The sequence below is a fragment of the Nostoc sp. ChiQUE01b genome, assembly GCF_034531255.1.
In the GTDB taxonomy this organism is placed as follows: domain Bacteria; phylum Cyanobacteriota; class Cyanobacteriia; order Cyanobacteriales; family Nostocaceae; genus Nostoc.
In genome coordinates, this window is the sequence record NZ_JAVRBM010000019.1 from 57,672 (window position 1) to 115,342 (window position 57,671).

The 57,671-nt window shown below is 42.0% G+C and carries 55 protein-coding genes and 2 pseudogenes (2 of these 57 cut by a window edge); 34 read left to right on the plus strand and 23 right to left on the minus strand.

Features of this window, described 5'->3' with window-relative positions; all coding sequences use genetic code 11:
• The 4 genes from RMY63_RS15000 to RMY63_RS15015 form a co-directional block, all read left to right on the plus strand.
• Nucleotides 1-238, plus strand: the 3' portion of a protein-coding gene (locus RMY63_RS15000) for an Hsp70 family protein (protein WP_322729462.1). 1,709 nt of this gene lie to the left of the window's left edge; only the last 238 of its 1,947 coding nucleotides appear in the window; its start codon lies beyond the left edge, outside the window; it ends in the stop codon at nt 236-238.
• Between the two features lie 195 nt (nt 239-433).
• On the plus strand, nt 434-1,258 hold the full coding sequence (locus tag RMY63_RS15005) for a M90 family metallopeptidase (protein ID WP_322729463.1): 825 nt from the start codon (nt 434-436) through the stop codon (nt 1,256-1,258).
• Nucleotides 1,259-1,445: 187 nt separating this feature from the next.
• Nucleotides 1,446-2,951, plus strand: coding sequence for an efflux RND transporter periplasmic adaptor subunit (locus RMY63_RS15010; RefSeq protein WP_322729464.1), 1,506 nt, complete (start codon nt 1,446-1,448; stop codon nt 2,949-2,951).
• 2 nt (nt 2,952-2,953) lie between these two features.
• Nucleotides 2,954-4,120 carry an ABC transporter permease gene (locus tag RMY63_RS15015; protein ID WP_322729465.1) on the plus strand — a complete coding sequence of 389 codons (1,167 nt, stop codon included), beginning with the start codon at nt 2,954-2,956 and terminating at the stop codon, nt 4,118-4,120.
• 274 nt (nt 4,121-4,394) lie between these two features.
• Here the strand turns inward: RMY63_RS15015 and RMY63_RS41795 are convergent, their stop codons facing one another.
• Nucleotides 4,395-4,754: a DUF6355 family natural product biosynthesis protein gene (locus RMY63_RS41795; protein WP_416212517.1), complete on the minus strand. Its 360-nt coding sequence runs from the start codon at nt 4,752-4,754 to the stop codon at nt 4,395-4,397.
• 168 nt (nt 4,755-4,922) lie between these two features.
• On the opposite strand from RMY63_RS41795, the gene RMY63_RS15020 reads away from it, so the two are divergent.
• The 3 genes from RMY63_RS15020 (at nt 4,923) to RMY63_RS15030 (ending at nt 8,370) form a co-directional block, all read left to right on the plus strand.
• The gene (locus RMY63_RS15020) at nt 4,923-5,330 is read left to right on the plus strand and encodes a hypothetical protein (RefSeq protein ID WP_322729466.1); all 408 of its coding nucleotides are present in this window, start codon (nt 4,923-4,925) and stop codon (nt 5,328-5,330) included.
• A 798-nt stretch (nt 5,331-6,128) separates the two neighbouring features.
• On the plus strand, nt 6,129-6,302 hold the full coding sequence (locus RMY63_RS15025) for a hypothetical protein (protein WP_322729467.1): 174 nt from the start codon (nt 6,129-6,131) through the stop codon (nt 6,300-6,302).
• A 118-nt stretch (nt 6,303-6,420) separates the two neighbouring features.
• Nucleotides 6,421-8,370 (plus strand): TolC family protein, encoded by a 1,950-nt coding sequence (locus tag RMY63_RS15030; protein ID WP_322729468.1) that lies wholly within the window; start codon nt 6,421-6,423, stop codon nt 8,368-8,370.
• Between the two features lie 117 nt (nt 8,371-8,487).
• Here RMY63_RS15030 and RMY63_RS15035 read toward each other — a convergent pair whose 3' ends face one another.
• Nucleotides 8,488-9,132 carry a class I SAM-dependent methyltransferase gene (locus RMY63_RS15035; RefSeq protein WP_322729469.1) on the minus strand — a complete coding sequence of 215 codons (645 nt, stop codon included), beginning with the start codon at nt 9,130-9,132 and terminating at the stop codon, nt 8,488-8,490.
• 138 nt (nt 9,133-9,270) lie between these two features.
• Here RMY63_RS15035 and RMY63_RS15040 point away from each other — a divergent pair, with 138 nt between their 5' ends.
• The 6 genes from RMY63_RS15040 (at nt 9,271) to RMY63_RS15065 (ending at nt 17,220) form a co-directional block, all read left to right on the plus strand.
• Nucleotides 9,271-10,929 (plus strand): glycosyltransferase family 39 protein, encoded by a 1,659-nt coding sequence (locus tag RMY63_RS15040; protein WP_322729470.1) that lies wholly within the window; start codon nt 9,271-9,273, stop codon nt 10,927-10,929.
• A 75-nt stretch (nt 10,930-11,004) separates the two neighbouring features.
• Nucleotides 11,005-11,472, plus strand: a complete 468-nt coding sequence (locus RMY63_RS15045; protein WP_322729471.1) for a MarR family transcriptional regulator — start codon at nt 11,005-11,007, stop codon at nt 11,470-11,472.
• 162 nt (nt 11,473-11,634) lie between these two features.
• Nucleotides 11,635-13,107, plus strand: a complete 1,473-nt coding sequence (locus RMY63_RS15050) for an HlyD family secretion protein (RefSeq protein WP_322729472.1) — start codon at nt 11,635-11,637, stop codon at nt 13,105-13,107.
• A gap of 267 nt (nt 13,108-13,374) precedes the next feature.
• Nucleotides 13,375-14,634: an MFS transporter gene (locus RMY63_RS15055; protein WP_322729473.1), complete on the plus strand. Its 1,260-nt coding sequence runs from the start codon at nt 13,375-13,377 to the stop codon at nt 14,632-14,634.
• Between the two features lie 363 nt (nt 14,635-14,997).
• A complete protein-coding gene (locus tag RMY63_RS15060) occupies nt 14,998-16,593 on the plus strand; it encodes a DHA2 family efflux MFS transporter permease subunit (RefSeq protein WP_322729474.1) in 1,596 nt (531 codons plus the stop codon).
• 48 nt (nt 16,594-16,641) lie between these two features.
• Entirely contained in the window at nt 16,642-17,220 is a 579-nt protein-coding gene (locus tag RMY63_RS15065) for a Uma2 family endonuclease (RefSeq protein WP_322729475.1), read from the plus strand.
• On the opposite strand, the gene RMY63_RS15070 is transcribed toward RMY63_RS15065, so the two are convergent.
• A complete protein-coding gene (locus RMY63_RS15070; RefSeq protein ID WP_322729476.1) occupies nt 17,217-17,975 on the minus strand; it encodes a Uma2 family endonuclease in 759 nt (252 codons plus the stop codon). The genes RMY63_RS15065 and RMY63_RS15070 overlap by 4 nt on opposite strands.
• Nucleotides 17,976-18,074: 99 nt before the next feature.
• Between RMY63_RS15070 and RMY63_RS15075 the strand changes: the two genes are divergently transcribed.
• Entirely contained in the window at nt 18,075-18,695 is a 621-nt protein-coding gene (locus RMY63_RS15075; RefSeq protein ID WP_322729477.1) for an ISAs1 family transposase, read from the plus strand.
• Nucleotides 18,696-18,913: 218 nt separating this feature from the next.
• Nucleotides 18,914-19,237, plus strand: a complete 324-nt coding sequence (locus RMY63_RS41800; protein ID WP_416212518.1) for an ISAs1 family transposase — start codon at nt 18,914-18,916, stop codon at nt 19,235-19,237.
• Here the strand turns inward: RMY63_RS41800 and RMY63_RS15080 are convergent.
• The 4 genes from RMY63_RS15080 to acs all read right to left on the minus strand — a co-directional run bounded on the left by RMY63_RS15080 (nt 19,202) and on the right by acs (nt 24,114).
• Nucleotides 19,202-20,242 carry a nucleotide kinase domain-containing protein gene (locus tag RMY63_RS15080; protein WP_322729478.1) on the minus strand — a complete coding sequence of 347 codons (1,041 nt, stop codon included), beginning with the start codon at nt 20,240-20,242 and terminating at the stop codon, nt 19,202-19,204. The two genes, RMY63_RS41800 and RMY63_RS15080, sit on opposite strands and share 36 nt — an antisense overlap.
• A gap of 161 nt (nt 20,243-20,403) precedes the next feature.
• Nucleotides 20,404-21,084 carry a tetratricopeptide repeat protein gene (locus RMY63_RS15085; protein ID WP_322729479.1) on the minus strand — a complete coding sequence of 227 codons (681 nt, stop codon included), beginning with the start codon at nt 21,082-21,084 and terminating at the stop codon, nt 20,404-20,406.
• Between the two features lie 172 nt (nt 21,085-21,256).
• Nucleotides 21,257-21,733: a DUF4365 domain-containing protein gene (locus tag RMY63_RS15090; protein WP_322729480.1), complete on the minus strand. Its 477-nt coding sequence runs from the start codon at nt 21,731-21,733 to the stop codon at nt 21,257-21,259.
• A 407-nt stretch (nt 21,734-22,140) separates the two neighbouring features.
• Nucleotides 22,141-24,114 (minus strand): acetate--CoA ligase, encoded by a 1,974-nt coding sequence (gene acs, locus RMY63_RS15095; RefSeq protein ID WP_322729481.1) that lies wholly within the window; start codon nt 24,112-24,114, stop codon nt 22,141-22,143.
• A 229-nt stretch (nt 24,115-24,343) separates the two neighbouring features.
• On the opposite strand from acs, the gene RMY63_RS15100 reads away from it, so the two are divergent.
• The 6 genes from RMY63_RS15100 to argB all read left to right on the plus strand — a co-directional run bounded on the left by RMY63_RS15100 (nt 24,344) and on the right by argB (nt 28,709).
• A complete protein-coding gene (locus tag RMY63_RS15100) occupies nt 24,344-24,988 on the plus strand; it encodes a restriction endonuclease subunit R (protein ID WP_322729482.1) in 645 nt (214 codons plus the stop codon).
• Between the two features lie 29 nt (nt 24,989-25,017).
• Nucleotides 25,018-25,767: a Uma2 family endonuclease gene (locus RMY63_RS15105; protein ID WP_322729483.1), complete on the plus strand. Its 750-nt coding sequence runs from the start codon at nt 25,018-25,020 to the stop codon at nt 25,765-25,767.
• Between the two features lie 92 nt (nt 25,768-25,859).
• The gene (locus RMY63_RS15110) at nt 25,860-26,549 is read left to right on the plus strand and encodes a hypothetical protein (protein WP_322729484.1); all 690 of its coding nucleotides are present in this window, start codon (nt 25,860-25,862) and stop codon (nt 26,547-26,549) included.
• A gap of 67 nt (nt 26,550-26,616) precedes the next feature.
• A complete protein-coding gene (locus tag RMY63_RS15115; RefSeq protein ID WP_322729485.1) occupies nt 26,617-27,057 on the plus strand; it encodes a hypothetical protein in 441 nt (146 codons plus the stop codon).
• A 272-nt stretch (nt 27,058-27,329) separates the two neighbouring features.
• Nucleotides 27,330-27,431, plus strand: coding sequence for a zinc-ribbon domain-containing protein (locus RMY63_RS41805; protein WP_416212519.1), 102 nt, complete (start codon nt 27,330-27,332; stop codon nt 27,429-27,431).
• 381 nt (nt 27,432-27,812) lie between these two features.
• Nucleotides 27,813-28,709: an acetylglutamate kinase gene (gene argB / locus RMY63_RS15120; RefSeq protein WP_322729486.1), complete on the plus strand. Its 897-nt coding sequence runs from the start codon at nt 27,813-27,815 to the stop codon at nt 28,707-28,709.
• A 93-nt stretch (nt 28,710-28,802) separates the two neighbouring features.
• On the opposite strand, the gene RMY63_RS15125 is transcribed toward argB, so the two are convergent.
• Nucleotides 28,803-29,249, minus strand: coding sequence for a hypothetical protein (locus RMY63_RS15125; protein ID WP_322729487.1), 447 nt, complete (start codon nt 29,247-29,249; stop codon nt 28,803-28,805).
• A 170-nt stretch (nt 29,250-29,419) separates the two neighbouring features.
• Between RMY63_RS15125 and RMY63_RS15130 the strand changes: the two genes are divergently transcribed.
• The 3 genes from RMY63_RS15130 (at nt 29,420) to RMY63_RS15140 (ending at nt 31,809) form a co-directional block, all read left to right on the plus strand.
• Complete coding sequence (locus RMY63_RS15130; protein WP_322729488.1) at nt 29,420-29,962, plus strand: tetratricopeptide repeat protein; 543 nt, start codon at nt 29,420-29,422, stop codon at nt 29,960-29,962.
• 218 nt (nt 29,963-30,180) lie between these two features.
• Nucleotides 30,181-31,092 (plus strand): DUF3153 domain-containing protein, encoded by a 912-nt coding sequence (locus RMY63_RS15135; protein WP_322729489.1) that lies wholly within the window; start codon nt 30,181-30,183, stop codon nt 31,090-31,092.
• A gap of 99 nt (nt 31,093-31,191) precedes the next feature.
• Nucleotides 31,192-31,809: an FMN-dependent NADH-azoreductase gene (locus RMY63_RS15140; protein ID WP_322729490.1), complete on the plus strand. Its 618-nt coding sequence runs from the start codon at nt 31,192-31,194 to the stop codon at nt 31,807-31,809.
• 147 nt (nt 31,810-31,956) lie between these two features.
• On the opposite strand, the gene pdxH is transcribed toward RMY63_RS15140, so the two are convergent.
• Nucleotides 31,957-32,601 carry a pyridoxamine 5'-phosphate oxidase gene (gene pdxH, locus RMY63_RS15145; RefSeq protein WP_322729491.1) on the minus strand — a complete coding sequence of 215 codons (645 nt, stop codon included), beginning with the start codon at nt 32,599-32,601 and terminating at the stop codon, nt 31,957-31,959.
• Between the two features lie 127 nt (nt 32,602-32,728).
• Here pdxH and RMY63_RS15150 point away from each other — a divergent pair, with 127 nt between their 5' ends.
• The 3 genes from RMY63_RS15150 to RMY63_RS15160 all read left to right on the plus strand — a co-directional run bounded on the left by RMY63_RS15150 (nt 32,729) and on the right by RMY63_RS15160 (nt 36,938).
• A complete protein-coding gene (locus RMY63_RS15150) occupies nt 32,729-33,817 on the plus strand; it encodes an AI-2E family transporter (protein ID WP_322729492.1) in 1,089 nt (362 codons plus the stop codon).
• 369 nt (nt 33,818-34,186) lie between these two features.
• Nucleotides 34,187-35,017: a ScpA family protein gene (locus tag RMY63_RS15155; protein ID WP_322729493.1), complete on the plus strand. Its 831-nt coding sequence runs from the start codon at nt 34,187-34,189 to the stop codon at nt 35,015-35,017.
• A gap of 751 nt (nt 35,018-35,768) precedes the next feature.
• A complete protein-coding gene (locus RMY63_RS15160; protein ID WP_322729494.1) occupies nt 35,769-36,938 on the plus strand; it encodes an NDP-sugar synthase in 1,170 nt (389 codons plus the stop codon).
• 212 nt (nt 36,939-37,150) lie between these two features.
• Here RMY63_RS15160 and speA read toward each other — a convergent pair whose 3' ends face one another.
• Nucleotides 37,151-39,169 (minus strand): biosynthetic arginine decarboxylase, encoded by a 2,019-nt coding sequence (gene speA / locus RMY63_RS15165; protein WP_322729495.1) that lies wholly within the window; start codon nt 39,167-39,169, stop codon nt 37,151-37,153.
• A 217-nt stretch (nt 39,170-39,386) separates the two neighbouring features.
• Here speA and ndk point away from each other — a divergent pair, with 217 nt between their 5' ends.
• Nucleotides 39,387-39,836: a nucleoside-diphosphate kinase gene (gene ndk, locus RMY63_RS15170; protein WP_191758145.1), complete on the plus strand. Its 450-nt coding sequence runs from the start codon at nt 39,387-39,389 to the stop codon at nt 39,834-39,836.
• 109 nt (nt 39,837-39,945) lie between these two features.
• On the opposite strand, the gene RMY63_RS15175 is transcribed toward ndk, so the two are convergent.
• The 6 genes and pseudogenes from RMY63_RS15175 to RMY63_RS15200 all read right to left on the minus strand — a co-directional run.
• Entirely contained in the window at nt 39,946-40,668 is a 723-nt protein-coding gene (locus RMY63_RS15175; protein ID WP_322729496.1) for a TerC family protein, read from the minus strand.
• Between the two features lie 515 nt (nt 40,669-41,183).
• Nucleotides 41,184-41,312 (minus strand): annotated as a pseudogene (locus tag RMY63_RS15180) (shikimate kinase); the annotation flags it as partial.
• Nucleotides 41,312-41,647 (minus strand): XisI protein, encoded by a 336-nt coding sequence (locus RMY63_RS15185; protein ID WP_322729497.1) that lies wholly within the window; start codon nt 41,645-41,647, stop codon nt 41,312-41,314. The pseudogene RMY63_RS15180 and the gene RMY63_RS15185, both read right to left, overlap by 1 nt.
• Nucleotides 41,635-42,051, minus strand: coding sequence for a XisH family protein (locus RMY63_RS15190; protein ID WP_322729498.1), 417 nt, complete (start codon nt 42,049-42,051; stop codon nt 41,635-41,637). Before RMY63_RS15190 ends, RMY63_RS15185 begins: the two co-directional genes overlap by 13 nt.
• Nucleotides 42,052-42,071: 20 nt before the next feature.
• A complete protein-coding gene (locus tag RMY63_RS15195) occupies nt 42,072-42,617 on the minus strand; it encodes a shikimate kinase (protein ID WP_322729519.1) in 546 nt (181 codons plus the stop codon).
• A gap of 328 nt (nt 42,618-42,945) precedes the next feature.
• Nucleotides 42,946-43,220 (minus strand): annotated as a pseudogene (locus tag RMY63_RS15200) (NB-ARC domain-containing protein); the annotation flags it as partial.
• 496 nt (nt 43,221-43,716) lie between these two features.
• On the opposite strand from RMY63_RS15200, the gene RMY63_RS15205 reads away from it, so the two are divergent.
• Entirely contained in the window at nt 43,717-43,911 is a 195-nt protein-coding gene (locus RMY63_RS15205) for a hypothetical protein (RefSeq protein ID WP_322729499.1), read from the plus strand.
• A 19-nt stretch (nt 43,912-43,930) separates the two neighbouring features.
• On the opposite strand, the gene RMY63_RS15210 is transcribed toward RMY63_RS15205, so the two are convergent.
• From RMY63_RS15210 to RMY63_RS15220, 3 genes are all read right to left on the minus strand, one after another.
• On the minus strand, nt 43,931-44,632 hold the full coding sequence (locus RMY63_RS15210) for a LapA family protein (protein WP_322729500.1): 702 nt from the start codon (nt 44,630-44,632) through the stop codon (nt 43,931-43,933).
• 260 nt (nt 44,633-44,892) lie between these two features.
• Nucleotides 44,893-45,513 (minus strand): flavin prenyltransferase UbiX, encoded by a 621-nt coding sequence (locus RMY63_RS15215; RefSeq protein ID WP_322729501.1) that lies wholly within the window; start codon nt 45,511-45,513, stop codon nt 44,893-44,895.
• A 143-nt stretch (nt 45,514-45,656) separates the two neighbouring features.
• Entirely contained in the window at nt 45,657-48,011 is a 2,355-nt protein-coding gene (locus RMY63_RS15220) for a ribonuclease R family protein (protein ID WP_322729502.1), read from the minus strand.
• A 1,029-nt stretch (nt 48,012-49,040) separates the two neighbouring features.
• Here RMY63_RS15220 and RMY63_RS15225 point away from each other — a divergent pair.
• The gene (locus RMY63_RS15225; protein ID WP_322729503.1) at nt 49,041-49,925 is read left to right on the plus strand and encodes a hypothetical protein; all 885 of its coding nucleotides are present in this window, start codon (nt 49,041-49,043) and stop codon (nt 49,923-49,925) included.
• 686 nt (nt 49,926-50,611) lie between these two features.
• On the opposite strand, the gene RMY63_RS15230 is transcribed toward RMY63_RS15225, so the two are convergent.
• Nucleotides 50,612-51,085, minus strand: coding sequence for a hypothetical protein (locus RMY63_RS15230; protein WP_322729504.1), 474 nt, complete (start codon nt 51,083-51,085; stop codon nt 50,612-50,614).
• 670 nt (nt 51,086-51,755) lie between these two features.
• On the minus strand, nt 51,756-52,367 hold the full coding sequence (gene clpP / locus RMY63_RS15235; protein WP_322729505.1) for an ATP-dependent Clp endopeptidase proteolytic subunit ClpP: 612 nt from the start codon (nt 52,365-52,367) through the stop codon (nt 51,756-51,758).
• 478 nt (nt 52,368-52,845) lie between these two features.
• Here clpP and RMY63_RS15240 point away from each other — a divergent pair, with 478 nt between their 5' ends.
• Nucleotides 52,846-53,004 carry a hypothetical protein gene (locus RMY63_RS15240; RefSeq protein ID WP_322729506.1) on the plus strand — a complete coding sequence of 53 codons (159 nt, stop codon included), beginning with the start codon at nt 52,846-52,848 and terminating at the stop codon, nt 53,002-53,004.
• A gap of 246 nt (nt 53,005-53,250) precedes the next feature.
• The gene (locus RMY63_RS15245) at nt 53,251-55,308 is read left to right on the plus strand and encodes a thioredoxin domain-containing protein (protein ID WP_322729507.1); all 2,058 of its coding nucleotides are present in this window, start codon (nt 53,251-53,253) and stop codon (nt 55,306-55,308) included.
• 271 nt (nt 55,309-55,579) lie between these two features.
• On the opposite strand, the gene RMY63_RS15250 is transcribed toward RMY63_RS15245, so the two are convergent.
• Both RMY63_RS15250 and RMY63_RS15255 read right to left on the minus strand, forming a co-directional pair.
• Nucleotides 55,580-56,002: a type II toxin-antitoxin system VapC family toxin gene (locus RMY63_RS15250; RefSeq protein ID WP_322729508.1), complete on the minus strand. Its 423-nt coding sequence runs from the start codon at nt 56,000-56,002 to the stop codon at nt 55,580-55,582.
• Nucleotides 55,999-56,223 (minus strand): hypothetical protein, encoded by a 225-nt coding sequence (locus RMY63_RS15255; protein ID WP_322729509.1) that lies wholly within the window; start codon nt 56,221-56,223, stop codon nt 55,999-56,001. The genes RMY63_RS15250 and RMY63_RS15255 overlap by 4 nt, the downstream gene beginning before the upstream one ends.
• Before the next feature lie 93 nt (nt 56,224-56,316).
• Between RMY63_RS15255 and RMY63_RS15260 the strand changes: the two genes are divergently transcribed.
• Entirely contained in the window at nt 56,317-56,919 is a 603-nt protein-coding gene (locus RMY63_RS15260) for a molybdenum cofactor guanylyltransferase (RefSeq protein WP_322729510.1), read from the plus strand.
• Between the two features lie 274 nt (nt 56,920-57,193).
• On the plus strand, nt 57,194-57,671 hold the 5' end (the start) of the coding sequence (locus RMY63_RS15265; RefSeq protein WP_322729511.1) for a PAS domain S-box protein. Its footprint extends 1,847 nt past the window's final position; the window shows 478 of its 2,325 coding nt (coding positions 1-478); it begins with the start codon at nt 57,194-57,196; its stop codon lies beyond the right edge, outside the window.

Consider the following 57,671-nt stretch of genomic DNA (forward strand, 5'->3'; position numbering starts at 1 on the left):
TGTTCAAGAAGTAATTAAGACAAATGTAGATGTACCTAGTTGGATTCGTTCTAATTTTTTGAGTGACAAAAAAATTGAGGATATGTGTCAGCAAATAAAGCCTGAGTTAGAGAAAGTTCTTCAAGAACAACTGACAGCAAATCAAGAGGCTTTTGATAAACTGATTGTCAAAGTTGAGCAAGGACTTCAAAACAGCCTTTCTACCAAGGTTCAATCTTGCATAATTCTCATCCAATAGCGGTAGTTAGTGAGCCACAACAATAAGATTATAGGAATCCGATTTGATTATTGAACTTACTTGCATAGGGAGAGAACTCTTAACAGGGAAGAGGAATAAAGATATACTGAGTTTTTTCACGCAATCAAATACGAGTCCTATATTCTAAACTTTCTGCTTACCAATAAATTAAATATGTAGGCTGCTCAAAAGTCAATGATTAAAATTATAGTTTTATTTCTTATTATTGGGCTGATTATCGCTGGTATTTTATTCAATCCGATTCTAGTAAAAAGGCGAAGAAACCGTCTGAAGCATCGTCCTTTTCCTCCGCTTTGGAATGCCATTATCGAGAATAATCTTCCCATTTATCTGTGTCTTTCTCCCGATGAAATCAGACGACTTCAAGGACATATTCAAGTGTTCTTAGCAGAAAAGCAATTTCTTGGCTGTAGAGGATTACAGGTAACGGAGGAAATGAAATTAACTCTTGCTGCTGTCGCCTGTTTACTCCTACTAAATGAACGTGGACAGTACTTCCCCAGACTTCGTTCAATTTTGGTGTATCCCAACGCTTATTTTGTTCAAGAAACAACTTCTGTCGGAAAATATGTTGTTGAAGAAAGGCGTGTGGCAAGACTGGGTGAATCGTGGACAAATGACCAAGTAGTGCTGTCTTGGGAACAAGTGAAACAAGACATTAATAACTGGAGAGATGGACGTAACGTTGTGCTTCATGAATTCGCCCATCAATTGGATCAAGAAGATGGTAAAGCTGAAGGAGTTCCGATACTGCAACGCAATTCAGACTATGCTATCTGGGCGAAGGTTATGACAGAAGCATATCAGCAACTTTGTAATGATGTTCTACAAGACGCAAAAACGGTAATGGATAGCTATGGTGCAACGAATCCCGCAGAATTTTTCGCCGTAGCGACTGAGACGTTCTTTGAAAAACCGCATCAATTGCTGTCTAAGCATCCGGCACTTTATGAGCAACTGCAACGTTACTATCAATTAGATCCTGTGCAATGGACATAAAAACATAAATCCTTGAATTATGCATAAAAAAGAAGTTTCAAAACCTTGAATTACTAGATTTAATTTCAGAATATTAAAGTGGAGTTAGGCAATATACTAATTTTGATTGCTGATACAAGCTTGCCGAGCCGGGTGGTAAAGTTAGACAACGCCATTTCAAGCATTTGATTCAGCCGCAAGGGATTGTATGACCTCAAAAACGGCGGGCGCTGCGCTTATGGAGCAGGGTAAAAAGAAATTTAAGACAGGAGTTAAATGGTTAGCCTGGTCAGGAGTTTTGGCTTCGGTTAGCGCTGGGGGCTGGCTAGTTTATGTCCATCAAAATCGGCCAGCAAAGTTAGCACAGCAGCCTATTGTTACTGTAGAACGCGGCAACATTGAAACCTCAATCAATGAGAGTGGTATCCTTGAACTGCGTGGTCAACAAACTCTTAAGTCTCCAGCAGAAGGCGCTGTTGATCGCGTGTTAGTACGGCTTGGCGATCGGGTAAAATCCGGTCAGCCACTGATTATTCTGCGTAACCCCGACCGACAAACTATCCTCAGCAACCAGCAGTTGCAGATTGAAAAACAGCAACTCTCTCTGGCAAGCAACCGCCAGAAAGTTGTTGAAGCCCAGGAAAAGCTAAAAGCAGCTAAACAGGAAAACCAGACAAATAAGCAATTTCAGATTCAAAAACAGGAACTTACCCTAGCAAGTAACCGCCAAAAACTTGTTGAAGCTGAGGAAGACTTAAAATCCGAGGAAAAGAAACTCCAGGAGCTTGAGGCTCTGGATAAAAGGGGCTTTATTGCTAAAAATGAACTTCGTACGCAGGAGGAACAGGTTCGCCGCGTCAAATCTGCCGCAGTGCAGGCTCAGTTAACCGTTAACACCGATATCATCGAACTTCAGAACCTTGAGATTGAGCGCCAAAATACGCAACAGCAAACGCAGAACAAAATTATGGAGGCTCAATCTGCACTGCGGGAGGCTCAGTTAGCTGTCAACACTGATATCCGCGAACTCCAGCGCCTTCAGCTTGAACTCCAAAAAATCCAGCAGCAACTCCAGAATAATCTCTTGACTGCGCCTATTACTGGTAAAGTTCTCGACATCAAAGTTAAGGATGGGGAAGGGGTTCAGGTGCGTACTGATATGCTCACCTTGGGCGACCCCACCGAAGAACTGGTGTCGCTCCAGCTTTCCACCCTGAATGCGGCTAAAGTCCGAGTCAACCAATCAGCCCGCATCAGCGTTATCGGCCCTAATGCTCAGTCATTTGAGGGAAGGGTGCAAAGTTTGTCTCCTATAGCAACCACTTCTTCTGGGAACGAAAGTCAAAGCAGTAGCCAACAACCGGGGCAGGCAACGGTATCTGCAAAAGTGCGACTTAATACCCCTTCTGGCAAGCTGATTCCAGGCAGCCAGGTAAATGTCGAGATTATTTTGCAACAACGGCAGAATGTGGTGGTTTTGGACACGGAAGCGATTGTGCGCTCTGAAGAAAAGCCCTATGTATTGGTGCAGGATAAACAGGGTAAGGCTCAGAAAAAAAACATCACTTTAGGGCTAGAGGGGTTGACTAATGTGGAAGTGACCTCTGGTCTGCGCCTTGGCGATCAAGTGGTGCTGCCCGCAGCTGATTCCAAATCGGAATCAGGAACGCCGAGCGCTCCCAAAGACAATTCGACTGAAACTAAAAGCGAATAGCAATGAGTCTCAAACCTTTTGACCTACTAGTTCTTACTTGCCGCTCTTTAAGTAGCAACGCCTTGCGTTCCACCCTAACCACCTTGGGTGTTTTCATGGGTGTAGCTGCGGTAACAGCGACGCTTCAGGTGGGCAGCATCAGTAGGGCAGTGATTGCCCGTCAAATGGCAGAGCGAGACGCCCCTCAGGTCATAGTATTCCCGGAGTCCCAACTTCTTCGGCTAGAAGACATGAAATTCTTGCAAAAACGGCTCTTGGGCTTGCAAGCAATCAGTGCGTCCAGTTCCCCAACTTCTTCTCAAACATTTTTTCAAGATCAGGAAGCAAAGAATCCTTTGATGTTGGGTGTTTCCCAAAACTTCTTGCTGACATCGGGTAAGCAATTAGTGAAGGGACGGTTCTTCACAAGAGCAGATTTTGCCAACTATCGACCTGTGGTGGTAATTGATCAATTTCTGGCGGACAAACTTTTCAAAGGTCAAAAGCCAACGGGTAAGCGCATTTATGCCGATCGCCAACCCTATATCGTTGTGGGGGTGGTAAAGACTAATCCCGGTAACAACGAGGCACCTGAAGGTCAGCTACTAATACCGATGTCGGTTTTCAACGCTTTAATGGGTAGCCGAGATATTGGAACTATTTGGATGCGCCCCCGCAAACTCAAAGACCTGAAAAACTTGGAAGACCAGACAAAAAAACTGTTGGAGCAGCGCTTTCCAAGTCAAAAATTTTATGTTATTAACAATGTCGAAGACATCCTGGAGCAACAGAAAACCCTTGAATCCGTTTCAATGGCACTGGCAGCAGTGGGAGTAATCTCTCTATTGGTAGGTGGTGTCGGTATTGCCAATATTACCATCGCCACCGTAGCGGAGCGGACTTCTGAAATTGGTCTGAAGCTGGCGATCGGGGCAACAAAGCAAGATATCATGTTGCAGTTCATTCTCGAAGCGGCGGTTTTGAGCTTGTTAGGGGGAACTGTGGCGCTGATTACAGTGCATGGGTTGACGTTAGTGGTTGTCGGTACTTTTGATTTGCCGTACCAATTTGAAAGCAGTACAGCCACTTTGTCTTTAGGATCGGCGCTGTTGGTGGGAGTGGGCGCTGGTTTTCTCCCGGCTCTGCGTGCTAGCCAGCTAAATCCTGTTACAGCTTTGCGTAGCACGTAGAGTTTGTTGCAGGCATTGTAGTAAATTAATAAGCCCCCAATAGCAAGCTATTGGGGGCAGTCCTACACTTATTTGAGATAGCTTTTTAGAGCGCTACCAAGCAGGTATACGGATTTAACAGAGAGGGACGGGGAATAATATCCCCTCTTAACTCTACTGGTCTGTCAAATTTATTTTGATGGTTAGAGAGACGCGATTTATCGCCGTCTCTACAGGGAATCTATCCATCAATTATTTATTGACAGAATACTACTCATCCTGTCACGGATGGATGTTAGCATAGCTTACCGGTGTAATACGCAAATTTAACTGAGGAGCTTGGTCCAAGCCCAACATCGCCAGGTTTGGCGCAAATGTACGAACCTGGTCCGCGCCAAGTGTCAATCTTGACCTGAACTCTCGTATACACCGCGCCGGTGCAATGCCTATACCAAGCCCAGCCGTTTTGTACATAGAATCCACACGCCGCCGCTTCAGCCTCTTTGGATGGAACGACCGCGAGTCCGAACGCGAGCCCGACGGCGATCGCTGTGCCAGTTAGTAGTCTTCCTATTCTCTTCGGCTCTGCGGCTGTACCGATAGCAGCCATACGAGTTGATTTCACGACATTATCTTTGATGAGCTTGGCGTACATATTTATCTCTTTTGGGATTTACGCATTGAGAGAATGAAAACAATCTGCATCCTAATTTTGTTAGTGCAGTAATTTCAACTTGAAAGTGAATTCAAACTATGACAAAAGTTTGGGGTTTGCTCTCTTCAGAGTAGCCGAGTGCTGGAGCAAGCCCAGAAGCTGGGGCAAATGTCCGCTGTAATTGGAACCATAACTTTTTTGCTAGCGAAAGCTTATGCTTCCAGTTACAATTCACCAACGCCTAGATTTTTATGTAAGCCTTATCAGCATTTTCGCAATTCGTTCACATACGGTGCGGGAGGGAACCCGATTCTCCTTTCCTCTGTGAAGGAACCACCAGCCGGAATGCTTCGGCAAGAACCATCTGCTGCCCAAGCCCATATCATACGAAAACGTTGTGTTCCACCGCAACGATTCGTAGCTGTGGCTACTATTCTATCAGGAGCCAGTCGTATTACCCGTTTCGACTGTGCAAGGTTAACACAAGATGGCGCCGTTGCAGCTTGTGCATTATTTGGCCACGATGCAACAGCAAAAAGAATAGCAGGAATCAGCGTCATCAGCTTCTTTGATTGACTTGTATTTGCGATTGACATGATCTTCTCCATCAAAGTTGTGAGATTGAGATGGCGCTAGAGTGTATCTACAACTTACAAAATCAATGATATTGTGCTTGTGAATATTACCTCAAGGGTACGTCTTGATTTTCCAGCAAGCTATTAGTTTTCGTAGAAAATATTCACACATTTTACTTTGCAGACACGCTCTAACCTTAGCAGAGTGCAGGTTTAGTTATAGTTTTATTCACCTACTTTTATTAGGTAGAACTAAGCCCAATACAGTTCAGTTAGTGATGTTTGATCTCGGAAGATCCCCCCAACCCCCCTTTCCAAGGGGGGCTTAGTTCCCTCCTTTTTAAGGAGGGTTAGGGAGGATCAAGGCTTAACTGAACTGTATTGGAACTAAGCCGTCAACACCTAATCTATTTAATTCAATTTTTATATGAATTCATCTAGAAAATCAAGGTGATACAGCTTGTTTATAAAACATAACTATAGTAATTATGTTTTGACTATGTAAAGTTTTGAAACGTCCAATAGCATTTGTAATGCTGAATAGTAATACTAGTTGTTTTTAAGATTGCAACATATCAGATTCCCCCAGACCAATAAGGAAGAGGGACTGGGGTATCATATTTGGGAAATATTTGGAGAAATGGTAGAAAATTTCTTTGGTTTCCTGCTTTCCTTAAAAATTATTTTTTAATAAATCTATAATCTTTTGCTCTCAAAACTAAAGTACTTTTGTTTCCGAAATTTATACAAAAGGTAAAGTAAGCAGTGTAGGGTAAAATAAAGACTAGTATTCAGAGCAATGGGTTTTACTAAAGGTAAACTACTGCCCGATGCAACTTACAAATCTGACAACGCCAACCTGACAGTGGCGGTGGTGTCTAAAGATTTGATACTGAGTTACGGCTCAATTACCTCACCGCACCTACGGCATCCCTCTACAAGCGCAAGGAGAGGAGATGGAGGCGAGGTGTGAGTCATGAACGCAACGCGCGATCGCTCAATTCAAAGCGAATGGCTTTATCTAAACAGCGCCGAAAATCAATCTCAATCCAAATTAGGCGAGCAGAACAATCTACTAAATTAATCTCGTCATGCAGAAGCTACCTAACCAAGATTCTCAATCTCAAAACCAACTTTATCTATCTTGGCGATCGCTCAACTTATTGTTACTTAATGTGGTCGTTGTTTCAACTGTTATTCTAGGTACAACTCGTATTCTCACCCTGATTTTTAAGTCCCCAAAGATATTCACACCTGCTGTTGGCGTTGAGACAGCAGTCAAACCGCCAATCGTTAGCGAAGGTAAAGGCAATCAGCCAATTAGTAAAGGCGAGGCAATTGTTTTACCCAGGAAAACCCGATCGCATCCAACAAACAGCGCAAAACCTACACTTGACGCTTCAAAAATGCTAAACACACTTGTAGCAGATTTGCAACCCCAGAACCAAAAAAACCAGACGCGATCGCCAGCAGCCCAATATTCTGAGAGGCGATCGCTCTTAACTTTCAACCTAATAACTGATAAGCAGAACCAGCATCAGCCGCCGCAGGACTTGGTTAGAGCGCCATCTCAAAGCGTCTCCAAAGAAGAATCGCCTATCAACTTTCAGTTAACAACTGATACACAAGGAAAGCAAACCCAAGCAGCAGCGCTAATTTCTCAGAATCAATTTCCAAAAGCTGAAAAAAAGGCTGAAAATAGTCTCAAACAAAATCAACAGGAATTATTACAAAATGCTCGTACAGTTGCACTGAAGCTTTCTGATATTGTCGTCTTGGCTTTGCAAAACAACAGAACGATTAAAAACTCATATCTCGAAAGGATAGCTCAAAGACAAGACCTGGCAGTGGCAGAAGATAAATTTGCTCCTGATTTTATACCTACCCTGTCAATGTCGCTAGCATCATCCGAGTCTAGTGCAACCACAACTACTAATGAAGCCGGTCTTGAGGCAAAAATGAAGATTCCCACCGGAGGGGAACTGAGTTTTGGGTTGACAGGTAACGCTCTAACGCCAAAGATAAGTTTTAACCAACCTCTATTGAGAGGAGCTGGAGTCGATGTCAACAGAGCTTCGATTAAGACTGCTCGACTCACAGAAAAAAGCAATGTCCTGGGTTTAAAATCGACATTGACTAATACAATTACGGATGCTATTTTGGCATACCGAAATTTACTCCGCGCTCAAGAACAACTGAAAATCGAGCAGCTTTCCCTGAAAAGCGCTCAAGAAATTCTGGAAATTAACCAAGCTCTGATTGCTGCGGGTAGGTTAGCACCAGTTGAGATTATCCAAAGCCAGACAGCGATCGCTAACCGACAAGTAAGCTTGGTGGCTGCTCAAAATAGTCTTCAGTCAACAAAGTTAGCTTTACTTCAGGTTCTCGATATCGATCAAAATACCAATATTGTGGCAGCAGAAGTTCCCAAGGCGTCACCCGTTGCTTTAGACCAAAACAAAATAAAGCAATTAGCGCTCTTAAATCAGCCAGAGTATTTGCAGGCACAGCTAAACCAGGATATAGCTAAACTTAACCTGTTAGAGGCAGAAAATAACAGACGTTGGGACTTAGGTTTAAATATCAGTTATGACAATACAGGAAACAACGCAACACCAGACGTTAGAGCCGGGCTAACTTTTAGCAAAACATTAGGCGATCTAACAGTAGAACAAACATTTCAGCGCAGCCGAGTCAACCTACTGCAAACGGAAAACAATTTGAACGAGCAGCGTGAAAGCCTAGACATTCAGGTAACAGACGGAATTAGAGATGTTAATTTGAGTTTTAAGCAGGTCGAACTTGCAGGGCAAGCCAGGGAGTCTTCTGAACGACAACTAGAGATAGAAAGAGAAAAACAGAGATTAGGCAGGGGATCTGGAGTTTTCGAGATTGTCAGTCTAGAAAATAGTTTGGTAGAGGCAAGAAACGCAGAACTTAATGCAACTATTGAATATCTCAATGCTTTGACGAACCTTGATAAAACTGTAGGAACCACATTAAACACTTGGCAAATAACAATTGAGAGGGATCAAAATTGATTTCTCTATTCATTTGCCAAATTATCTATATACAAATAACAAGCGTTTTTAACAAGGGGATTTTGCCCCTTGTCTTTGAGATAATAGCTGGATTTACACCGTACTGTACCAGTGAATTTAATTGCGATAAGCTATGACGGCATAAAATGGATCTCCTCCAGCTGCACCCAACCATTGTAAGAAATTTGGTAATGTTGATTTATTAGCTATAACTTCTGCGGTTGTAAATCCTGGAACTGATGCAAAGTAAGCTTTGACTAATTCCACTCGCTGTGCTTCTGCAGCCTCTCGCCAAGCTTGAATCGCTTTTTCAAAAAACATCCGGTTAGAAAAACTGATAATTGACACACCACCGGGTTTCAGAATGCGGTAAATTTCAGAAAATACTGCTTCTGGATATTGCACATATTGCACAGATACGCAATTGAGAACAGCATCAAAATCTTCATCTGGTAAAGGTAGCTGGGGATTTTCGTTAAGATTTTGCACAAAGTAATGATTTAAGCGGGGATTTCGTGCTAATTCCTCAGCGTTGAGTCCGTGTCCCTCCACATGGTCAAACTCCATCTCTTGTGGTAGATGAGACACCCAACTGCTCATCATATCAAAAATGCGGGTGTTGGGTTTGAGGCGATCGCGGTATAAATCTGTTAGCTGTTGAATAAATCCTTCATCCACATGGGTAACGAAGCGAGGATAGGCGTAGAACAGGTTATCGTCTGTGTCATCTAATTTCAGGCGTTGATTCGGTCTTAACTGCATAAATCTCTGTTTTGGAGAACTTTTTCCGCAAAATGTGGCAATTTCAAGTATTGTTTCAATAATTACTATGTAACATATTTTAATAACAATAGGATACTGAAACGAGTCTAAATAGCAGCATTCAATTTTATCAATTCAATGTTTCATAAACTACACTTCTGGCAGCATATTTGGCGAAAAATCCGCCTGATAGAATCGTTACCCTATTTAAGTTTGTTCCTTTGGATACTACCCTTATTATTATTTACTTCAGGGCACAATAGCCTGATGGCACATGATGAAGCTCTTTACGCTTCTCGTGCCCGTCTGATGTTTGATTCTGGTAATTGGATAACTCCTTGGGAAAAGGCACATCATAAAACACCTGGCCCTTATTGGTTAATTGCCACTTTCTACAAGTTATTTGGAATCAGTGATACTAGTGCACGTCTTCCTAGTATGATTGCCAGCATTTTTAGCTTATGGCTGGTGTATGAAATTGGCAAAATTATGCTAGGCAAAAAATTAGCTTGGCTAGCTACTGCAATTTTAAGTGTAGAATTTCTCTGGCTGCAATACTCTCGCTTAAGTACGCCTGATGTACCGATGATTTTATTGGTACTTTTAGCTATTTTTTCTTTACTAAAAACAGAATTACATCCTAAATATCACTATTTTTGGAGTTTTATTGCTGGTTTAAGTTTAGGTTTAGGTTTCTTAGTCAGAAGCTTTATGATTTTTTTGCCAATTATCGCTTTATTGCCTTATTTAATTTGGGAACATCACCGTCATCGTCATCTTACTAACCCAATTTTATATCTAGGCTTTTTCGTAGGTTTAATACCCACCTGTGTTTGGCTGTGGTTAAGCTGGCTGCACTACGGAAATCAGAGTTTTGAGGAGTTGCTCAAGTTTGTTGTGCAACTAGGTTCTGAAGATCGGGAGCATAATGGATCGCTATTCTATGTATGGAATATTCCTTTAAAAGCATTTCCTTGGCCTTTTTTCGGACTTTTAGGTTTGTTTTTAACTGTGCGTCGTCCTATTCCTCTTTACCAGTTAATATTAGTTGGTTTTCCAGTTGTATTATTTATAGAATTTAGTATTTTTAGCACTCGTTTACCTCACTATAGTCTTTGCCTTTATCCGTTTATAGCTTTGTTTGCATCTGTGGGTTTAAGCTGGTTAGGTAAAATTTACCAGACAGTAATTCCTCCACTATTTGCTCTTGAAAAAGATAAAAAAAATATATTAACCCTTTTTAGAAAGCATAATCTTCCTCGAAATCTCAGTTATGGCTTTGGTGGGTTTGGTGTTTTACTTGTAATAGCAAGTACTGTTATTATTAGTTACGGTGGTTCTGACATCCGCAAGTATGCAACTATTACCTTAGCTATGGGGTTGGGTTGGTTAATTTTACCTGTGGTGTGGATTAGTCGTTACCACTTTGGCAAGAAGTTTCTCACAGCCCGTTACTGGATTGCAGGATGGTTAATTTCCTGTTGGCTGACTTTGGCGACAATAGGTAGCATCGGTCTGTTAAGTGATTATAACCCTGTTTTAAGAACTTTTTTACAACAAAGTGCGATCGCTGCAATTATCCAATCTCATCCTATCTACCTTGTGCAAATAGACCAGAAAATCCAAGTACTGCTTAATTTCTATCTTGCTATTCGTCCCCAAGCAGTAGTTTCTATTTCCCAAGTACCAACTTTGAGCTATGCTTTGATCTATACTAACCAGTCCCCTAAATTATCTCGGATTCACCACGTTCTCGCTACAGTCAAAGAGTACCAGTTGATTCAAATTCTTCCCTAAGACAGATGCAAACCAACTATTGCTAAAGAATATTAATTTAGTTATAATAGTACGTACACTAAGTATCTTACTATAATGGTTTCTACATCTAATCACTCCCCACCTTTAGAGTCGTGGCAGCAAAATCTGGCACCATACAATTTGGGCTACAGAATCAAATTAGTCTCACAACTGCTGAGTCGCAAGTTTACTGAGAAGCTAGAACCCTTTGGATTGACGCCATTTCACTGGTTGGTGTTGTGCTGTCTTTGGCAAGAAGATGGTTTACCTACTTCTAGTATTGGTGACAAACTCAAACAAGTGGGAGGAACTTTAACGGGCGTACTAGATCGGATGGAAGAACGCGGCTTAGTGCGTCGAGAACGCGATGTCCACGATCGCCGCATCTGGCGAATCTGGCTCACGGATGCAGGTAAGGAACTAGAAGCTGTTTTACCGCCAATCGCCGCAGCCGTGCGTGATGAAGCGATGAACGGTATTTCCTTTGCTGACCGAGAACTGTTTTCCCAAATGTTGAATCGGGCGATCGCTAACCTCTCTTAAAGATGATTTTATAATCACCCGACTGGGGGAGGCAGTGTAAAGATTTGTTTTGAGATAATATTACGCATACTAAGGAAATAAAGATTTTTTTCAGAAAAAACTACGCATTCTAAATAAACGACTATCAATCAAATTATTGAACGAGCAAGCGAGGTAACAATCATGGGTGCTAATACCTTGAACGGACGCAACGGACACAAGACCCCAGTTTTAGAAAAAGAAGTGATTCCCGATTTAGAGACTTTAGAAACTGCTACTACAGAGACATCCGCAACAGCAGAAGCACCTGTTGTAACTCCTGAGACAGAGAAAGAAGTTCCAGCGAAACCGAAGCGCAAAAGACCGACTGGTTTAATTTTGGCAGGATTAGGTGTGGGTGCGATCGCCGCAGGTACTTTTGGTCTTCACTACTGGCAATACGCCTCCACCCACCAGGAAACAGACAACGCCACCGTTGCGGGAAACATTCACCAAATTAGTAGCCGCATTCCCGGAACTGTAAGTGAAGTGCTTGTGAATGATAATCAACTGGTGCAACCGGGACAATTGTTGGTGAAGTTAGATCCACGGGACTATCAAAGTAAAGTGCAACAGGCACAAGCAGCCCTAGAAAATGCTCGTGGTCAAGCCCAAGCCGCTCAAGCAAATATTACTTTAAGTTCACAAACCACTACTGGTAAGACAACTCAAGCACAAGGAGATGTCAGTGGTGCAGTAGCAGCAATTTCTACAGCCCAAGCAGCAGTACAAGAAGCTCAAGCTGGGATTCCTGCCGCCCAAGCAGCAGTACAAGAAGCCCAAGCTGGGATTCCTGCCGCTCAAGCGCAGGTAGCGCAAACAAACGCGAATTTGGAGAAAGCCCAAGCAGATTACAATCGTTACAACGAATTGTATAAAACAGGTGCAATTCCTCGTCAGCAACTAGACACAGCCAAGGCTGCTTATGATGTGGCGAAAGCACAGAAAAATGCCGCGATTCAAGGAGTACAACAAGCCCAAGCCAAGTTAGCCTCCGCCAAAGTTGGTGTCGCCAAAGCCCAGTCTCAATTAGCACAAGCGCAAGAAAATGTCACTAACGCGCAAGCTAAATTGGCAGCATCTAAGGGAGGATTGCAACAAGCTACCGCAGGCGGACAAGATACAACAGTCAAACGTAGTCAATACGAAGCGGCAAAAGCAGCGATCGCCCAATCAGAAGCATCGCTGAAAGACGCACAATTGCAACTATCTTATGCCAATGTTACCGCCCCCAGTGCTGGACGGGTAGGTAGAAAAAATGTGGAAGTTGGCAACCGAGTCGCAGTAGGAACACCATTAATGGCGATCGTGGATAACAACTATTGGGTAGTTGCAAACTTCAAAGAAACTCAATTAGAAAAGATGCGGCCAGGCGAACCAGTAGAAATCAAGCTGGATAGTTTCCCTCATCACACCTTTATTGGTCGTGTTGACAGTATTTCGCCAGCTTCCGGTGCTCAGTTTGCCTTATTGCCACCCGATAATGCTACAGGTAACTTTACTAAAGTTGTCCAACGCATTCCAGTAAAAGTAGTTTTCGATCAAAAGAGCATTCAAGGATACGAATCGCGGATTACTCCTGGGATGTCTGCGGAAGTTGCGGTGGAAGTCAAGTAATATCATGTCCACTAAATTACCCATAATAAAAGAACCCCACCCCCAACCCCTAAGAGCAAGCGGGGAGGGAGACAAAGCGTAGCTTTGGCGGGGTGGGGTTCTTGGGGTTTAGTAAGTAATCAAGCGCACATCATTAATACTAAATTGACTGCAAACAGATGAAAAACCTCTTTCTGCTTATGACATTCTCCTACATCTAAAGAGAGGCGTATATAAATGAGGTGAAATGATATCTATGAAAGCAGATTGGTATAAAGCAAGCCTGATATGAAAAAATCGCTACTACCTGCTTTAAGGTCAAGAAACTACCAGCTGTTTTTTGCTGGACAAGGTATTTCCCTAATTGGGACGTGGATGACGCAACTTGCCACAATTTGGCTAGTTTATGACTTGACAAAATCCCCATTAATGCTAGGAGTTGTGGGATTTTCGAGTCAAATTCCTAACTTTTTTTTAGCTCCCTTTGGCGGAGTATTTGTGGATCGCTTTTCTCGATATCGTACCTTAATTGGTACACAAATCTTGGCGATGATTCAATCATTAACATTAGCAGTGCTGGCGCTGACTGGTGTGATTGAGGTATGGCAGATCATCGCCTTGAGTTTGTTTCAAGGATTTATTAACGCCTTAGATGCACCAGCCCGCCAAGCATTTGTGCCAGAATTGGTTGAACATAGAGGAGATTTAGCCAATGCGATCGCTATCAATTCAACGATGGTTAACGGTGCGCGATTAATTGGCCCTGCGATCGGCGGTTTATTAATTGCTGGTATTGGAACTGGTTATTGTTTTTTAATTGATGGTTTGAGCTACGTTGCTGTAATCGCCGCTTTATTGGCGATGAAAGTTAAACCTTGGAAAAATTCGATAACTGACGGTAATCCCTTACAAAAAGTCAAAGAGGGATTTGTATATGCCTTTAGCTTTCCACCTATTCGCTCCGTCTTATTGCTATCAGCTTTAGTCAGTCTGATGGGACTGCAAAATACTATTCTCGTCCCAGTTATTGCCGAACAAGTTCTCAAAGGTGGTGCAGAAAGTTTGGGTTTTTTGATGGCGGCATCTGGAGTTGGAGCCTTAACTGGTGGTATTTATCTAGCTACGCGCCAAACAATCTTAGGAATTGGGAAATTGATTGCTTTAGCTCCAGCAATTTTAGGAATTGGTCTAATTGCCTTTTCTTTGTCTCGATTTTTACCACTCTCTTTATTTACAATGTTATTTGTTGGCTTAGGAACAATTCTCCAGATTGCTGCTAGCAACACATTTTTACAAACTATTGTCGAAGACGATAAACGCGGGCGATTGATGAGCTTATATACAATGTCATTTTTGGGGATGATTCCTGTGGGTAATTTATTAGGAGGTTTTTTAGCAAGTCATATTGGCGCTCCTAACACTTTAATTATTGATGGGATAGCTTGTATTTTAGGGTCAATCATTTTTAGCAGACAGTTGCCTGCTTTAAGGAAAATAATGCGTCCAATTTATGAGCAAAAGGGGATTATTACGACTCAAGAAGTTTAAGATAAATAACCGCAGTAAAATTGAGATTTATCTGAATGGAGCTTTCTATAGTAATTCTTTTTTAATTTTTAGCGTTGCTGATTCAAGCTCATGCAGAGGCAAAGAATATATTGGTATAAAATAGGACTTACGCAAAATATCTCTCAAACTCTGATTTCTCTGTGTCGCGCCAGTTGCTTCTCCCTTGGCGCTAGCCTCTCCCTTTAGGAGAAGGGGAGACGCTGCGCGAACAAGTCGGGGAACCGCAAGGGCACACTGGCTTATCTGCGCCTCTGCGGTTCGTTATTCCGTAACTCGTGCGTAAGTCCTATAAAATTTAAATTAACATTTTTTGCTACTTAACCTTGAAAATGGAACAAAATTATGGTTAATACAGGTGTAATTCGTCAGCAAGGGCAAAATCCTGCTTTACCACCAGAGCATGTACCGCTAAAAACCTGGATTGGTGTATTAGCCAGTATGCTTGGTGCATTTATGGCGGTATTGGATATTCAAATAACTAATGCTTCACTGCAAGATATTCAAGCAAGTTTAGGGGCAACTCTCGAAGAAGGTTCTTGGATTTCTACCGCGTATCTGGTAGCAGAAATTGTGGTAATTCCTCTAACAGGATGGTTATCACAGGTGTTTTCTCTGCGACGTTATTTATTAGTCAATACTGCACTATTTATTTTCTTTTCTATATGCTGTGCTTGGTCGTGGGATCTTAACTCCATGATTTTATTTCGCGCCTTACAAGGTTTTAGCGGAGGAGTATTAATTCCTACAGCTATGACAGTTGTCTTAACAACTTTACCCCAATCAAAACAATCAATTGGGTTAGCTGCCTTTGGTTTTAGTGCAGTTTTTGCACCCTCAATTGGCCCAACATTAGGAGGTTGGTTAACCGAAAATTTTGGTTGGGAATACAACTTTTATATAAATGTAATTCCAGGAGCATTAATGCTGGCTGGTGTTTGGTACGGAATTAAGCAAGAAAAACCCCAAATTAATTTACTCAAACAAGGTGACTGGTGGGGAATTATTGCGATGGCTATTGGGTTAGGTTCCCTGCAAGTTGTTTTAGAAGAAGGTAGCCGTAAAGATTGGTTTGGTTCAGCGTTAATTGTGCGTTTAAGTGTAATTGCAGCAATTTTTTTGGCGATATTTTTCTTTATAGAATTAACTCGTAAACAACCATTTATTAATTTACGGCTTTTGTCTAGGCGGAACTTTGGTTTAGCCAGTATTGTTAATGTATCGTTGGGAGTAGGATTGTATGGTTCAATTTATATTTTACCGTTGTATCTCGCCCAAATTCAAAAATACAATGCTCTGCAAATTGGTGAAGTATTAATTTGGGCTGGTATTCCTCAACTGTTTATTATTCCCCTCATCCCGAAATTAATGCAACGCATTGACGTACGGTTAATGGTAGCTGTTGGTGTGACTTTGTTTTCCATCAGTGCATTTATGAACTCTGGAATGACTAATGAAACAGGATTAGATCAATTACGTTGGTCGCAATTTGTGCGTGCAATGGGACAACCCCTAATTATGGTGCCGCTAACTTCTATCGCCACGGCTGGATTAAGCCCGAAAGAAGCAGGTTCGGCAAGTGGTTTATTTAATATGATGCGGAATTTGGGCGGTTCTATCGGAATTGCTTCTTTAGCGACTTTATTAGCAAATAGAGAGCAATTTCACTCGAATAGATTGGGTGATGGAGTATCTTTATATAATCCAGAAACTCAACAGCGAATTGACCAAATGACGCAGTATTTTATTAGTCGTGGAGCAGATTTAAGTACAGCCCAAAATCAGGCCATCGCATCTATATCCAACATCGTTCGTCGGGAAGCATTTGTGATGGCTTTTAACGATTGTTTCTACTTTATTGGCATTGCTTTGTTAGTTAGTGGAATTGCTATTTTATTCTTCAAAAAGGTGAAGCCAACTGGTGGCGCTGTCGCCCATTAGATTTGTTGTATAAGTTAAAATGTTTGATAAAACTACTAAGGTACTAAAATGGTCATTAGTCAAAGTGAGTACTATATCTCCCCAGAAGAATATTTAGAAGGCGAGAAAGTAAGTGAAATTAAACACGAGTACATTGATGGGCAAATCTACGCAATGGCAGGAGCAAGTGATGCTCATGTCACGGTTAGCATGAATGTATCTATGCTGTTGCGAAACCATCTCCGGGGTAGTGGTTGCCGTGTTTATATGTTAGACATGAAAGCACAAATTGATGTCATAAATCGCTATTTCTATCCTGATGTAATGGTGACTTGTGATACACGAGATAGAGAATTTGAATATTTTAAGTGCTATCCTTGCTTAATTATTGAAGTGCTTTCTGACTCAACAGAAGGCTTTGACAGAGGAAAGAAATTTACCAGCTACCGACACTTAGAATCACTACAAGAATATGTGCTAATTTCACCAGACAGAATGAGTGTAGAATGCTTCCGCCGCAATCAGGAAGGACATTGGGTACTTTACCCTTATGAAAAAGAAGAGGTGCATTTAGCTAGCGTTGATTTTCGTTGTGCGATCGCAGAAATATATGAAGATGTAATATTGATAGATAATGATATTTCCTAATCCAACATTTCTGGGTCAATTCCTAAAGCGTTGAGTTGTTCAGCAGAGAGCGATCGCAATTTCTCTACAATTCTCTCCCGTTTTTGTCGCTCAATCACAGCACGTTCCTCACCCGTTAGCAGTAAATTTCCTTGTGTATCCCACCACCGTAACCAAGGTAACTCTGCATTTTGATAAAATCCTTGCCAGATTCCTAACTCTAGACCTATAGGAGCAATTAGGTAATGTCCTCGTTCATTGGGTTGCATCAGTTCATAAGTATTATCGACTAGGTGATACACCTCCACCTGTGCTTTTGCTACTTCATAAATTCCATAATAAGGGACTCGAATTGCCTGCTCATAAACCCAAAATTTACCAACATTTCCACCTTCCCCTTGAGATGGCGGCGTTTGATCTCGTTCTTCCGAACCATCTCCAGAGACAAATTCCAGCACAATCAAGGGTGCAACATACTCCTTCCACAGCACATAAGAACGCCGTGTTTTACCTTCAAGAGTCGGTGGTACATTGGATACATAAAACCAATCGGGTGCTTCAGTCCCCTTCTCAGGAGGATCTGTCAATCGCCAATAAATACCTAAATCTTGTCCAATACAATATTGACTATCAGGATGAAGTTCCTCTAGGACAAGTGTAATCGAGTCAGTGAGTAAAATACTTTGGGGATGCTCTTGCCAGTTTTTCACGAACGTACCATTTGAGTCTGGTAACTGGGTGTGGTCAGGTAAAGTTAATGCCGATAAGGAAGTCATAGGCTTTAACCAAGATTATATTTGTATTTCATTTATTATCCGTTGAGTTATTCTGTTGTTACTTTGCCTTTGGTGTCAGGCAGGGCTATTTCATTCTAAATGTTGGCAGTATATGGTATAGTCAGCGCACAAATTCTGGGCAACGCATCTACTACCGTGTGTCAAATCGCAATTATAGAAGCCTTTATTGGGCTAAAAGACCCCCGTCGCCGTGCTGGACAACGCCATACTCTTCCACTATGCCTAGCTTTGTTTACCCTTGCGATCGCAGCAGGGAATAGAGGATTTTTAGCAATTGGAGATTGGATTTCAAGCTACCACGAGCAGTTAATTGACCTTTTAAAACCCCCAAAAAACAGACTACCTTCTTACAGCACCGTGCGTCGGGCTTTATTATACATAGATTACGCACAGTATTCCGTATGTCTGGCAAAATTCTTTGACATCAAACCAATTTGCGGAGAGACTATTGGATTGGACGGCAAAGTCCTCAAAGGCTCGTACCAAATTGAAAATGATAATTCTAACTCCGACTCTCATCCAGCAATTATGCTGGTCAGTACTTATATTGTCGAGCGAGGATTTATTCTAGAGCCATGTGAGGTTAATGCCAAAACCAATGAAATTAAAGCAATACCTGAGTTTATTGAAAAACTAGCTTTAAAGGGAGTTGTTTTTGCCTTTGATGCAATTAATACCCAAAAAAAACTTGCGAGTTGATTATAGAGAGTGGGAATGATTATATTGCTGCTTTAAAAGGCAATCAGCAAGGTCTATTCAAAGATGTTCAAACAAATTTTATACCAGAGCTAACTTGCGAACAGATAAAATTTGGGGCACGGTCGAGTCGAAAAGCGTTATGTCAGTATTTGTCAAACACTTGATAATATTCGTTCTTGGCCCGGACTTGTCACTTTGATCCAAGTTAAGTCAGACCTTTGAGGGTTTTCACCCACAATCTGATCGAAGTAACTACTGAGACTCGTTATTACATTTCATCTCTAAATGAAACGGCTCAAAAAATAGCTGAACGAATCAGAGGATATTGGGGTGTTGAGAATAGAGTGCATTACGTTCGGGATGTTACTCAAGGTGAAGATGCATCCAGAATTCGCACTATCCCCTTGCCTCAGATTTTTGCCCTCGCTCGTAATTTTTCACTCAATTTATACCGAGATAATATGTTTAAAAACATGGCACAAGCTCAACGTTTATGTTCTTTTCGACTAGACACACTCAAGCAACTTTTTAGAATGAAATAGCCCTGGCAAATTAGGAATATCTAATTGTGATAATCTTTGTGATAAATTTACTTTAATTTTCTCATTAATACACCATTTAGGCGGATAAAAATAATCAATTGGCTGAGGCGTTGAAGTAAATTTTGATTTTATTTTTTTGCGATTACTTTTCAAATCAGGAAATGCTGATCGGCAATATTTATCAGTTTCACAAAAAAGATTTTGACAGTCTATAGCCTGTAGCGGACGACCCCAAAGTGATTGAAAATTTAACCCTAACCGTTGAAACTCTCTCTCTTGGTTTTCAGTCATCCAGCGAATTATATCAGTATATGTTTTTCCATCTGTATCAACAAAACACTTATTTATACCACGCTCGGCTCCTGGGCCTGCTATAGTAAAACTGTTTTCGTCAAAGTTGATAATTTCACTATAATTAATATCTGTCGCTAATTGGTAAGCCATAAACTTACCTAGCAATGGATATTCTTGAATTATCTGAAAAACATCTTCAAATTTTTTGGCTTTGACTATGCGATTGACTACCCTATCTTGGACAACCATTTTATCAATTAATGCCAAATGATTCTGGTGTTTTTTATCATAACCAAACTCTTTGCTGGCACAAGACATATACGCACTAGTGTAAATAACATATCCAAGATTCATAGCCTCTTGTAATATATCTGAATATATATTTGAGTCAAAATTAGACAGTGTAATATAATCTCCTATTTTGCTTTCTAAGTACTCCCATGTTTCTACTTTATTAAAAATTTTAAATAGTAGAATCCGTAAAATTAGTTCTTCTTCATTCCTACTCCTATTTTTATCGTAAATTACGTTTTTGATCAGATATTGTGAAACGCGATCGCTTGCTCGATATGCATTACAAAATTTATAAGTATTAATGATCGGATCGCTCGTCCACGGTGGTGGTATGTTGTTAATTTTGTTGAAAAATACTTCCTGGCGCATAGTGGCAAATCGCCAATAGGTATCAAAAATTTCTTGTCTTACTTGCATACACTGTTCTGCTAGTTTATCTTTATCAGTTTCAAATCATGAGCCAAGATTATGCGACAACTGCCGCATAATCTTCATACCCGATCGCATTTCTGGCAAAGCATCCTTAAAGCCGATCGCAGCAACTCTTCTTAACTTTTATCCACTGAATAAGATGATTTTCAGGAAACACCAGGCTCATCAGTAGTTTTGATCTGTTTTAAAATTTGTTCTACTTGGTTAATTTTTTCATTTCTATTCTGTTCTTTGAAAATATTTAAAGCTTTTTCTAAAGAAGATAGTGCCTCATCTTTTTTATTTGTTTGCCACAATGCCAATGCAAAATTAGTTAGCCCCTCACCATAATTAGGATTAATTTCCAGAGCTTTTTTGTATTCAGTAATGGCTTCTTCCCAGCGACCTTGACTAGCGTAAACTATACCAATCGCATTGTAAGCTAGAGCGTATTTTGGCCGGAGGCGAATGGCTTCTCGATAGGAGCTAATTGCATCTTCTGGTTTCTTTTGCCGAAAAAGCACATTTCCCAGTTGAAAGTGTCCGAAGGCGTCTTCTGGGAACTTTTTAACTAATTTGCGTAAATTTTCCTCTGCACCTGTTAAGTCTCCCTGACTAAATAAAGCATTGGCTTGTTGTAGGAGTTGCGATCGCTCTGGTGCATCTGTACCTGAAGCTTGTGCTATTTTTTGTGGTTGTCTCCGTGCAGACTGTTCTGGCGAATGTATAGAAACTTGGAAAGGAACCGCTAAGACTAATGGTGATATCCCCATTACACTGATAATACTCAGCATCATGCAGCCAATAGGTTGAACAAATGCTGATTTGGATTTGCACTTCACCTTCATCGCCCTGAATGCCTCAATAATGTTCTAATCTTATAATAATGTGAAGATGCATTAGTAAGTCTGCAATACACTAAGAAGTGTGTCAATATACTGACTGTACGGTGTCTTTAAAATTTCAGGTATGAGCGAACACAACTATTTGTTTTATAAGAATAAATTGGTATGTACATACTCATGTATTATTTCTCTGGTCATACCAACTATTTACATTTAAAATAATATTAGCTATTTCTTTGTCATCAAGTTTTTTCAGTTCATCATTTCCGTTAAAGTGCAAGCTAACTTGCTTTTGTCCATTTATTCTAGGTTCTAAAATCCATTTATAATAACCTTGATCATTCTCTAAAATAAAGAAAAATAGGCAACCCGGGAATGGTAAATCTTTGAATTTTTCTAGCCTATTCAACCTCTCTTTGTCTAACTTGAAAATATCATTATGCTTACTTAAGTTAGATGTATAATCGGTTGCTTTTACTTCAATACCAAAGAGTCTTCCAGTAAAAACTCCATCTTTGGTAATTGTGATTAAAAAGTCTAATCCTTGATTTGGTGTTGGTTGAGAAATAACCAAGTCATCACGACGAGTTAAGTAAACAATGGCAAGAGATTCTGCCCGTTTTCCAATATACCAAGGTGCTGTGGTTTCCATTGTTTTATCTCCAGTCTTGATCGGCAAATTTGGAAACTAACTGATTAGTATGGTATGTGCTCCAAAAATTATTAACTTCCTGCCATAGCAGTTCTCTATTTTGTTTGATAATTTTAAATTGAGTAGAAAGGCTTGACAGAGACTTAAGACTTTCATCATTTGCAGAAACTATGTAACCTAACTCTTGAATAAGGGCAGGCTGTTTTGCCTACCCTACCCTACATTATTAAGAATTGCTTTGTGTTAGTGGTCTGTCCCATTAAATATTATGGTTTTGTAGTAAGCACTTCAGTGCTTAAAAATCCAGGACTAAAGTCCTTACTACGAACTTATTCACCCCTCGTAACTAATGGGACAGACCATTAGTTTGTTGTTAACAGACTTCTATTTTGAGAAATTTGCATTGTTTACGCACCTCCCCGCAATTTATCCAACACACTCCGATCTTCTAATGTCGAAGTATCACCAGATACCTCTTGTCCGGCAGCTAGATTCCGCAATAAGCGCCGCATAATCTTACCCGATCGCGTTTTCGGTAAAGCGTCTGTAAAGCGGATTTCTCCCGGACGCGCGATCGCACCTATTTCTTTAACTACGTGCAGTTTGAGTTCTTTACTCAGTTCCTCACTTCCCTGATAAGTGCCTTCTAAAGTCACAAAAGCAACTACTTCTTCACCTTTGAGTTCATCTGGCTTACCCACTACCGCCGCTTCTGCAACTGCTGGATGCGAAACTAAAGCTGATTCTACTTCCATTGTACCGAGTCGATGTCCTGATACATTCAGTACATCATCCACACGACCCATTACCCAGAAGTAGCCGTCTTCATCTTGTCTTGCGCCATCACCAGCAAAGTAAATATAGTTACCATCTTTGGGTGGAATGTGTTCCCAGTAAGTGCGGCGGAAGCGTTCTGGATCGCCGTAGACTGTCCGCATCATTCCTGGCCACGGATGACGCACCGCTAGATAACCGCCTTCGTTATTGGGTACGGTGTTTCCTTCTAAATCCACAACATCTGCAATAATTCCAGGGAAGGGAAGAGTTGCAGAACCGGGTTTGGTAGGAATTGCCCCTGGTAGCGGTGTAATCATGATACCGCCAGTTTCCGTTTGCCACCAAGTATCCACAATTGGACAGCGATCGCCACCAATTATTTTCTGATACCACATCCAAGCTTCCGGGTTAATCGGTTCGCCGACGGTTCCCAGCAAACGCAACGAAGACAAGTTTCGCGCATTCGGATGTTGTTCGCCCATCTTAATAAATGCCCGAATTGCCGTAGGTGCAGTATAAAAAATATTAACGCCGTATTTTTCAATTACATCCCAGAAACAGCCAGGATTAGAAGCGCGGGGTGCACCTTCATACATCACCGTGGTTGCACCGTTGGAGAGGGGGCCGTAGACAATGTAGCTGTGTCCAGTAATCCAACCGACATCGGCGGTACACCAATATACATCTGTGTCTTGGAGGTCAAAGATCCACTTGGTGGTGATATGAGTATACAAATTATAACCAGCAGTTGTATGCACTACGCCCTTCGGTTTGCCCGTGCTGCCAGAAGTATAAAGGACAAACAGCATATCTTCGCTGTCCATCGGTTCGGCGGGACAATCTGCTGATACTCCTTTTTGCAAATCATGCCACCAATGATCGCGTCCGCCCGACTGCATATAAATTTCTTGTCCGGTGCGCTTGACAACTAGGACATTTTCTACACTAGGAACAGCACCATCAGCTAAGGCTTTATCTACCTGTTCCTTGAGAGGAACGATCGCATCTTTGCGCCAACCACCATCAGCCGTAATTACCAGTTTAGCTTTAGCATCGATTAAGCGATCGCGCAAAGCTTCAGCACTAAAACCACCAAATACTACACTGTGGGGTGCGCCAATTCTCGCACAGGCTAACATCGCGATCGCAGCTTCGGGAATCATCGGCATATAAATACCAACGCGATCGCCTTTTTGTACACCCAGTTGCTTCAATACATTGGCGAACTGGCAAACTTCCCGGTGCAGCTGGGAGTATGTGAGGGTACGGGAATCACCTGGTTCTCCTTCCCAAATCAATGCTGCTTTATTTTTGCGCCAGGTGGTGAGATGTCTGTCAAGACAGTTGTAAGAAATATTAATTTTACCACCAACAAACCATTTAGCAAAAGGTGGTTGCCAGTCTAATACTGTATCCCACTTTTGGAACCATTCTAATTCTGTTGTCGCCAAATCTGCCCAAAATTGCTGCGGATCAGCTTTGGCTTTGTCGTAGAGACGCTGATAGTCTTCTAGACTTTTGATATGAGCATTTTGCGAGAATTCCGAGCCAGGATGGAAGAGGCGCTTCTCTTGGAGGATTGATTCTATAGTTGGTTGAGACATGGTTAGTTATAAGTGCGATCGCTATTGATACTAAAAACTATTCTTAACCCAGTTGTGCTAAACAGTGTTTAGATTTTCGTTAAGCTAGGTAGAAATTGGCAAGTTATTTAGTTTACATTGATTTTCATCTAGCAAAAGCAAGCGATCGAGAAATGTAAAAACGTTTTACAACCTATCTACCGGTAATGTTGCAAAATGTAAGTAGTCTTGACAAACAAAGCCTGAAATTATGACGCTTACTGTCGAAGCCAGCAGCTTATCTCTCAACGATGTTCATCGCTTTCTCAAATTAGAAAAGCTTTCAAATGGTTCATTCACAGACTTCTTAACTCTAGAACCACTCTCTGAGTTTGAACAGCAGGATTTATTAAGAATCAGAAACGACTTTGATCGTTACTTAAGCGATCGTAAAATTTCTGAAGGTTTGGTTAAATTTTTAACGATTGCACCTTTAATGCGGTTAGCTGGATTTTACGATGTGCCGATTCGGTTGACAATGGAAGATAGTATTGCGATCGCTATCGAAGATGAAGACAGAAGAATTACCGGACGGATGGATATTTTAGCAATCAATAATCCTCAAAGTAATATTGCACCCCCTTTTTGGGTTGTAGTAATTGAAACGAAAAACAGTGGAGTAGATGTGACTGAGGGTTTACCTCAATTACTCACTTATGCTTTTAAAAGTTTAGCTCAACAACCATCAGTTTGGGGTTTAGTAACTAACGGACTGCGTTATCAATTTGTTCATTTAAGACATGAACAACAGCCAATTTATCAGTTAATGCCATTATTAAATCTGAATGAATCTCCCGGTGCAATAGAGTTATTACAAGTTTTCAAAGCCGTCTGCAAGCTACCAAATTTTCAGTAAAATGAACGTAAATCGCGGAGCGATCGCTGATGTCTGAACCTGCTACCCTAGAAATCATCTCTGATAATATTTCAGAGGACGAAGTTATTTTTCCTCCTGGTGATATACTTAGTGACGAACCACCCTTGGAAAGCGATCTACACCGAGAACAAATCGATTTGCTGATTCGCATCCTTAAATTGTGGTGGCGAGAGAGGCAAGATTTTTATGCTTCTGGCAATTTGACGATTTATTACAGTCCTAACCAGAAAAAATCAGAACATTTCCGTGGCCCAGACTTTTTTGTAGTTTTGGGAACCGAGAAAAAAGACCGTAAGAGTTGGGTAGTTTGGCAAGAAGACGGCAAATATCCCAACCTGATTGTGGAAATTTTGTCAAGTTCAACGACAGCAGTTGATAAAGGTTTAAAAAAACAAGTTTACCAAGATACCTTCCGTACACCAGATTATTTCTGGTTTGATCCTGTAACAATGGAACTTCAGGGATTTCATATAGTTGATGGGAAGTATCAAGAAATCCAAGTAACCACTGATGGACGTTTGTGGAGTCAGCAGTTAGAACTTTATTTGGGAGTTTATGAAGGTAAATTAAGATTCTTCACTACTGAAAATCAATTAATATTATCATCAGAAGAGTTGGCGGAACTTGAACGTTCACGTGCCGAACAGGCAGAAGAACGTGCCGAAGAGGCAGAAGAACGCGCCGAACGAGCAGAGCAAGAAATTGCTCGACTGCGGGAGGCTTTACGTATACAGGGCATCGACCTAGAGAATATTTGATGACATTAGGAAATGAACTAAAGACATTTTCAAGTTAAAATCTAGTTATCAATATGTAAAAAAAGCGTAATCTTCTGAAAGTAGGGCATCGATTGCAAGCAACAGAAATTAAGGATCAGCTAAAGTCCCTTATCGAGCAAGCCTCCTCGATAGATCATAATTTAGCGAGAAGATTAGATGAAATCAATCGTTGGGTAAAAGACATCAAGCCAGGTTCCCTGACTGCAAAACCCTTTGTCATTGCCTTTCTGCTAGAGGTGATTACGGATTCGACAATTTGGCTGATGATTAAATCGTTACCTTCAGAAGAGGAACAAAAAGCAAAGTTCGAGATGATGAGGCCGATTGAGAGATATTGGTATGGTTATCTATTTCCTAAATGGTTCAATGCAAGTGACTCCAAGTTTTATATTTGGAAACAAAAATTGATGTCAGGTGAATTTAATCAGGTTGATAATGATATAATCAGATCAATAGCCCAAGATATTGTTCAGCGAGAAGGTAGTTTTTGGCAGCGTTATATAGCCGACCTTTCTATGGCAACAGATTTAATTGTTAGTCGTAACAATCAACCACTGTGCATTCAAGTTACCAGTGTTAGTGAAGAACTCAATCAACAAAAGTATCAAGCTTGGCAAAATACACTGCGATCGTGGGAAATCGAGAGAGGATTGTTCTTAAGTTACAATCCCAAGGATACTAATTTTGTTAACCAGTTAGTCAACGTGGCCCTGTATAACAGTGATTACCTTTCTGGTGGTAAATATTTAAAATTTTCGTGAATTTTCAGGAATTTGACATTTTAGATTTGTGTCTAGCCTATATACTTACGTGCTAATTACAGCTTTTATGCCTAATAAAAGAGAAACTCACTGCAACAATCAAGTAGATACATTTGCTGAAGCTTTAGCGACGGCGCGACAAATGCAACAAAACTGGCTAACTTATGGGGTTGATTTTGTCAATATTTACGTTGAAGATGTGGAGGGAGACTGGCTAGAAACGTGGGGACATGATGAAATATTAGGTAATTTTCACTTAGATACTATTAAAGAATTTTTGGTGAGTAATGATAGTGTAGCTGTGAAAGTAAGAGAGCATTTAGGAGAGCGATCGCTATTTGATTTTGCAGTAAACTTAGAAGAATCTTGGAGAATTTCTGAAGTAGATGATAGGTTATCCGTTGTAAAAAATCTCTTAGCTGGTGGTGAAAACATTATTGATACAGCTCATATCAGGTTAGTAGAGTTAGCAAATAGTCTGTTGGTAAAGTTAGAAGATATTTTGTGAAATTTTTAGTTAAGTAGTGGTAAAGTAAATTTTTAACTCAAAGGTTTTCATGTTTTATTTTGGTTGTAATTGGGTGGCAATATAGGCGATCGCTTTTTCAGACAAGCTTTAATAATCTTTGAGATGTGCAATCTTTATCACTGTACAACAAAGTTGTTGAGCTATTAAGTTTATCACTTAGAGATCAAGCTTTTACAGTTGCACGAACAAATTAACTTTTAAAGTGGATTGACTCTGGGAATTACCAAGCAGTTCTAGAACGCAAAACCAAAATACAGCTAGCTCCATCACCTAGCTTCTGTCGTCATTGTGGGGTTAAGCTTGAACCTTCACACAGTTTTTGTCCAAGCTGCGGAGAGAAAGTTTCTTCCTAAGTGGAATGGCACTAAGTTAAACCATATAGTATAGGAATCCGGTTTGATTTCTGAACTTACTTGTGTAGTCAGGCAATAGGCAACAGTCAGGAAGACTATGAAGAGGTGTACCGACTTTTTTCACGCAATCAAATATGAGTCCTATATTCTAATTCTAGATGCCAAATAACGACAGCAGAAAAATAATTGTAGCTACAAATAAATACTTTTGACTTTTAATTTATTTTTGATTCAGGGATTTACAAGTATAAAATTATACTTTAATATATAAATAAGAAAGGCGATCGCCTCTTTTGACCAATGCCCCTTCTGTTATTGTTGCATGTTCCAAAGTCTTCTACACTGACTGAAATAGGTTTTAACTCTTAACGGCGGCTCCTCATGACGGTCAACGATTCTGAATACATCAGGCAAGCTGAAGCCACTCGTGTGCGTGTACTCAGCGAAGCACTACCTTATATTCAACAATTCGCCGGTCGCACTGTTGTTGTCAAATATGGTGGTGCAGCGATGAAAGATAGCACACTCAAAGACAAAGTTATCCGCGACATTGTATTCTTATCCTGCGTGGGCTTGCGTCCGATTGTAGTACACGGTGGTGGCCCAGAAATTAACAGTTGGTTAGATAAGCTGGGAATCGAACCACAATTTAAGAATGGTTTGCGGGTCACTGATGCCGCCACAATGGATGTGGTGGAAATGGTTTTAGTTGGTCGAGTTAATAAAGAAATTGTCTCCCTGATTAACCAAGCTGGTGGATTGGCTGTAGGACTTTGCGGTAAAGACGGTAATCTATTTACAGCCCGTTCCCAAGGTCAAGAAGGCATCGGCTTTGTGGGGGAAGTCAGCAATGTGAATATTAAGATTTTGGAAACACTCGCTAGCAATGGCTATATTCCGGTGGTGTCCAGCGTCGCCGCAGATGAGACAGGGCAAGCTTATAACATTAACGCCGATACTGTAGCGGGAGAAATTGCTGCTGCACTAGGAGCAGAAAAGTTAATTTTACTGACCGACACCAGTGGAATTTTAAAAGATTACAAAGACCAATCTACTTTGATTCCGAAAGTAGATATCCGCGAAGCCCGCGAGTTGATTGCTAATGGTGTAGTCAGCGGTGGGATGATTCCTAAAGTGAATTGTTGTGTGCGATCGCTTGCTCAAGGAGTCCGTGCAGCACACATCATCGATGGTCGCATTCCTCACGCCTTGTTATTAGAAATCTTTACTGATGTTGGGATTGGGACGATGATTCTCGGTTCGCAGTTTACCACTTAGAAGAGAATGACGGGGATGAGGGGGATGAGGAAGAATAATAATTGTTTACTTGCTCCCTCATCTCCCCCTACTCCCTCATCTCCCCCTGCTCCCTTACCGGGGATAAATGAAAACCCGCGATCGCCCGCCGCTAAATGGTGTATGACGCCAAGAATTATTGATAATTACCGGATTAACTAGGGTTGAATCTCGAATTGTTGGATTAATCAAGGTGGAATTTCTGATGTTCTGCCTGAACTGAGGATAGGAATAATCGCGGTAATGATTGCGTTGTGGCATCAGTCCTGTTGTTGGGTCTACAGGCATAGGTGTGGGAATCGGACTACCATAAATAAAGGAACCCACAGAAGGCGATTGCCTGACTCCATAACCACCATCATTCACGAACACGCGCTGGGTGGAATGCGATGGCCTGACTCCATAACCACCATCAATCACGATCACAGACTGCGCGGAAGCTGGAGCAATGGTTACACCCATCACTGCCAAAGTCATACCTGCTAAGAGCCAATTCAGTTGCGAATGCTTGATTTTCAACATAATTTTGCTCACCTGCATAAGATACCGGAATTTTTAATCAGAAAATAGTCGCAGCTACTTAGTTAAAATTTTAGAAGTTTATCTGCCTTGAGATTGCCGGCTTTTGAAAAGATTCCAAAAAGATTGCTGGCATTGGCAAAATGAAAACAGTGGTAATTTTTGTATAAGACGTGAGTGTAGAAAGTTTAGAAATTGCTAAAACCCGTTACCAGACTGGGAAAGTTGCCTTTGAAAATGGGCAATACCGCGAAGCCATAGAAAATTTAGAAAAAGCTAGCGCTCTGTTAGCTCGTAATTCTCGCCTTGGGGGCGAAGTAGAAATTTATCTGGTGACAGCTTATGAAGCGGCTGGACGCACGGATGATGCGATCGCTCTTTGCGAAAGACTCAAACGCCATGCCCATTTTGAAATCAGCAAACAAGCGCGGCGGATGCTTTATATCTTAAAAGCACCAAAGCTGAAAAGACCCAGCGAATGGATGACTGAAATCCCCGATTTGGCAGCATTAGCCGATAATGAACTCAAAATTTCTGTACCTGCTAAGTCTACTAAATCTTCTGGGGAGCAAAAGCCTAAACCTGCCGAACCAGAATTCGTTGACCTCAGTCAGGTCAATACCAGAGATAATCGCTTTATCTGGGTGGCGCTAATTGCCATTGCTTTAACCATCTCGTACTTGGTTTGGTTGAATTTTTCAGGAACTCCTGGCTGATACTAATTTTGGATTTTGGATTTTAGATTTTAGATTAAAGAATCTTTTGGTTGATGCTGGACTAACGTCCCGCTACGCGCTTTTACCCCTTGTGGGTGACACAAATCCTCTCATCCAAAATTTAAAATCTTTGAGCTTCATCCGTTTATTGGTGACGTCAATCCAAAATCCAAAATTTAAAATCCAAAATCTGTTGACTTTTGGGGAGATTTATAGTTATGAATTCTTCAATTTTTGGAAAGATTTTCTTGTGGTTAGTCAGACCATTTAGTTTTGTGTTGGCAAATATGAAATTGCTCTCACCACTGAATGGTCGAAATCGAATGAACCGGGTCTTTCCCATGCGAAATCCGATTCTGTGGCTAGTGCTGTTAACATCTCTCTTACTGACTGGCTGTGTAAAGTATGATGTGGGGCTTCATTTTGACAACTCAAATAGTGGCGAACTAGTACAGCATATTAAGTTGGGAGAACGTCTAACCAGTTTTAGTGGCGATTCAGTGTACGAATGGTTAAATAGCATAGAACGTCGCGCCCGTCAACTTGAGGGTAAAGCACAGCGAGTTTCCCAAGAAGAAATCATCGTCACAATTCCTTTTAGCAGCGGTAGGGAATTGCAAGAGAAGTTCAACGAATTCTTTAACTCCCGTGCGAATCAACTTTCTGAATCTGTAGAGAGCCAATCTGACTCAGAACTGCCGAAAATTGAATCAAACGTTCTCTTAGAGGAGAATAATTTTTTACTTTTAGTCCGAAATCGGTTGATTTATGATTTGGATTTGCGATCGCTCTCTCTAATTGCTAGCAAAGGTAATGTACTAGCTAATGCTGGTTCAATTCTCGATTTGGAATTTAGCTTGAAGACTCCTTGGGGAGCCAAAAATATTCAACTAACTGAAACTGCAATTGAGCCAGAAAAAAATGGCAATCAATTAGTGTGGAAACTCCAGCCTGGTGAGCTAAACCACATAGAAGCTGTTTTCTGGCTTCCTAGTCCCCTTGGGATCGGTGGGTTGTTAATTATCTTGTTTGTCTCGGCAGGATTGTATTTGAGATACAATTTCATGCCAGATCCTAGAATTCAGTTTCCTCCCAAAGCAGCAGCAATCCAGGAGAATCCCCCGGCTTGAAGCCGGAGGAGTGTCAATTTTAGTATCTGATGTAATGCTTTGAAATAGAGACTCAAAAAAAGTAAAAGCAGTAAATCCTAGTTAATCAGGAGATATTTGGTGGTAAATATTCTACATATTGATTCCAGCCCTCGTGGTGAGCGATCGCACTCCAGAGAACTATCTAAGGAATTCGTCAGTGCTTGGAAAGCAGTGCATCCTGAAGATGCGATCGCCTATCGAGATTTAGGGCATCACCCAGTTCCTCACGTTGATGAAGCTTGGATTGCAGCGGCATTTTCACCTCCAGAAACCCATACCTCAGAATTAACTAAGGCAATCAGGATTTCTGACGAACTGGTTGATGAGTTTTTGGCAGCCGATCGCTACGTCTTTGGAGTACCAATGTACAACTTCAATATACCTTCCACTTTTAAAGCTTACATCGACCAAATTGTTCGCATTAACCGGACTGTTGCTTTAGATGCTCAAGGTTTTAAAGGGTTAGTCGAAGGTAAAAAGGCAGTTATCCTCACTGCTCGCGGCGGTGATTTTAGCGCGACATCTCCTTTCCTTGCTTATGACTTCCAAGAACCCTACCTGCGGACAATTTTCGGCTTTATTGGGATTACAGACATTCAATTTATTAACGCTAATAGTCTAAACGAAGGTGATGCCCGCACCCAATCTCTATCAGAAGCAAGGGCAGCAATTCAAGATGCGATCGCCCAGTGGTAAGAGGGGCATTGAGAAGAGACTAGGGAGAAAAGGGAGAGGGGGGAGATAAAGGAGATGAGGGAGTAGGGGGAGATGAGGTAGTCAACTACTATTTTATTCGCCCTCATCCCCCTCATCCCCCTTGCCCCCCGCCCCCCTGCCTCTTCTTCAGGGTGACAACCGCTCAATATTCCAAGTACCATTATCTAAACGGCTATAGAGTAAGCGATCGTGCAGACGGCTAGGGCGTCCTTGCCAAAACTCAATTTCTGTAGGGATAACTCGTAAGCCTCCCCAATGAGGCGGTCGAAAAATTTCCTGATTTTCATATTTGCTTTGGAACTCCTGCAAGCGTCGCTCCAAGACTTCTCGGCTTTCTATCACCTCGCTTTGATTAGATACCCACGCACCCAGGCGACTATTGGTAGGGCGACTGTGAAAATACTGGTCAGACTCAGTTTCGGAAACTTTCTCCACATACCCCGAAATTCGGACTTGACGTTCCAGTTCTGCCCACCAAAAGACTAAAGCTGCCTGGGGATTTTCTGCTAATTCTTGTCCTTTATGACTGTTGTAGTTGGTAAAGAAGGTAAAGCCCCGTTCATCAAAATTCTTAAGCAGCACCATTCTGGCTGAAGGCTTACCGTCTGGTGTGGCTGTGGCAATGGTCATGGCATTGGGTTCAGGGAGTTGTGCTGCTAGTGCCTGATCGAACCATTTTTTAAATTGGATAAAAGGATTGAGTTCAACTTCGAGTTCGCTTAAACCTTCCAAGGTGTAGTCTTTGCGAAGGCCAGCTATAGTTTTGTCCATTGCGATTTGTTTCCTTGCTATCAGATACGCTTATATATATCTTTGTCAAAAATATCTATGATGATAATCAGTGCCATTAAGAATTTTACAAATTCTCTGAATAAATAACTAAAATAGGTTGCATAAAATGCGCCGTTCGGCATCCCTTCAACGCCTGTTAATTTATGGTCTGAGCGGTCCGATTATCGCTCTCAATGTCTGGTTGCTGTCTGTGCTTTTTCGCTACTTCCAGCATCCTATTACCGTCTTGAGCATTGCGGCAATTCTGGCTTTTCTGCTAAATTACCCGGTTAAGTTCTTTGAACGTGCTCGGATCACCCGCACTCAGGCGGTGATTATAGTTTTACTTGCAACATTAACCCTGTTTGGAATTCTGGGTGTCACCCTAGTACCGTTGATCGTTGACCAAACAATTCAACTGTTAAAGAATATCCCTGATTGGTTAGGCGCTAGTCAAGCAAACCTAGAGCAGTTTGAGATGTTGGCAAAGCAACGACGTTTGCCAATCGATCTGAGGGTTGTGAGCAGTCAAATCAATGCCAACATTCAGAATGTGGTGCAACAGTTAGCTTCTGGTGCAGTGGGATTTGCTGGCACACTGTTGTCAGGATTAGTTGACCTAGTGTTAGTTATCGTGCTTGCATTTTATATGCTTTTATATGGCGATCGCGTCTGGCATGGTCTGATCAATCTTTTGCCCTCTAACATTGGAGATCCCCTCACCACATCCTTGCGCCTAAATTTCCAGAACTTCTTCCTCAGCCAGTTGTTACTAGGACTGTTCATGGTGCTAACCCTGACACCAATTTTCTTAGTGCTGAAGGTGCCTTTTGCCCTGTTGTTTGCCATATTAATTGGTATCTCAGAACTCATTCCCTTTATTGGGGCGTCTCTGGGTATTGGTTTGGTGACGATTTTAGTGCTGTTGCAAAATTGGTGGTTGGCAGTTCAAGTTGCCATAGCAGCGATTCTCATGCAGCAGCTTAAAGATAACCTGTTAGCTCCCAGGTTACTCGGCAATTTTATCGGATTGAATCCCATCTGGATTTTTGTAGCTATTTTGATGGGATTTGAGATTGCTGGTTTATTAGGGACACTTGTTGCTGTTCCGATTGCTGGTACTATTAAAGGCACTTTCGATGCTATTAAGAGCGGCAAGCCAAGTGACTTTGTATCAAAAACTGTCACTATTGCTCATGACCCGCCGCCTGATTAAGGCGGCAGAGGGGCAGGGGGGCAGGGGGGCAGGGGAGCAGGGGGAGATGAGGGGGATGAGGGGGACAAGGGGGAATTATTGAACAAGTTTCTCCCTTATTTCCCCCCTCTTCCTTGTCTCCTTTGTCTCTTCTCCATGCCCAATGCCCCATGCCCAATTCCCAACACTCTAAAATCAAAAGTTGCACAATCTAATCTCACAATTCACAATGGTGATCGATTGCAAATTTGAGAGGATACTGCCAGCAGGCGATTTCTGAATAAAAGAAGCGCAAGCGAATGTATAAGGTACACGCTTTGCCAATAGTCAATTAGTTTAGTGTTGAATTTACAGTCTTTTGATTCTCATTAATTAACTTAGAATCTGTTGATGGAAGCTTCCGAGCTGTTAGAAACAATCACATTTTTGATTTACCAAGCCGAGCAGGGGGAAATTGATCCTTGGGATGTCCAAGTGATTGAGGTGATTGACCGCTATTTAGAACTGATGGCACCGGGGGCAATAACAAGAGGCTATGAAGCGGACTTGTCTCAATCTGGACAGGCATTTTTATCAGCATCAATGCTGGTATTATTCAAAGCTAATACCTTGATGCAATTGTCAACAATCGGAGATGCACAAGATGGTCTAGAAGATGATGCCTTACTGGAAAGTGAAGACGGTGTATCACATCAGGGTCATCGTCTACCATTAGAACGGCAATTGCGTCGTCGTCCAGCGGCAATGCCGCCACCAAAGCGTCGGGTGACTCTGCAAGAGTTAATCGAACAATTGCAGATTATGGCTAACCAACTGAAACTGGTAGAAAAAGTCAGCAAACCTATCCGTCTTAGGCGTCAACCTAGCGTTCAAAGTATGCGGGAGGCACTGGAGTTAGCTCACCAGGAAAATCTGACAGAAGTTGCTGGGGAACTGGAGCAGGTGTTGAAATTGTCGACAAGAGAGCTAAGTTTAGAACAAAATTGGTTGAATTTAGAACAGCTTGTAGAATTGTGGACTAAGACAAAGCTTCTCAACCACAATGGGTCTGGACATGAGTCTAAACACAGTAACCTAGTTAGCGTTTTCTGGGCACTACTATTACTCTCGGCTCAATCGAAAGTAGAGCTATTTCAAGAGGACTTTTATCATGAAATTAAAATTCGCTTAATTAGAGATTCAGCTAATATCGGCAAACCTTTTGAGCACCCGATGAACTAAGAAAGTCAAAAGTAGTGCAGACAATTTCTCTAAGAAAGGCAGAAGGTGAGGCGGCCGCGGCCCCTGTCTTGGCGGTTCCCGTCGATAGCGCAGCGTAAAGCCTTCTCTTCTCTTTCAGAGACGCTAACGCGAACGAGAGGCAACGCTTTCGGCATGGCAACTCTTGGAGACGCTGCGCGAACGCTTAGAGCGAGTCATCGAGCGTCTGGGGGACTGCCGAACCCGAAGGGCAGGAGCTAGAAACAAACTGTTTATATCTGATGCGTGAGTCCTGCATTTTGTACCTCATCTACTTGCAAATTTCTGTATTGTTGCCCTTTCTGGAAAAGTGACGCTTTTGTATCGCTAACAGAGCGTCGGAAACCGACGATTCGACTTTTCGCTCTGCCACAGGTAACAGCGCCCTAACCTAAATTTATGTATGGAAAGACAAAACAATTTAAATCTAGTGGCGTGGCATCAAGATTTCAGGCTTCCTTGTTAGAAAAATAGGAATTTATTTATGGGGTTTTCCTCCTGGCTTTCAGCATAGCTGCCTCCTGCCTTGTTATAGATTTTTGATTCAACCCCAAAATCCGAGTAAATTGAAAAGATAAGCGATCGCTTGTCATCTAAGTATACTTATGGTTGCAATAACCACTAATTTCCTGTTATCCCTGTTTGGAGGGATAACTTAGAGCATAAATAAAAACTGATGATTAAGTATCACTCGATGAAAGTAAACTGGCTTGTGGTTGAGGAATAAATTTTTATGAAAGCGATGATTCTCGCGGCGGGCAAGGGTACTCGCGTGCGTCCGATTACGTACACTATGCCCAAGCCGATGATGCCCATCCTGCAAAAGCCAGTGATGGAGTTTTTGCTAGAACTGTTACGCCATCATGGATTTGACCAGATTCTAGTCAATGTTAGTCATTTGGCTGAGGAAATAGAAAACTATTTCCGTGATGGTCAACGGTTTGGGGTGCAAATTGCCTATTCCTTTGAAGGAAAAATTGATGACGACGGTAAACTGGTGGGCGAAGCGATAGGTTCAGCTGGAGGGATGCGCCGCATCCAAGACTTCTCACCGTTTTTTGATGATACCTTTGTAGTTTTATGTGGTGATGCTTTAATTGACTTGGATTTAACTGCGGCGGTTAAATGGCATAGAGCTAAAGGGTCGATCGCTACCATTATCACTAAATCTGTCCCCAAGGAAGAAGTTTCTAGCTATGGTGTGGTTGTGACTGACGAAGAAGGTCGTGTTAAAGCTTTCCAAGAAAAACCTACAACTGAAGAAGCCCTCAGCACCAACATCAACACAGGTATTTACATCTTTGAGCCAGAAGTTTTTAACTATATTCCCTCTGATGTCGAATATGACATTGGTAGCCAATTGTTTCCCAAATTGGTAGAAATCAAAGCCCCTTTTTACGCCATTCCTATGGACTTTGAATGGGTAGATATTGGTAAAGTCCCAGACTATTGGCGGGCGATTCGCGGTGTGCTGCTGGGTGAAATCAAAAATGTGCAAATTCCTGGTCATGAAGTCGCCCCCGGCATCTTTACTGGCTTAAATGTTGCCATAAATTGGGACAAAGTGGATATTACTGGCCCCGTTTACATTGGCGGTATGACGAGAATCGAAGACGGAGCTAAAATTGTCGGGCCAGCGATGATTGGCCCCAATTGTTGGATATGTAGTGGTGCAACAGTGGAAAACAGCGTGATTTTTGAATGGTCACGTCTGGGCCCTGGAATTCGGTTAGTCGATAAGCTGGTATTTGGACGTTATTGCGTAGATAAAACTGGCGCTGCGATTGATGTTCAAGCTGCTGCTTTAGACTGGCTGATTACCGATGCTCGTCAGACACCGCCATCACATACCCCTGTTGAGCGACAAGCGATAGAGGAATTGTTGGGGACGAATGTAAATTAAATTAAAGTTAGGAGTTAGGAGTTAAGAGTTAAGAGTTTGGAGTAGAGACGCGATTAATCGCGTCTGTACAGGAGTTAGGAGTTAGGAGTTTGTATTTCACTCTTCACTTCTAACTCTTAACTTTATTCCTAACTCTTCACTCCTAACTCCTAACTATTTAAGTACTTCACTTCTAACTCTTAACTTTATTCCTAACTCTTCACTCCTAACTCCTAACTATTTAAGTACGTATATCTTCTAAGACTCTGCTCGTAGGTTTGCAGTAGTCGTTGAGATTCTGCTAGGGTGATGCGATTTTCTTCTAATGCTTTCTCGCAGCGCTGGCGAATGTTTTCCACCATATCTTCGGAGTCATACTGGACGTAGCTTACTACTTCGCTCATGGTGTCACCTTTGACAACGTGTTCAATCTGGTAGCCTTTGGGCGTTAATTGGATGTGAACGGCGTTGGTGTCACCAAATAGGTTGTGCAAATTGCCCATGATTTCCTGGTAAGCTCCATTTAAGAACATTCCCAAATAATAGGGTTCTCCAGGCTTATAGGTGTGCAGTTCTAAAACCGACTTGACATCGCGCAGGTCAATAAAGCGGTCAATTTTACCATCACTGTCGCAGGTGAGGTCTGCTAAAATTCCCCGCCGCGTTGGTTCTTCATCTAAGCGGTGGATTGGCATGATCGGAAATAGTTGATCGATCGCCCAGCAATCTGGTGCCGATTGGAACACTGACATATTTACGTAGTAGATGGAAGCCATAATTTTTTCTAGGTCTTCCAGTTCATCGGGTACGTATTCTTGCTGTCTAGTGATGTTAAGAATTTTTTGACAACAAGCCCAGTAGAGGCGTTCGGCCTTGGCTCGTTCTCTGAGGCGTAAAATTCCTAAGTTGAAGCGGCTGATGGCTTCTTCTTTGAATTGTGCAGCATCGTGGTACAACTCTTGGTAATTTTCTTGGTTGATGGATTGAAAGCTTTCCCAAAGATAATTAATAATTGGCGATTCTCCCTCTTGTGGAGGTTCTGGGATATTGAGGGGGACATCACTGGTACTAAGAACGTCGAAAATCAGCACTGATTGATGAGAAGCGATCGCTCGTCCACTTTCACTAATCAGTGTTGGTACGGAAATCTGCCGCTCTGCACAGGTATCTTTTAACTCTGCCACGATGTCGTTGGCATAGTTCTGCATGTTGTAATTTTTCGATGCATAGAAGTTGGTTTGGGAGCCATCATAATCTACGCCCAAGCCGCCACCAACATCAAGGTATTTCATATCTGCTCCCAGCATTGCCAATTCTACATAAATGCGGCTGGCTTCTTGGATAGCATCTTTAATCACATTAATGGCAGAGATTTGTGAGCCGATGTGGAAGTGCATCAGCTGCAAAGAATCGAGCAGGTTGGCTTCGCGTAATTTGTCAACAGCCTCGATTACTTCAGGCATTGTCAAACCAAATTTAGCGCGATCGCCACTAGAGGTTCCCCAACGTCCCATGCCTTGGGTACTGAGTTTAGCTCGAACCCCTAATATCGGTTTAATACCTAACTGGCGATTGGCATCTATCACCAAATCAACTTCTTCAATCTGCTCTAAGACAATGATTGGTGTTTGCCCTAGTCTTTGGGCTAACATTGCCGTTTCGATGTATTCTCGGTCTTTGTAACCGTTGCAAACTAACAATGCTCCTGGAGTATCCAACACAGCCAGAGCAATCATTAATTCTGGCTTGGAACCGGCTTCTAAACCAAATTGATTGGGTTTGCCAAATTTGACTAAATCCTCAATCAAATGCCGCTCTTGGTTGCATTTGACGGGAAAAACGCCACGGTAGACGCCAGGGTAATTATAGCGGGCGATCGCTTTGGCAAAACAAGCATTCAACCGCTCAATCCGGTCTTCCAAAATATCGGAAAAGCGAATCAACATAGGAAGTCCCAAGTTGCGCTGTTTCATGGCGTTGACCAATTCAAACAAGTCAAGAGATCCCCCGCGATCGCCCTTGGGTGCGACGGTAACGTGTCCAACAGCGCTAATGGAAAAATAAGGTTGTCCCCATCCTTCAATGCGGTACAAGGCTTCGCTATCCTCAATTTTCCAGGAGCGAGGTAAATCTCCTGTGGTAGGACTAGGTGGTAACAGTTTTTTTTGTTTATGATTTTTCACTTCAGATTTTTGTCCATTGGACGGTACTTGTACCACCTCGTCAGATGTAGCAGTTGACTCAACACCCATTTCTTCCTAACCTCTGTTTTTCACCCACGAGTTAACAATTTAGCGCATTCATTTAGGAACGTATATGCACCTAAGGATAATTTCTGAGATAAACTCTGATTGGTCATTGGTCATTAGTCATTAGTCATTGGTCATTAGTGCAAAACCCTTGGACAAAGGACAAATGACAAAGGACAAATGACAAGATAAAAAATTCATTAAGTTTTTGGAGATAGCTTTGGAACGTACATTCTTAGCAATTAAGCCAGATGGAGTACAACGGGGATTAGTGGGGGAAATTATCCGTCGCTTTGAAACCAAAGGTTTTACCCTAGTTGGTTTAAAGTTTCTGAAAGTCAGTCGGGAATTGGCTGAACAACACTATGATGTTCACCGAGAACGTCCCTTTTTTGGTGGTCTAGTGGAATTTATCACTTCTAGCCCAGTGGTAGCGATGGTATGGGAAGGTGATGGTGTCGTTGCATCTGCCAGAAAGATTATTGGTGCGACAAACCCTTTAACAGCAGAGCCAGGAACGATTCGCGGCGATTTTGGTCTGAATATTGGTCGTAACTTAATCCACGGTTCTGATGCTCAAGAAACCGCGCAACGGGAAATAGCCCTATGGTTTAAGGATGAAGAATTAGTCAGTTGGCAACCACACTTAACGCCTTGGTTGCACGAGTAAGAAAGTGGGGAGTGGGGAGTGGGGAGTGGGGAGTGGGGAGTGGGGAATAGGGAGTAAGTGAACAATTATTATTCTCCCTCATCTCCCTCATCTCCCTCATCCCCCTCACTTATTTAGAGACTTCGCTCTTTTCTGGTTCTACTTGGGGTAATTCAGTATTAACGCGCTTGGAAAATCCCCAGCCTAAAATCAGGAAGATGGCAGCAATCATGATCCATTCTGGTGGAACTAAACTATCGTTAACTACTTTCAACAACAAGCGTAAGCCCACCAAAGCTACAGTTACATAACCTGCATCTTCTAGGTTTTCATATTCGTCTAGCCAACGGATAAACAATCCCGCCATGAATCGCAGCGTAATAATACCAATTGTTGCACCCGTTAGCACTAGCCATTTTTCTTGAGAAACTGCGATCGCAGTTGTCACGCTATCTAAAGAAAATGCCAAATCTGTAAATGCAATCACAGGTATCGCTTGCAACAACGAATTAAAGCGCGGCCCGTGATGGTGATCGTCCTTGGTTTCTTCTGAGGTAAAGTGTTGGAATACCAACCACAGCAAATAAGCAGCGCCCAATAATTCAAACTGCCAGAATTGTTGTACCCAAGTGGCAGTCAGAATCAGGCTGATTCGCAGCACATAGGCAACGACTAAACCAAAGTTCAAAGCTCTACGCTCAAGTTCTTTGTCTTCCAGCCCCTTTGCGATCGCAGCTAGGGCGATGGCATTGTCGGCAGATAACAGCGCCTCTAAAAGCACCAAGATCAACAGAACTATCGGGGCTTCAACGCTGAAATGAAAGTCGAGGTAATTAAAAATTTGGTCTAGCATTCCGGGTTTCTCAAGCAGAAAAAATTAAATTTTGACAAGAACAGAGATTTTCATCTTAAAAAGCGCAATAAATTGCCACTCTAATTCAGCTTAACGTGGTTGTGGTGCATTTTGAAGGGGTTTGAATGGATGCGATCGTCGTGCAAGTAGGGTAATTTGCGTATAAGTCAATACATCAAAAGTTTTAGCATCTAGTTTAGTGCGATCGCAATGGAAGCAAGGGACTGGGAACTGGGTGAAAAGTCTTTTTGTGTCTAAGTTTTATCATCTATTGATGTCCTAATCACCAAGGCTTTTGCTATAAAATTAGAAGATAAGAACAAAAATATGGTAAGAGTTTATAGGACTCATATTTGATTGCGTGAAAAAAACTCAGTACACCTTTATTCCTTCTTCCTAGTCCCCATTACCCCTTATCCCCTTCAGGGGCCCCACAGTAATACACCCTTCTCAAATGAGGAGTAGATGATCACATTTTCATATTAGTGGGATAGGTTCTAATGAGAAACTTGTGTTTAGAGAACGTTAGGAATTGCTTCAAGTACTCGCTTGGCAACATCTTCAGGTGTATCTCCCTCTCGCTCGGTGATGTGCAAATCGGCTTGAGAGTAAAGTGGTGTTCGTTGTTCGAGGAGCGATCGCATTACGCTACGCCATAATCTGTATACTGACGCTTGTATGGAGCTTGCAAACCCAAGACAATATCCTCTCGTGGTACTCCCATCATCACTAATTCCTCTGCCGGATTGCGATCGGTTAAGTTCTGTTGCAGCCAGATTTTGCCATTTTTAATATCAAAATGCATCACGCATCGATAAATACGATTAAATCCTTGCCAACCGACATTCATCCATTGATAATGATTGCGTTCTGTGTCTAAAATGAGTTGGACTTCGACATCCTTATCCGAGACATCATCACTGGCATAGTTCGTCAACAATGTTTTAACATACTCTTGATATTTTGCTAGTTTATCCACTGTACAATCACCTCATCTACTGGATTGTAAACAATTAATAGCATCTGATACTGTTTGATCGCAGTTTGAGTAAACTCCAGTTGAAAAAATGTTTGGTACGTATCCAATGGAACTGCTAAGTATAATACTCGCTCTGGTTCATATCCTGCTAATGCTAGACGGTAACTAAGGAATTGTCCCAAAGCGGAGTAAAAATCTGTAATTGCTGAGGGGTTTAAAAAGCTTTTGATTTCAATTGCTATTTTTTTATTTCCTTTTTCTGCGGCAATTATTTTCTCTGCACCTAAATCAATTTGGAAGTTGACTTCCCCAAATTTAAATTTTAATGGATCGCTCGTAATTATCCATTGTTCTTTTTGCAAAGCTTTTTTAACTGATTGATGAAAAATATCTTTTGCAGACACAGTTAGCTCAATCTTCCCCATTAATGAGAAACAGGTTTTTTCAGCACACTAGGAATTGCTTCAAGTACTCGCTTGGCAACATCTTCAGGTGTATCTCCCTGTCGCTCGGTGATGTGCAAATCGGCTTGAGAGTAAAGTGGTGTTCGTTGTTCGAGGAGCGATCGCAACTTACCTTTAGGATCGGCATCTTGCAACAGTGGTCTTGTGGTATCCTCAGCTAAACGGCTATAAATTATCTCCACTGGCGTATCTAGCCACACTATCAAACCGTGGTGCAAGTAACCCCAATTTTCTTGCCGCAATACAATGCCCCCACCAGTTGCTATAGTCAACTTTGTAAAAGCACAAACTTGTGAAAGTACGTCGCTTTCTAACTGACGAAACCCAGCTTCACCAACTTGTGCAAATAACTGATTGATAGATTTACCTGTTGCTCGGGCAATTACATCATCGGTATCTACAAACCCATAACCCAGTTTTTTTGCTAGTAAGCGCCCTACTGTTGTCTTACCAACGCCCATAATACCAATTAAGTACAGGTTGACCCCTTGTAATAAGCTGCTCACCAGTTGCTTCGCTCCAATTATAAGTTTTGAGTGCTGAGTCACAGTTTTAAATTAACGCAAAAACTCTCTCAAACTCTCATTTCTCTGTCACCTCTGCGTCGCGCCAGTTGCTAAAGAGCGGGAACGCTAAAAGCGAACAAGTCGGGAAACTGCAAGGGCGCACTGGCTTATCTATGGTTCGTTTTCCGTTACCTGTGCGTAAAGAGTGCGATACCTTTTGGAGCGAGACGCTATGCGTAGCTTGCTTCCCCGTTCGCGCAGCGTCACGTAGAGATTGAATACAGTAGGCTTTCCTGGAGAATCAGGGGTACGCTAACGCATCTGGGTGACTCCAGTTTTTAACCTTCATTGAGTATCTGGTTTGGTTACTCAGCATTTCTTCTATGTATTTATATAATCCATTAGAAAAATAAACTCTAACAAGATTACTACTACGACTTTGATGCCGATATTAGCAATTTCCGCAGGAAGACAACTACAAAGTAAACTTCTGAGAAATTTCTTTTCAACGGATGTCAAGGCTTTTCGCTTTGTATTTATCAAGTTTACTTGTAACTTTTCTAACTAGCAATTATTTTTAAAATCTGCAAATTCATCTTTTATTTAAGAGGAATTAAATGCCATAATTACTGTTAGTAATGTATTTAAAGTAACTTAGGCAAGAGATTAATGATTATTCTGTGAAATCACCATAAGTAATAAACGATGAATTTCTCAGGAATGTAGTAATTTTCCTAAAGTAACTTGGTAATTGCTGCATAATAATCACTATGCTTAACCAAAAAATTAAAGTAGCTTGTTTGAAACTTTATCCAAATAATATCTGTCTATCTAAATAATCAAGGTTTCTACTCTGATGGTTAATTTTAAGTATATACAATACTGTGTTTCTAACAGTACATGGTCGTTATTCTAAAAGCTCAGTTATAACAAGACCGTCTCAATTAAATGTTTATGATAAAGGTGTAAATAATGACCGATTTACCGCGATCGCCCAAAAAAAGCTTACAAAGAAATTGAAGTTTCGACACAAAGACTACTGCATATTCCACCCCAATAAGCCTGAATGAATAAATATTGTATGAACGAGGTGTCAACCATGACTCGAATTCGTGACGTTGTAGAAAGAGCTTTAGCAACTGGCTATTTGACAGTTGAAGCTGAAGATCAACTACGACAACTGTTGACCACCCGATATGACTTGGAAGATTTCAATGCTTTCATGACTTTGCAGGAAGCTGCCATGATCGGTAAGGTCAAGCAGGAGTCAAGAGAGCGGTGTGGCATTAAATAGGGATGTAGCCTGCTACATTTCACCGACGGGGGCGTTTACCATCATCTTCAAAATCATCATCATCCTCAAAAAATTCCCAATCATCATCATCCGCTTGATTGCTAGTTGGCGGCTGGTAAGGGGGAATAATTACTCGGTAATCAGCATCGTAAATTGATTCAGTTTTTCCCGCAGCCGTATTTTTTGGCTCACGGTAGCTGTAGGAGTAAACTGAACCAGACTGAGAACTGCTTTTGGCTTCTGATTGACGTTCGTAAGTTGTTGAGTCTCTAGGTTGTTGAACTTTAGGGTTAGGAGTAGGCGCTTCCTCTGACTTTTTATCAAAGTTCCAATCATCATCTCTATTGCTATTTGTCTCCCAATCATCAAATCCCTCACTGCTAGACTCTTCATTTTTACTAGCTGGTGGTTGAGGACTGGTAGGGCGAGATGTAAATTCTTCTCTTTGGGTTGCTTTGGCACGACTTGGAGGGGTGGTTCCTCTGTTAGGAGTTTGGCGTTTTCCTGCGACAAAATAATTGGATAAATTAAATAAAGTAGCAATCAATATCGATGTGAAAGCACCAGTGGCAGTACTGAAAAAAATCCATATCGCTAATGGTAATGGTTGAGTTCGCACGCCCAAAAATACTAGCGAAAGGGCAGGTGAAAAATTTTGGACTAATAACAGCGTTAGTCCTCCCAGTACTGCCACCAATAGAATTAAGCGAATTACAGCCATAAAAAAGGTAAAAGGTAATAGGTAGAACGCAAAAGGCAAAAAGCAAAAGGCAAAAGGCAAAAGGCAAAAGTAACTCTATCTTTCTTTTTCCCTTCTCTGCAAGACGCTGCGCGAACGGGTGACGCTCCTACGTCGTTAACGCTGCGCTAACGCCACTTGACGCCAGTCCGCTCAAGTCGGGAGACCTTTCCTGTGCGGCTGGCTCCTTTATGCCGGGGAACCCGTCCACCGCAGTGGCTCACCTTTTTACTTTTACCTTTTTACCTCCTTCCTTGCCACCGCTGAATTGGGATGCAGTCAATATCTAGTTGATCTAAAGCACGGGCAACTACAAAATCAACTAAATCCTCGATGGTTTGGGGATTGTGATACCAGGCGGGAATAGCGGGGACAACTCTCACTCCAACTTCTGCTAAAGAGGTTAAGTTACGCAGGTGGATGAGGCTAAAAGGCGTTTCACGCGGGACAATAACCAGCTTTCGCCCTTCTTTGAGTTGGACATCTGCTGCCCGTTCTAGTAAATCGGAACTCAAGCCAACCGCTAGCTTTGCCACTGTACTCATGCTGCATGGAATAATCATCATCCCCAGAGTCGCAAAGGAACCGCTGGCAATTCCGGCTCCGACATCGCTCCAAGGATGACACCTGAGTTTACCCAAAAGTGCAACTCCAGCTTGCTCTCGCCAGAATTGTTCTTGCCCGGTTGGTTCTGGTGGCATCCGAATTTCCTGTTCTGACTGCCAAACCATGTAAGTTGATTTAGAGGCAACCAATTCAATACTATACTCCGCTTCTAGCAAAAATTTGAGCGCGCGAACAGCGTAAATCAGACCAGATGCGCCCGATACGCCTAAAATTAAAGGTTTAGTGTGATTTGACACGTAAGTTTTAGTTTAAAAGAGGCAGGGGGCAGGGGGCAGAGGGGCAGAGGGGCAGAGGGGCAGAGGGGCAGAGGGGAAAGACTTACTACAACTTCTTTCTTGCTCCCCTGCTCCCCTGCTCCCTGCTCCCCTGCTTTTTCACTTTACTCATCCTCAGAGTAAGGATCTAGATCATCAGGCTCCATGTCATTTGGTAAGTAGAGGTCTGAAAGGTCTTCACGGGAATCATTGCCAGTTAATCCTTTGGGGACGCCATCGCTGCCGACTGTTACCAAATCAATTTGCTGACGGTAGTAATCGACACTTTTAACTTGGACAGCGACGCGATCGCCTAGTCTATAAGAAGCGCGATTTTTGCGACCAAACAGTGCCTGTTGTCTGGCGCGATATTCATACCAATCATCTTTGAGAGAACTGACGTGTACCAATCCTTCTACTCTCAGGGGTATACCAGGATTAGTGCTAGATTCAATCTCAGCTGCTGGTACTTCAATTTCCACAAAGAAACCGTAGGATTGAACACCGGTAATCACGCCTTGAAATACCTCACCAATCCGCTGCTTCATCAGTTGGGCTTTTTGCAGTCCTGCTAAATCAGCTTCGGCTTCTTGGACTTCTTTTTCTCGGTCATTGATTTGGACAATTACCCTAGTCAAATCGCTTTGCAGTTCTTGTTGCAATTCTGGGGGTAAAACGTTCCAGTTAATTTCCTCGTGGCTGGAGGAGTGGCGCAAGTTAACCCGCTCTCTGACACGGGTATTGCGGCGATCGCGTCCGTTTTCGAGTAGCGTGTAATACACTCTCTGCATCAGCAAATCTGGAAAACGCCGCAAGGGAGCGCTAAAATGGACATATTGCGGTAATGCCAGACCAAAGTGAGATCCTTTGGTGGTACTGTACGCAGACGGCTTAAGGGTATCTTGTAATAAGTAAGTAAGAACTTGCTCAGAGGGAGATTCAGCAAAAGCTGTGGTCAAATGTTGGTAATCTAAGGGTTGGATATCAACTTCTGGATCTAATGTGAGGTCAACGCCTAAATTGACTGCCAATTTCAGCATTTCCTGGACATCTTCAACATCAGGAGTACCTTGGACTCGCCAGATAGCGGGAACACCAAGGGCATTTAAGTGAGTTGCAAACAGTTGATTAACTAACAGTACCAACTCCGTGAGTAGCGATCGCACTGGTAAATCATTCACCACCACAGCGCCAAGAATCCCCTCATCATAATAGGCGTTTTGGCTAGGCGGCAAATTCAACTGGAGGCTACCACGAGTCAAGCGTACCTGTTTCACGGCTGTTTGCAAGGCTTGCAGGTCTTGCAGGATTTGGGAAACCTGTGATGATTTATCTTGAGTTTCACCTGTAAGAATTGCTTGGGCAAGTTCAGTAGTCAGTGCAGTTTCGACGTTGATTACACTGGGTTGAATTTCCCACTCCAGCACTTCTCCCGATTGGGGATCGATGGTAATTAAAAAAGAGATGGTTAAGCGATCGCTCCCAGGTACTAAAGAACAGCGTTCTACCACAGTTGGGGGCAAGATTGGCAACACCAATTCTCCCAGATACACTGATTTACCCCGTTTGAGTGCTTCTCTATCTAGGGCTTCGTCAGGTTGGACATAGTGAGAAACATCGGTGATATGAACGCCCAAAAGCCAATTTCCGGCTAAGTTTTTTTCTAAACTAAAAGCGTTTTCTATAACTTTGGTATCGCTATTTATCCCTTCAATCGTCAGAGTATACAAATTGCGTAAATCCAGCCGATTTTTCAGGTCTGCTTTCAGGAGCTTTTTGGGCAACTTGGCGGCTGCTTCTAGAACATTATCTGGAAAAGTCCGGGAAAGGTCGTGTTTGCACGTAACTAAATCTATATCAGCTGCGGCTTCGGCATCACTGCCGAGGATTTGCACCACTCGACCAAGGGGAGGATATTGTGCCAACGGGTAACGCAAAACTTCTACATGAACCAGGTGATCGATCGCTTCTTCTAACTTTGCCCCGTTCGGTTGAATCTTGAGTTCAAACAGCAATCGATCATCTAAAGGCACAGCCCGAAAACCAGTTTCTACTTGCTTAATTCGTGCTAGTAAAGTGTGATTAGAACGTTCGAGAATCAGCTTCACCTCCCCTTCAGGAGAGCGACGGCGACTGCCTTCTTTAAGAACTCTTACCAAAACGCGATCGCCATTCCAAGCATTACTCAGATGACTTTCGCGGATGTAGATATCCTCGGCTCCTTCCACATCTTGAATAGCAAAGCAAAAGCCTTTACTAGAACAACGGAGTTTTGCCTCGATTATTCCCTCTTCTGAAACACGGCGGTACTTGCCCCGTTCTTTTACTAAAATACCGATTTTTTCTAGAACATCTAAGGCAATGTGAAGTTTCTGTAAACTTTTTTCATCTTCACAGCCAAGTTTCTTTTCTAAAACCTTCCGAGCTACCAATTTATCATCGGTGAAATTGGCAAGGAGTGTAGCGATTGAAAATTCCATGCAGTGAACCGACCTTTGGTCAAAACATCATTTGTTGTTTAATCTGGTTCTTTTCTGTATACCCTCACGGCTTACAGAAACAAGCTGGAAACTAATTGCTCTGAAGCAAGCTTCCTAAGTTCTGAGGAAAGGAAGCCCGACCCAGTAAGAGCGGGAAACTACTCCCACAGTTCCTTTGCAAAGAAGCCGACCCACAGACAACTCTGGGCATTTACGAACTTCTCACTGCACTATGCTCTCAGAATTCGCCTGCGTTCAAGTCCCTTCACCTAACCAAACTTAAGATTGCACGCCTGATGAAAATTTAGCCCCGCTAGGTAATTACGCGACGGGTTTTTGAGAAGCTGGGTTTAGAGAATCCATACTGCCCAAAAGCGCTATGCAGGGGAGCCACTACCATCTTGGGGTCTCCCCAAGTGGAGGAGGCAGTGCGGTCTTGGGGTCTCCCCAAGTGGAGCAACTGCCGTCAAGTGGCGTGGAAACTACAGGTGTTTGATTGTCTAGAGAGAAGGTAATTTTACGCCATTAGACTCTGATTTTAACTAGGAGGAACTGCTGGTGAACCCAATTTTCCCACATGTAGAATCGGTAACAATTAGGTAAGCAGCTTAATAAGCAGCGAGGGCGAACCTTATCTCCACTATTGTAGATTTAGAGGGCACTTCCAGAAAATAGTTCTAGATATAGACTTGGGTAATCAGTATAGCATTGCAAGCAAGACTACCCAGATAAGTTAGCACTGACCAAAAATTTCGTCAAAAAAGAGCTACTGCTACAATTGGGACATCGGGCAAAGCAAGAATATTACTTTAAAGGGACTGGGGATTGGGTATTAGAGACTGGCGATAGGCATATTAAAATAATTCTTTCCCAGTCCCAAGTCCTTCTAGTACTGCCTTGAACTTCTGGCGATAGGCATATTAAAATAATTCTTTCCCAGTCCCCAGTCCCCATTACCCCTTATCCCCAGAGGGGGCCCCACCATCCCCAGTCCCCAGTCCCCAGCAGATTTAAATTGGTAGCAGTATTATGTTGGCTCAATTCCAGAGCTTGTATCCCAAGGGCAGTTTGATTTCTGAATTAGTGCAAATTTTTCAAGGAAAATATATTGTTCGGGCAAGCGTGCAAATTGAAGGTGTAACCCGTGCTACGGGTATGGCAGCGGCAGAAACAGTAGAAGCCGCAGAAGACCAAGCCAGAACCAGGGCGTTGATAGTTTTGGGTATTACAAACGCGCCACCAGAATCAGTGATGCTGACCTCAAATACAGTTTCTCCAGCACAGCTAAATCCTTCCTTGAATACTAAAGGTGGATTGAGTGAGCCTGCTGCTTATTCCTCTGCTAAAGATGAGGATTTTGTTAGTAGTCAGTGGCCAGCAGTCAGCGACAAAGAAATATCTATACCGCCTTCCAAAGAACGGAATATCAAACCAGAAGTAGTAACAAGCAATAACGAACAGTACGGCTACAGCAATGTTGCGCCCCTAAACGATACCTATAGCCAAGATTTAGGTCAAAACTTTCCTATGACTGCCAACCGGGAGCTAGAATTCAATCCTCCAGTTGAGAACTTGGAAATAAATTTTGATAACCAGCCAGAAAATCAAACTTTTCCGGCAATTTCTGCCAACAATGTCACACCATTTACACCCCGAAGTTACAGCCCTCAAGAAAATGTCACTACCCCGTCAGTGACAGGAAAGAGAAAGAAAAAAGCTGAACCCGTTGATTTATCGGATGTAATTGCTAAAACAGATGTCGAACTTCAGCGTTTAGGCTGGACACCAGAACAGGGACGGGAGCATTTAATTGAAACCTACGGTAAGCGCGGGCGGACTTTGCTAACTGAAGAAGAATTACACGGATTCCTCAAATACCTGCAATCTCAGCCAGACCCATTAGCGGGATTTTAGTTAGTCATTAGTCATTCTTCATTTGTAATTAGGACTTACGCACACTCTACGAATTCTCGGCGCTCTTCTCTTCTCCTTCGGAGACGCTAACGCGAACGATACGCTGCGCGTTGGCGTCAGCCTCTCGCAGAGAAGGCGGTTCGAGAAATTAAGCTTTTTAGCAATTTTTGCATAACTCTTAGTAATAACTAATACGAAGTTGCCAAAGATAGTATTATTTGAGCGGAAATAAAAACTGTCACCCAATTTTAGATTTTGGATTGACGATAGCGAAGCGTTAGCGAGTCCGCGTACTCTGTAAGAGTTGCAAGCTACGCGTAGCGTCTCGTAGAGAGCGTATGCGTGGATTAACCTCTCCTTATAAAGAAGAGGCTTAAATATTGAAAATTTTTGAATTTTCTTCCCGACTTAAGTTGGGGGCTTGAAACCTTTTTTAGATTCTAGATTTCAATTTAATCCAAAATCTACGCATCTAAAATCTAAAATTGTCTCGGTCATTGACTATGCCTTGTGTGCGAATTGAAATTGTGCCACACCTGGGCTATCCAGAATTGACTCGTCTAGAACTTATGCATTGACAAAGTAGACAATTAGTAAGTTAGGGTTAACGAGGGAAAAATACCCTCTTGAGTTGAGAAAGATCAAAAGCGCGATCGCGCTTTTGATCAGCGAGTTTACAGGATTGACTACACCCGTGCATCTACACTGACTTGATACTGAACTTTGTTTGAGCTAAACTGTCTGCTCCGGATAATGACGAAGTAATTTCCTGCGGCTAGATTCTGACGTGTAATTTGGTGGGAAAATGAGTCGCGACTTTGGCCAATCACTTCGCCTTGATTGCGATCAATTTGACCATTGTTGTTTGAATCCCTAACTAATAACAAATCTGTCCGTCCTCCGTTCGGGGCAACGCCTTCCAGTTTTAAACGTAAGTTAGAGCGCCCGGTGAGTAGCACTGTTCTAAAGTCTTCTAAATCATCAGTGGTGGTCACATCGCCTTTGATCTGAAGAAATCCTTGACCACTATTTAAATTCCCCTCGAAATCCGCGGCAAAAATGCTATTGTCGTTATCGGGTGTCGCAAAAGCTGGGGAAACCAATCCACAAGTCAATAAAGTTAGCAACGTTAGCTTGAGACTCGATTTGAAGCAATTCATGATGTTTCTTCCTGAAGATAAATGATTGATTTTTGGTATTACACACTGTACAAAATGACTTGGTGTCTTTGTAACCTAAATCTAAATTAAGCTTTTAATAAAACAAATACAGTCTGAAAAAGACTTTAATAGTATGAAGTTGAAAATAAAATTCAAATTGCTTGGTATTATTTAGTCACAAAAAGTTTGTTTTGATAACATTGATCTACTCCAGCAAACTAGTTTTTAGGCTGTTGTAGAGCGACAAATTATAGTTCTTCCCAACTTTTGGTGATCCTATGTCAGGATCGAAATGTGTATCTTGAGACAATTAAAAGTTGAAATTTCTTCAATAGACCTCTTGCAAAAGTCCCCTAACACCCCACCCCCAACCCCTAAGAGCAAGCGGGGAACTCGGGGCCCCCTCTGGGGATTAGGGGCAGGGAGAATTTGACGTAAGTCAAAGGCGGGGTGGGGTTCTTTTTTTGATTTATGCAAGAAGTCTAATATCTGCTACCGGATCAAGACTACCTTCATCTCGAAAAATGGGATCTTGACCCTTTAAAATCGAGTTTTGAACTTCTAAATCAACTTTTGAAGTCAAATAACCCCTCTTCACTTATGAAAAGGGGTTATTTTTAGGGTTTAAGGAAATTAAAAGTAGTAAATCACCATTTAGCAATCGTGACTATTAATTAAGAACAGCAACTGCTGGGCGACTACCAGCGGAGTGACGGTCAATCACTTGGTCAATCAAACCGTATTCCCTGGCTTCCTCTGGCGACATGAAAAAGTCACGTTCAGTATCTTCAGCAATCCGCTCAATTGGTTGACCTGTATGTTCGGCTAAATAGTCGTTTAGCCGCCGCTTGTGGTAGAGAATTTCCCGCGCCTGAATTTCAATATCAGTCGCCTGTCCTTGAGCGCCGCCTAGAGGTTGATGAATCATAATCCGAGAATGGGGTAGACTCATCCGCTTACCTTTAGTACCTGCGCTGAGGAGGAAAGCGCCCATACTCGCCGCCAATCCGGTACAAATTGTACAGACATCAGGGCGAATATGCTTCATAGTGTCAAAAATGCCCATACCAGCCGTCACCGAACCACCGGGAGAATTGATGTACATATAAATGTCTTTCTCCGGGTCTTCAGCATCCAAATACAGCAGTTGGGCAACAATCAAGTTAGCGATGTTGTTGTCAACTTGTTGTCCCAAAAAAATGATGCGCTCACGCAACAGCCGTGAGTAGATGTCAAAGGCGCGTTCACCTCGACCCGATTGTTCAATAACGATAGGAATCATGGAAGCGTGTTTGTGGCTACTTTAAATACATTTTATCGGTGACAGCACGAAACTGGGGCTGATCTCTACTATTCCCAAGTAGATATAAGTAAATCTTGGCTATTCTGTCTTATTCAATGAAGGAGCAAAATGTGCTTTTGCAATAGATTTAACCTCCAAGGGCACTTTTTAGCAACAAAAGCTGTCTAAGAAAATATCCCGGTTTAGGGAAGAATAAATCAAAAAACTTTAATTGTCGCCAATCTTATATCTCAAACTTTGCTGCATAACCTTGGCGATGTATTAACTAGACCGATAACCGAAATCCGATTTGCTTAGGGAATTATGTTTACTTACAGTAACATTTTTAACATTTTTTTAGGATTTCCTTCGGCATTTATCAAGTTATTTTTGTTAGATTCGGTAAATCAGGAGTACGAGGTGTATTTAGAATAACCAGTCGTAGTTGAAATGCTATCCATTCAGAGAGAGACGTGCCATGCTGGAAAAACTTATACAAGCCGCCATCATCACCTTCTTGCTCCATCTGATAGCAGGACTTAGCCCAAATACTTTAATGCAAACAAAGACAGCATCTCCTATTCAGCAAGAAACGCCACCAAATATTGTTAGCTTGCTATTGCGATCTTTTCAATAAGAATGTTTCAGAAGTTGCACAGATGTAACTAAGTCGGCGTACATAAACCCAATTACATAGATGATTTCCTTGTAGTTAGCGCTGACTACAAAACTGCAATTTTTTACACCAACTTACTTAGGCGATATTAAAAACAAAGGGATAATTCGCTCGTTGAGTTTCTTACTTAATGTACATAGCTGTCTAGGCTAACACTCCTGAGAACAGGGTAGACTGAGCAAAGAAGGCAACTACTTGCGTTTGATCATGACTAATCGCCTTGCTGAAGCTAAGAGCCTCTATCTCCGCAAACACGCCGAAAACCCAATTGATTGGTGGCCTTGGTGTGATGAAGCACTTGCAACTGCAAGGGCGCAAAATAAACCGATTTTTCTTTCCATTGGCTACTCTAGTTGCCACTGGTGCACTGTCATGGAAGGCGAGGCTTTTTCTGATATTGCGATCGCTGACTACATGAATACTAATTATCTTCCCATCAAAGTAGACAGGGAAGAAAGACCTGACCTCGATAGCATCTATATGCAGGCTTTGCAGATGATGAGCGGTCAAGGGGGTTGGCCTTTAAATATTTTTCTTTCTCCAGAAGATTTAGTACCGTTTTACGCTGGTACTTATTTCCCTGTAGACCCGCGCTATGGTCGTCCGGGATTTTTGCAGGTGTTGCAAGCGCTTCGCCGTTATTACGATACAGAAAAAGCAGAATTACAGCAACGTAAAGCTTTAATTGTTGAGTCTCTGCTCACGTCTGCGGTGTTGCAAGATGGTACAACAGATGAGCTTGAAGACCATGAATTACTCCGCCAAGGTTGGGAAACCAGCACAGGTATAATTACTCCTAGTCAATCTGGTAATAGCTTTCCGATGATTCCCTACACAGAATTAGCACTGCGGGGAACTCGATTTAATTTTGAATCTCAGTATGATGGCAAGCAAGTTTGTACCCAGCGGGGACTAGACTTAGCGCTGGGCGGCATTTACGACCATGTAGCTGGTGGCTTTCATCGCTATACTGTTGACCCTACTTGGACAGTACCCCACTTTGAAAAGATGCTTTACGACAATGGACAAATTGTCGAGTATCTGGCTTCTTTATGGAGTGCAGGAGTACAAGAGCCAGCCTTTGAGAAGGCGGTTGCTGGAACTGTACAATGGCTGAAGCGAGAAATGACTGCGCCAGAAGGTTACTTCTATGCTGCTCAAGATGCCGATAGCTTCACTGAACCTACAACGGTAGAGCCAGAAGAAGGAGCCTTTTACGTCTGGAGTTACAGCGAATTACAACAACTGTTAACGCCTGAAGAATTAACGGAATTACAACAACAGTTTACTGTTACCCCTAACGGCAACTTTGAAGGACATAATGTTTTGCAAAGACGCCATTCAGGCAAACTGAATGCAACGCTAGAAACGGCACTCAGTAAACTGTTTACCGCTCGTTATGGCGTTAATTCTGAGTCACTAGAAACTTTTCCTCCTGCTCGTAACAACCAAGAAGCAAAAACCACTAACTGGCCAGGTCGCATTCCCTCGGTGACAGATACGAAAATGATTGTCGCTTGGAATAGCTTGATGATTTCTGGGCTGGCTAGGGCTGCTGGGGTTTTCCAACAACCTTTATACTTGGAATTAGCAGCACAAGCGGCGAATTTTATTTTGGAAAATCAGTTTGTCGATGGGCGTTTCCAGAGACTCAACTATCAAGGAGAACCAACCGTTTTAGCGCAGTCTGAAGATTATGCTTTGTTTGTTAAAGCTCTCTTGGATTTACAAGCTTCCAACCCTGAGCAGGAGCAATGGTTAGAAAATGCGATCGCTATCCAAGATGAATTTAACGAATTTCTCTGGAGTGTAGAATTAGGTGGCTATTATAACACATCAAGCGATTATAGTCAAGATTTAATTGTCAGAGAGCGTAGTTACGCAGATAATGCGACACCATCAGCCAATGGAATTGCGATCGCAAACCTTGTGCGTCTAGCCCTACTCACCGATAATCTAGATTATTTGGATTTAGCGGAACTTGGTTTGAAAGCTTTTAGGAGTGTAATGCATCGCGCTCCCCAAGCTTGTCCCAGCTTGTTTACAGCTTTGGATTGGTATCGAAACTCTACCTTGATTCGCAGCACAACTGAGCAAATCAACGCTTTGATTCCCAAGTATTTACCTGCGGCTGTGTTTGCCATAACATCTGATTTTCCAGAGGGAAGCGTTGGGTTAGTTTGCCAAGGTTTGAAGTGTCTGGCACCAGCAGAAAGTGTAGAGCATTTATTGCACCAAGTCCAGCAAAGTCAGGTGAGGGTGTAATATAGTTTTATTACTCCCAACTAGAATGTTACCAGCAGGTCATCCAGTCCCAATCGTAACTTTCTGCACGGTTGCTCATTTGACCGAGACAATTTTAGATTTTAGATTTTAGATTTTGGATTAAATTGAAATCTAGAATCTAAAAAAAGGTTTCAAGCCCCCGACTTAAGTCGGGAAGAAAATTCCCAAATTTTCAATATTTAAGCCTCTTCTTTATAAGGAGAGGTTAATCCAAAATCTAAAATTGAGTGACCCCGTATAGTGATGATGCCTAAACAGACCAAGGATTAACCATTACAACCCCTGTCCCAGCAAAATCTTTTTCGTTACGGGTGACAAGTGATAAAGAGTTATGAATTGCCATCGCTGCAATAAGAGAATCCATGAGAGGTAGAGGTCGCCCATTCTGTTCTAGTTGCCCGACTAAATTTCCCCACAACACCATTGTTGAGACATCTATATTTAAGATTCTTTGTTGAAAGCGATTGGGTAGGGTTTCATTCAGCCAAATTGTTAGAGATTCTTTGCGTTTAGATGCAGTAATTTTGCTGATGCCTTTAGCGATTTCGCCAATTGTAATGACGCTGAGGTAAAGTGTTTCTGGCACTTCGGCATCTAGCCAATCTAAAACTTGTTGATGTGGTTGTTTGGCAACAAGTTCGGAAATCACGCAGGTGTCAAGGAGATAGGTCATGGGGTGAAGGCATCGCTCTTAAGAGTGCGATCTCGACTAAGGTCAAGTTCTTCGGTGAGTTCAGCCAGGGGGGATTGACGGAAAAACTCTGAGAGTTTGCTTGGTTGATCTGGGTGGGTGTTGTTGTGTGTAGTCAGGCTTTGGGCAAGGAGTTGGATGATGTAGAGTTTATCGTTGGGGGAAAGCTGAAGGAGTTGTTGTTCGAGTTCTTGGATAGGCATGATGGGGTTTAAGTACAAGATAAATTTATTCTACTTTCAGCGTCAGGGGTTAATTTAGTTTGACTCGTTTATTACCCTCTATTTTTTTGACGAATGACTATTAACTCATGTAGCAAATTAACCGCGATTGTATTAGCAGGCGGTAAAAGTTCTCGCATGGGTCAAGATAAAGCCTTGATTCCCATTCAAGGGATACCATTGTTGCAGCGAGTTTGTGGGATTGCCAAAGACTGCGCTGATGTTGTTTATGTAGTAACTCCCTGGCCAGAACGCTATCAAGACTTGCTTTTGGCTGGTTGTCAGTTTATTCGGGAAGTACCTTTGTCTGGAAAATCTCTAGCCCACGGGCCTTTAGTTGGTTTTGCTCAAGGGTTAGCCGAAGTCAAAACAGATTGGGTGCTGTTGCTAGCTTGCGATTTGCCGAGGTTGCAGGTTGAGGTGTTGCAAGATTGGGCAAGTAGACTTGATAGTGTAGGGGATAATGCGATCGCAGCTTTAGCTTGTCATCCTAAAGGCTGGGAACCTCTGTGTGGTTTCTATCGCCGTCGCTGTTTGCCACAACTCCTAGAGTTTATCAACCAAGGGGAGCGATCGTTTCAACAGTGGCTTCAGCAATATCCTGTAGAAGTTTTGCCCTTAGCAGAACCAGAAATGCTGTTTAACTGTAATACGCCAGAGGACTTAGCTTTAAGTTGAATTGGAGAGTCGGGACTTAATCGTGAACTGAACCTGCGGAAACTCTGGTAATAAAGTCATTTTTCGGATGATTTGAACACAATAGTATAAAGTATCAGACATGTTTTACACTTGTGTAAGATATTCGCTTAAAGGAACAAGAAATCAACATGAATATGAAATTATTGATGGACAGCAGAGAATAGAAATTTTTCCTATCAAAAATTAATAGTTGTTTGAAATTTCAACTCATTAAAATTAGTACATAATAAAAATTTTTATTTCATAACCCCTAATGCTATTTCCTGAAAATGAAAGCCAAAGAAGTTTTAATTTACTTTTCTCTAAAAATCCCAACCCTATGTGGGTATATAACCAGAATAATCTACAATTTTTAGATGTAAATGAAGCTGCTGTTGTTCACTACGGCTACTCACGAAAAGAGTTCTTGCAAATGCGAATAACTGACATTCGCCCTTCAGAAGATGTGCCCATCTTGCTTGAATATTTAGAAGAAAAGCGCTCTAATTTAGATTTTACTGGGCGATGGCGACATCAACGAAAAGACGGACAGATTATTGATGTTGAAATTTTCACACAGACAATAGACTATAATAGTTATAAGGCTCGCTTAGTTCATATACGAGACATCACAGAACACAAACAAATAGAAAGAATTCTTCAACAAAGTGAAGCTAGATTTCGAGTTATTTCTGAAGCCATTCCTGTTCCATTTATTATTTCACGTGTGTCTGATGGATTAATTTTATACG

Coding starts and splice junctions, on each gene's coding strand:
- RMY63_RS15005 (WP_322729463.1), top strand. CDS start 434: ATGATTAAAATTATAGTTTTATTTCTTATTATTGGGCTGATTATCGCT.
- RMY63_RS15010 (WP_322729464.1), top strand. CDS start 1,446: ATGACCTCAAAAACGGCGGGCGCTGCGCTTATGGAGCAGGGTAAAAAG.
- RMY63_RS15015 (WP_322729465.1), top strand. CDS start 2,954: ATGAGTCTCAAACCTTTTGACCTACTAGTTCTTACTTGCCGCTCTTTA.
- RMY63_RS41795 (WP_416212517.1), bottom strand. CDS start 4,754: ATGTACGCCAAGCTCATCAAAGATAATGTCGTGAAATCAACTCGTATG.
- RMY63_RS15020 (WP_322729466.1), top strand. CDS start 4,923: ATGTCCGCTGTAATTGGAACCATAACTTTTTTGCTAGCGAAAGCTTAT.
- RMY63_RS15025 (WP_322729467.1), top strand. CDS start 6,129: ATGGGTTTTACTAAAGGTAAACTACTGCCCGATGCAACTTACAAATCT.
- RMY63_RS15030 (WP_322729468.1), top strand. CDS start 6,421: ATGCAGAAGCTACCTAACCAAGATTCTCAATCTCAAAACCAACTTTAT.
- RMY63_RS15035 (WP_322729469.1), bottom strand. CDS start 9,132: ATGCAGTTAAGACCGAATCAACGCCTGAAATTAGATGACACAGACGAT.
- RMY63_RS15040 (WP_322729470.1), top strand. CDS start 9,271: ATGTTTCATAAACTACACTTCTGGCAGCATATTTGGCGAAAAATCCGC.
- RMY63_RS15045 (WP_322729471.1), top strand. CDS start 11,005: ATGGTTTCTACATCTAATCACTCCCCACCTTTAGAGTCGTGGCAGCAA.
- RMY63_RS15050 (WP_322729472.1), top strand. CDS start 11,635: ATGGGTGCTAATACCTTGAACGGACGCAACGGACACAAGACCCCAGTT.
- RMY63_RS15055 (WP_322729473.1), top strand. CDS start 13,375: ATGAAAAAATCGCTACTACCTGCTTTAAGGTCAAGAAACTACCAGCTG.
- RMY63_RS15060 (WP_322729474.1), top strand. CDS start 14,998: ATGGTTAATACAGGTGTAATTCGTCAGCAAGGGCAAAATCCTGCTTTA.
- RMY63_RS15065 (WP_322729475.1), top strand. CDS start 16,642: ATGGTCATTAGTCAAAGTGAGTACTATATCTCCCCAGAAGAATATTTA.
- RMY63_RS15070 (WP_322729476.1), bottom strand. CDS start 17,975: ATGACTTCCTTATCGGCATTAACTTTACCTGACCACACCCAGTTACCA.
- RMY63_RS15075 (WP_322729477.1), top strand. CDS start 18,075: ATGTTGGCAGTATATGGTATAGTCAGCGCACAAATTCTGGGCAACGCA.
- RMY63_RS15080 (WP_322729478.1), bottom strand. CDS start 20,242: ATGCAAGTAAGACAAGAAATTTTTGATACCTATTGGCGATTTGCCACT.
- RMY63_RS15085 (WP_322729479.1), bottom strand. CDS start 21,084: ATGAAGGTGAAGTGCAAATCCAAATCAGCATTTGTTCAACCTATTGGC.
- RMY63_RS15090 (WP_322729480.1), bottom strand. CDS start 21,733: ATGGAAACCACAGCACCTTGGTATATTGGAAAACGGGCAGAATCTCTT.
- acs (WP_322729481.1), bottom strand. CDS start 24,114: ATGTCTCAACCAACTATAGAATCAATCCTCCAAGAGAAGCGCCTCTTC.
- RMY63_RS15100 (WP_322729482.1), top strand. CDS start 24,344: ATGACGCTTACTGTCGAAGCCAGCAGCTTATCTCTCAACGATGTTCAT.
- RMY63_RS15105 (WP_322729483.1), top strand. CDS start 25,018: ATGTCTGAACCTGCTACCCTAGAAATCATCTCTGATAATATTTCAGAG.
- RMY63_RS15115 (WP_322729485.1), top strand. CDS start 26,617: ATGCCTAATAAAAGAGAAACTCACTGCAACAATCAAGTAGATACATTT.
- argB (WP_322729486.1), top strand. CDS start 27,813: ATGACGGTCAACGATTCTGAATACATCAGGCAAGCTGAAGCCACTCGT.
- RMY63_RS15125 (WP_322729487.1), bottom strand. CDS start 29,249: ATGTTGAAAATCAAGCATTCGCAACTGAATTGGCTCTTAGCAGGTATG.
- RMY63_RS15135 (WP_322729489.1), top strand. CDS start 30,181: ATGAATTCTTCAATTTTTGGAAAGATTTTCTTGTGGTTAGTCAGACCA.
- pdxH (WP_322729491.1), bottom strand. CDS start 32,601: ATGGACAAAACTATAGCTGGCCTTCGCAAAGACTACACCTTGGAAGGT.
- RMY63_RS15150 (WP_322729492.1), top strand. CDS start 32,729: ATGCGCCGTTCGGCATCCCTTCAACGCCTGTTAATTTATGGTCTGAGC.
- RMY63_RS15155 (WP_322729493.1), top strand. CDS start 34,187: ATGGAAGCTTCCGAGCTGTTAGAAACAATCACATTTTTGATTTACCAA.
- RMY63_RS15160 (WP_322729494.1), top strand. CDS start 35,769: ATGAAAGCGATGATTCTCGCGGCGGGCAAGGGTACTCGCGTGCGTCCG.
- speA (WP_322729495.1), bottom strand. CDS start 39,169: ATGGGTGTTGAGTCAACTGCTACATCTGACGAGGTGGTACAAGTACCG.
- RMY63_RS15175 (WP_322729496.1), bottom strand. CDS start 40,668: ATGCTAGACCAAATTTTTAATTACCTCGACTTTCATTTCAGCGTTGAA.
- RMY63_RS15205 (WP_322729499.1), top strand. CDS start 43,717: ATGACTCGAATTCGTGACGTTGTAGAAAGAGCTTTAGCAACTGGCTAT.
- RMY63_RS15210 (WP_322729500.1), bottom strand. CDS start 44,632: ATGGCTGTAATTCGCTTAATTCTATTGGTGGCAGTACTGGGAGGACTA.
- RMY63_RS15220 (WP_322729502.1), bottom strand. CDS start 48,011: ATGGAATTTTCAATCGCTACACTCCTTGCCAATTTCACCGATGATAAA.
- RMY63_RS15225 (WP_322729503.1), top strand. CDS start 49,041: ATGTTGGCTCAATTCCAGAGCTTGTATCCCAAGGGCAGTTTGATTTCT.
- RMY63_RS15230 (WP_322729504.1), bottom strand. CDS start 51,085: ATGAATTGCTTCAAATCGAGTCTCAAGCTAACGTTGCTAACTTTATTG.
- clpP (WP_322729505.1), bottom strand. CDS start 52,367: ATGATTCCTATCGTTATTGAACAATCGGGTCGAGGTGAACGCGCCTTT.
- RMY63_RS15240 (WP_322729506.1), top strand. CDS start 52,846: ATGCTGGAAAAACTTATACAAGCCGCCATCATCACCTTCTTGCTCCAT.
- RMY63_RS15245 (WP_322729507.1), top strand. CDS start 53,251: ATGACTAATCGCCTTGCTGAAGCTAAGAGCCTCTATCTCCGCAAACAC.
- RMY63_RS15250 (WP_322729508.1), bottom strand. CDS start 56,002: ATGACCTATCTCCTTGACACCTGCGTGATTTCCGAACTTGTTGCCAAA.
- RMY63_RS15255 (WP_322729509.1), bottom strand. CDS start 56,223: ATGCCTATCCAAGAACTCGAACAACAACTCCTTCAGCTTTCCCCCAAC.
- RMY63_RS15260 (WP_322729510.1), top strand. CDS start 56,317: ATGACTATTAACTCATGTAGCAAATTAACCGCGATTGTATTAGCAGGC.